49 protein-coding genes, 1 tRNA gene, 1 pseudogene, 1 riboswitch and 3 other annotated features (1 of these 55 cut by a window edge) are annotated in these 52,005 nt (G+C 36.5%); of the genes and pseudogenes, 42 read left to right on the forward strand and 9 right to left on the reverse strand.

All coding sequences use genetic code 11. From position 1 onward, the window contains the following. Positions 1 to 1,342 carry the 3' portion of an FAD-dependent oxidoreductase gene (locus ESZ47_RS08635; RefSeq protein WP_148606584.1) on the forward strand. The gene continues 32 nt to the left of window position 1, outside the view, so 1,342 of the gene's 1,374 nt are visible here — the last part of the coding sequence; its start codon lies off the left edge, out of view; its stop codon occupies positions 1,340 to 1,342. A gap of 63 nt (positions 1,343 to 1,405) precedes the next feature. Here the strand turns inward: ESZ47_RS08635 and ESZ47_RS08640 are convergent, their stop codons facing one another. Continuing rightward, positions 1,406 to 1,945 (reverse strand): YagU family protein, encoded by a 540-nt coding sequence (locus tag ESZ47_RS08640; RefSeq protein WP_148606585.1) that lies wholly within the window; start codon positions 1,943 to 1,945, stop codon positions 1,406 to 1,408. Positions 1,946 to 2,109: 164 nt separating this feature from the next. After that, positions 2,110 to 2,355: a binding site (T-box leader), on the forward strand. Positions 2,356 to 2,436: 81 nt separating this feature from the next. On the opposite strand from ESZ47_RS08640, the gene ESZ47_RS08645 reads away from it, so the two are divergent. From ESZ47_RS08645 to ESZ47_RS08715, 15 genes are all read left to right on the forward strand, one after another. Continuing rightward, positions 2,437 to 3,180 (forward strand): cyclase family protein, encoded by a 744-nt coding sequence (locus tag ESZ47_RS08645; RefSeq protein ID WP_148606586.1) that lies wholly within the window; start codon positions 2,437 to 2,439, stop codon positions 3,178 to 3,180. A 1-nt stretch (position 3,181) separates the two neighbouring features. Then, positions 3,182 to 4,513: an APC family permease gene (locus tag ESZ47_RS08650; protein ID WP_148606587.1), complete on the forward strand. Its 1,332-nt coding sequence runs from the start codon at positions 3,182 to 3,184 to the stop codon at positions 4,511 to 4,513. Positions 4,514 to 4,546: 33 nt separating this feature from the next. Beyond that, the gene (locus ESZ47_RS08655; protein WP_148606588.1) at positions 4,547 to 5,323 is read left to right on the forward strand and encodes an acetoin reductase; all 777 of its coding nucleotides are present in this window, start codon (positions 4,547 to 4,549) and stop codon (positions 5,321 to 5,323) included. A 44-nt stretch (positions 5,324 to 5,367) separates the two neighbouring features. Further along, positions 5,368 to 6,231: a MetQ/NlpA family ABC transporter substrate-binding protein gene (locus tag ESZ47_RS08660; protein ID WP_148606589.1), complete on the forward strand. Its 864-nt coding sequence runs from the start codon at positions 5,368 to 5,370 to the stop codon at positions 6,229 to 6,231. A gap of 30 nt (positions 6,232 to 6,261) precedes the next feature. Continuing rightward, entirely contained in the window at positions 6,262 to 6,918 is a 657-nt protein-coding gene (locus ESZ47_RS08665; protein WP_148606590.1) for an amino acid ABC transporter permease, read from the forward strand. Beyond that, positions 6,899 to 7,579: an amino acid ABC transporter permease gene (locus tag ESZ47_RS08670; RefSeq protein ID WP_148606591.1), complete on the forward strand. Its 681-nt coding sequence runs from the start codon at positions 6,899 to 6,901 to the stop codon at positions 7,577 to 7,579. The genes ESZ47_RS08665 and ESZ47_RS08670 overlap by 20 nt, the downstream gene beginning before the upstream one ends. Further along, positions 7,572 to 8,312: an amino acid ABC transporter ATP-binding protein gene (locus tag ESZ47_RS08675; RefSeq protein WP_148606592.1), complete on the forward strand. Its 741-nt coding sequence runs from the start codon at positions 7,572 to 7,574 to the stop codon at positions 8,310 to 8,312. The genes ESZ47_RS08670 and ESZ47_RS08675 overlap by 8 nt, the downstream gene beginning before the upstream one ends. Before the next feature lie 53 nt (positions 8,313 to 8,365). Then, positions 8,366 to 9,205 carry a cysteine ABC transporter substrate-binding protein gene (locus ESZ47_RS08680; protein ID WP_148606593.1) on the forward strand — a complete coding sequence of 280 codons (840 nt, stop codon included), beginning with the start codon at positions 8,366 to 8,368 and terminating at the stop codon, positions 9,203 to 9,205. A 165-nt stretch (positions 9,206 to 9,370) separates the two neighbouring features. Further along, positions 9,371 to 9,769, forward strand: a complete 399-nt coding sequence (locus tag ESZ47_RS08685) for a fluoride efflux transporter FluC (RefSeq protein WP_148606594.1) — start codon at positions 9,371 to 9,373, stop codon at positions 9,767 to 9,769. Next, on the forward strand, positions 9,766 to 10,104 hold the full coding sequence (locus tag ESZ47_RS08690; RefSeq protein ID WP_148606595.1) for a fluoride efflux transporter FluC: 339 nt from the start codon (positions 9,766 to 9,768) through the stop codon (positions 10,102 to 10,104). Before ESZ47_RS08685 ends, ESZ47_RS08690 begins: the two co-directional genes overlap by 4 nt. Before the next feature lie 35 nt (positions 10,105 to 10,139). Then, positions 10,140 to 11,021: a DegV family protein gene (locus tag ESZ47_RS08695; RefSeq protein ID WP_148606596.1), complete on the forward strand. Its 882-nt coding sequence runs from the start codon at positions 10,140 to 10,142 to the stop codon at positions 11,019 to 11,021. Positions 11,022 to 11,102: 81 nt separating this feature from the next. After that, a complete protein-coding gene (gene trhA / locus ESZ47_RS08700; protein ID WP_148606597.1) occupies positions 11,103 to 11,741 on the forward strand; it encodes a PAQR family membrane homeostasis protein TrhA in 639 nt (212 codons plus the stop codon). A gap of 136 nt (positions 11,742 to 11,877) precedes the next feature. Beyond that, positions 11,878 to 12,127 (forward strand) — a binding site (T-box leader). A 316-nt stretch (positions 12,128 to 12,443) separates the two neighbouring features. After that, a complete protein-coding gene (locus tag ESZ47_RS08705; protein WP_148606598.1) occupies positions 12,444 to 13,280 on the forward strand; it encodes a MetQ/NlpA family ABC transporter substrate-binding protein in 837 nt (278 codons plus the stop codon). Between the two features lie 99 nt (positions 13,281 to 13,379). Continuing rightward, complete coding sequence (locus ESZ47_RS08710; RefSeq protein ID WP_148606599.1) at positions 13,380 to 14,150, forward strand: VOC family protein; 771 nt, start codon at positions 13,380 to 13,382, stop codon at positions 14,148 to 14,150. Positions 14,151 to 14,245: 95 nt separating this feature from the next. After that, positions 14,246 to 15,403 carry an amidohydrolase gene (locus tag ESZ47_RS08715; RefSeq protein ID WP_148606600.1) on the forward strand — a complete coding sequence of 386 codons (1,158 nt, stop codon included), beginning with the start codon at positions 14,246 to 14,248 and terminating at the stop codon, positions 15,401 to 15,403. A 243-nt stretch (positions 15,404 to 15,646) separates the two neighbouring features. Here the strand turns inward: ESZ47_RS08715 and ESZ47_RS08720 are convergent. Continuing rightward, positions 15,647 to 15,719, reverse strand: a tRNA-Lys gene (locus tag ESZ47_RS08720). 138 nt (positions 15,720 to 15,857) lie between these two features. Between ESZ47_RS08720 and ESZ47_RS08725 the strand changes: the two genes are divergently transcribed. The 11 genes from ESZ47_RS08725 to thiD all read left to right on the forward strand — a co-directional run bounded on the left by ESZ47_RS08725 (position 15,858) and on the right by thiD (position 26,332). Further along, complete coding sequence (locus ESZ47_RS08725) at positions 15,858 to 16,706, forward strand: undecaprenyl-diphosphate phosphatase (RefSeq protein ID WP_148606601.1); 849 nt, start codon at positions 15,858 to 15,860, stop codon at positions 16,704 to 16,706. A gap of 121 nt (positions 16,707 to 16,827) precedes the next feature. Then, positions 16,828 to 17,085 (forward strand) — a binding site (T-box leader). A 170-nt stretch (positions 17,086 to 17,255) separates the two neighbouring features. After that, positions 17,256 to 18,287, forward strand: coding sequence for a uroporphyrinogen decarboxylase family protein (locus ESZ47_RS08730; RefSeq protein ID WP_148606602.1), 1,032 nt, complete (start codon positions 17,256 to 17,258; stop codon positions 18,285 to 18,287). Then, the gene (locus ESZ47_RS08735; protein ID WP_148606603.1) at positions 18,280 to 19,281 is read left to right on the forward strand and encodes a uroporphyrinogen decarboxylase family protein; all 1,002 of its coding nucleotides are present in this window, start codon (positions 18,280 to 18,282) and stop codon (positions 19,279 to 19,281) included. The genes ESZ47_RS08730 and ESZ47_RS08735 overlap by 8 nt, the downstream gene beginning before the upstream one ends. Positions 19,282 to 19,296: 15 nt before the next feature. Then, on the forward strand, positions 19,297 to 20,157 hold the full coding sequence (locus tag ESZ47_RS08740) for a transporter substrate-binding domain-containing protein (protein WP_148606604.1): 861 nt from the start codon (positions 19,297 to 19,299) through the stop codon (positions 20,155 to 20,157). A 23-nt stretch (positions 20,158 to 20,180) separates the two neighbouring features. Further along, positions 20,181 to 20,903, forward strand: a complete 723-nt coding sequence (locus ESZ47_RS08745) for an amino acid ABC transporter permease (RefSeq protein WP_148606605.1) — start codon at positions 20,181 to 20,183, stop codon at positions 20,901 to 20,903. Continuing rightward, positions 20,900 to 21,610 (forward strand): amino acid ABC transporter permease, encoded by a 711-nt coding sequence (locus tag ESZ47_RS08750; RefSeq protein ID WP_148606606.1) that lies wholly within the window; start codon positions 20,900 to 20,902, stop codon positions 21,608 to 21,610. Before ESZ47_RS08745 ends, ESZ47_RS08750 begins: the two co-directional genes overlap by 4 nt. 15 nt (positions 21,611 to 21,625) lie before the next feature. Then, positions 21,626 to 22,408, forward strand: a complete 783-nt coding sequence (locus tag ESZ47_RS08755; protein WP_148606607.1) for an amino acid ABC transporter ATP-binding protein — start codon at positions 21,626 to 21,628, stop codon at positions 22,406 to 22,408. A gap of 88 nt (positions 22,409 to 22,496) precedes the next feature. After that, a complete protein-coding gene (locus ESZ47_RS08760; RefSeq protein WP_148606608.1) occupies positions 22,497 to 24,008 on the forward strand; it encodes a peptide chain release factor 3 in 1,512 nt (503 codons plus the stop codon). Positions 24,009 to 24,100: 92 nt separating this feature from the next. After that, the gene (locus ESZ47_RS08765; RefSeq protein WP_148606609.1) at positions 24,101 to 24,640 is read left to right on the forward strand and encodes a hypothetical protein; all 540 of its coding nucleotides are present in this window, start codon (positions 24,101 to 24,103) and stop codon (positions 24,638 to 24,640) included. 117 nt (positions 24,641 to 24,757) lie between these two features. Then, a riboswitch (THF riboswitch) is annotated at positions 24,758 to 24,872 on the forward strand. 35 nt (positions 24,873 to 24,907) lie between these two features. Next, positions 24,908 to 25,465, forward strand: coding sequence for a folate family ECF transporter S component (locus ESZ47_RS08770; RefSeq protein ID WP_148606610.1), 558 nt, complete (start codon positions 24,908 to 24,910; stop codon positions 25,463 to 25,465). A gap of 39 nt (positions 25,466 to 25,504) precedes the next feature. Next, the gene (gene thiD / locus ESZ47_RS08775; RefSeq protein ID WP_148606611.1) at positions 25,505 to 26,332 is read left to right on the forward strand and encodes a bifunctional hydroxymethylpyrimidine kinase/phosphomethylpyrimidine kinase; all 828 of its coding nucleotides are present in this window, start codon (positions 25,505 to 25,507) and stop codon (positions 26,330 to 26,332) included. 13 nt (positions 26,333 to 26,345) lie between these two features. Here the strand turns inward: thiD and ESZ47_RS08780 are convergent, their stop codons facing one another. Next, on the reverse strand, positions 26,346 to 27,029 hold the full coding sequence (locus ESZ47_RS08780) for a DUF6198 family protein (protein ID WP_148606612.1): 684 nt from the start codon (positions 27,027 to 27,029) through the stop codon (positions 26,346 to 26,348). 126 nt (positions 27,030 to 27,155) lie between these two features. Here ESZ47_RS08780 and ESZ47_RS08785 point away from each other — a divergent pair, with 126 nt between their 5' ends. The 5 genes and pseudogenes from ESZ47_RS08785 to ESZ47_RS08800 all read left to right on the forward strand — a co-directional run bounded on the left by ESZ47_RS08785 (position 27,156) and on the right by ESZ47_RS08800 (position 33,977). Continuing rightward, the gene (locus ESZ47_RS08785) at positions 27,156 to 27,932 is read left to right on the forward strand and encodes a (S)-acetoin forming diacetyl reductase (protein WP_148606613.1); all 777 of its coding nucleotides are present in this window, start codon (positions 27,156 to 27,158) and stop codon (positions 27,930 to 27,932) included. 221 nt (positions 27,933 to 28,153) lie between these two features. Further along, positions 28,154 to 30,856: a bifunctional acetaldehyde-CoA/alcohol dehydrogenase gene (gene adhE / locus ESZ47_RS08790; protein ID WP_148606614.1), complete on the forward strand. Its 2,703-nt coding sequence runs from the start codon at positions 28,154 to 28,156 to the stop codon at positions 30,854 to 30,856. Between the two features lie 417 nt (positions 30,857 to 31,273). Beyond that, positions 31,274 to 32,068, forward strand: coding sequence for an ABC transporter ATP-binding protein (locus ESZ47_RS08795; RefSeq protein ID WP_244307582.1), 795 nt, complete (start codon positions 31,274 to 31,276; stop codon positions 32,066 to 32,068). A 139-nt stretch (positions 32,069 to 32,207) separates the two neighbouring features. After that, positions 32,208 to 32,531: pseudogene (locus tag ESZ47_RS09620) on the forward strand (FtsX-like permease family protein); the annotation flags it as partial. 48 nt (positions 32,532 to 32,579) lie between these two features. Then, a complete protein-coding gene (locus ESZ47_RS08800; RefSeq protein ID WP_161595286.1) occupies positions 32,580 to 33,977 on the forward strand; it encodes a hypothetical protein in 1,398 nt (465 codons plus the stop codon). A 246-nt stretch (positions 33,978 to 34,223) separates the two neighbouring features. Here ESZ47_RS08800 and rlmD read toward each other — a convergent pair whose 3' ends face one another. After that, on the reverse strand, positions 34,224 to 35,714 hold the full coding sequence (rlmD, locus tag ESZ47_RS08805; RefSeq protein ID WP_148606616.1) for a 23S rRNA (uracil(1939)-C(5))-methyltransferase RlmD: 1,491 nt from the start codon (positions 35,712 to 35,714) through the stop codon (positions 34,224 to 34,226). A 71-nt stretch (positions 35,715 to 35,785) separates the two neighbouring features. Then, a complete protein-coding gene (locus tag ESZ47_RS08810; protein WP_148606617.1) occupies positions 35,786 to 36,949 on the reverse strand; it encodes an AbrB/MazE/SpoVT family DNA-binding domain-containing protein in 1,164 nt (387 codons plus the stop codon). Between the two features lie 280 nt (positions 36,950 to 37,229). On the opposite strand from ESZ47_RS08810, the gene ESZ47_RS08815 reads away from it, so the two are divergent. From ESZ47_RS08815 to ESZ47_RS08830, 4 genes are all read left to right on the forward strand, one after another. Continuing rightward, complete coding sequence (locus ESZ47_RS08815; protein WP_011679110.1) at positions 37,230 to 37,454, forward strand: hypothetical protein; 225 nt, start codon at positions 37,230 to 37,232, stop codon at positions 37,452 to 37,454. A gap of 56 nt (positions 37,455 to 37,510) precedes the next feature. Then, positions 37,511 to 39,673 (forward strand): AAA family ATPase, encoded by a 2,163-nt coding sequence (locus ESZ47_RS08820; protein WP_148606618.1) that lies wholly within the window; start codon positions 37,511 to 37,513, stop codon positions 39,671 to 39,673. A 107-nt stretch (positions 39,674 to 39,780) separates the two neighbouring features. Continuing rightward, positions 39,781 to 40,773 carry a nucleoid-associated protein gene (locus ESZ47_RS08825; RefSeq protein WP_148606619.1) on the forward strand — a complete coding sequence of 331 codons (993 nt, stop codon included), beginning with the start codon at positions 39,781 to 39,783 and terminating at the stop codon, positions 40,771 to 40,773. Positions 40,774 to 40,785: 12 nt separating this feature from the next. Beyond that, a complete protein-coding gene (locus tag ESZ47_RS08830) occupies positions 40,786 to 41,724 on the forward strand; it encodes a DUF1810 family protein (protein ID WP_148606620.1) in 939 nt (312 codons plus the stop codon). Positions 41,725 to 41,754: 30 nt separating this feature from the next. On the opposite strand, the gene ESZ47_RS08835 is transcribed toward ESZ47_RS08830, so the two are convergent. The 3 genes from ESZ47_RS08835 to ESZ47_RS08845 all read right to left on the reverse strand — a co-directional run bounded on the left by ESZ47_RS08835 (position 41,755) and on the right by ESZ47_RS08845 (position 44,267). Then, positions 41,755 to 43,185, reverse strand: coding sequence for an aspartate ammonia-lyase (locus tag ESZ47_RS08835; protein WP_148606621.1), 1,431 nt, complete (start codon positions 43,183 to 43,185; stop codon positions 41,755 to 41,757). 111 nt (positions 43,186 to 43,296) lie between these two features. After that, complete coding sequence (rpiA, locus tag ESZ47_RS08840; protein ID WP_148606622.1) at positions 43,297 to 43,983, reverse strand: ribose-5-phosphate isomerase RpiA; 687 nt, start codon at positions 43,981 to 43,983, stop codon at positions 43,297 to 43,299. Further along, positions 43,980 to 44,267: a GNAT family N-acetyltransferase gene (locus tag ESZ47_RS08845; RefSeq protein ID WP_148606631.1), complete on the reverse strand. Its 288-nt coding sequence runs from the start codon at positions 44,265 to 44,267 to the stop codon at positions 43,980 to 43,982. Before ESZ47_RS08845 ends, rpiA begins: the two co-directional genes overlap by 4 nt. 224 nt (positions 44,268 to 44,491) lie before the next feature. Here ESZ47_RS08845 and ESZ47_RS08850 point away from each other — a divergent pair, with 224 nt between their 5' ends. From ESZ47_RS08850 to ESZ47_RS08860, 3 genes are read left to right on the forward strand one after another with little or no spacing between them, the layout of a single operon-like run. Further along, the gene (locus ESZ47_RS08850; protein ID WP_148606623.1) at positions 44,492 to 45,031 is read left to right on the forward strand and encodes a dCTP deaminase/dUTPase family protein; all 540 of its coding nucleotides are present in this window, start codon (positions 44,492 to 44,494) and stop codon (positions 45,029 to 45,031) included. A gap of 47 nt (positions 45,032 to 45,078) precedes the next feature. Beyond that, positions 45,079 to 46,449, forward strand: coding sequence for a DNA repair protein RadA (radA, locus tag ESZ47_RS08855; RefSeq protein ID WP_148606624.1), 1,371 nt, complete (start codon positions 45,079 to 45,081; stop codon positions 46,447 to 46,449). Between the two features lie 2 nt (positions 46,450 to 46,451). Continuing rightward, a complete protein-coding gene (locus ESZ47_RS08860) occupies positions 46,452 to 46,826 on the forward strand; it encodes a hypothetical protein (protein ID WP_148606625.1) in 375 nt (124 codons plus the stop codon). A 43-nt stretch (positions 46,827 to 46,869) separates the two neighbouring features. Here ESZ47_RS08860 and ESZ47_RS08865 read toward each other — a convergent pair whose 3' ends face one another. Continuing rightward, on the reverse strand, positions 46,870 to 48,108 hold the full coding sequence (locus tag ESZ47_RS08865) for a YhgE/Pip domain-containing protein (protein WP_148606626.1): 1,239 nt from the start codon (positions 48,106 to 48,108) through the stop codon (positions 46,870 to 46,872). A 134-nt stretch (positions 48,109 to 48,242) separates the two neighbouring features. On the opposite strand from ESZ47_RS08865, the gene ESZ47_RS08870 reads away from it, so the two are divergent. The 3 genes from ESZ47_RS08870 (at position 48,243) to cysS (ending at position 51,970) form a co-directional block, all read left to right on the forward strand. Then, a complete protein-coding gene (locus ESZ47_RS08870) occupies positions 48,243 to 48,830 on the forward strand; it encodes a TetR/AcrR family transcriptional regulator (protein ID WP_148606627.1) in 588 nt (195 codons plus the stop codon). 98 nt (positions 48,831 to 48,928) lie between these two features. Next, entirely contained in the window at positions 48,929 to 50,425 is a 1,497-nt protein-coding gene (gene gltX / locus ESZ47_RS08875) for a glutamate--tRNA ligase (protein ID WP_148606628.1), read from the forward strand. A gap of 135 nt (positions 50,426 to 50,560) precedes the next feature. Further along, complete coding sequence (cysS, locus tag ESZ47_RS08880; protein WP_148606629.1) at positions 50,561 to 51,970, forward strand: cysteine--tRNA ligase; 1,410 nt, start codon at positions 50,561 to 50,563, stop codon at positions 51,968 to 51,970. The last annotated feature ends 35 nt before the right edge of the window (positions 51,971 to 52,005 follow it).

A 52,005-nucleotide genomic window follows, 5' to 3' on the forward strand; every position in this document is an offset into this window, starting at 1 on the left:
TTCACATGGCGGACATCAGAGTATTTTAGAGCTAACTCACAAATATGAAAATCTTGACATTAAGTTATTTGAGTCCGGAGACTTTGTATCATTTATGTCATGTGGAATGGAATTGTATTTAGAAAATAGTGTAACAAATGTTGATGATGTTCGTAATTTTCGACCAGAAGAAATGGAAAAACTAGGTGCAGAAATTTATAATAATCATCAAGTTACTGCCATTAATACAAATGATAAAACAGTTAGTGTAGACAATTTAGTAACTGGTGATACTGAAAAATATGCTTATGATAAGTTGATATTAAGTTCTGGTGTGACACCCAAAAGTTTACCGGTACCAGGTCGTGAACTGAAAAATGTTTACTTGATGCGCGGTAAAGATTGGGCATCAAAAATCAAGTCAAAATTAGAAGATACTGCTGTTAGGAATATTACGATTGTAGGGGCTGGTTATATTGGTGTTGAGGCTGCGGAAGCCAGTGTGTTGGCAGGGAAAAACGTTACATTGGTGGACGTGATTGATCGACCTTTAGGCAATTATTTAGATGCTCATTTAACAACAATTCTCGAAAAAGAATTGTCTAATAAAGGTGTTCATGTAATTACTGATGCTAAAATTGAAAGTTATGAAGGATATGGTGGTACGGTAACTGCTGTTAAAACTAACCAAGGAGAATATCCAAGTGATTTAATAATTCAAGCAGTGGGTGTGCAGCCAAATACTAAATGGTTAGAGGATGTCGTTCGTCTCGATAAACATGGTTGGATTGAAACAGACGAATATTTAAGAACCAATATAAAAGATGTTTATGCCGTTGGAGATGCTGTTCTATCGTACTCAATCCCAGCACAAAAAAAATTACCTATTGCTTTGGCATCAGTTGTACGTCGCGAAGTACGTTATGTTGTAGCGCATCTCTTTGAAAAAGAGCCATCTGCACCATTTTCAGGTGTAGTGGGATCATCTGCTTTGAGCGTGTTTGACTATCATTTTGCAACTTCTGGATTAAACACTGCAACGGCTTCAAAAGCCAATATAGAAATTAAAAGTTCTTTTTACAAGGATACTTTGCGACCAAGTTATGTGCCGAATGAACAAGGGAACACAGATGTATACGTAGGTTTGGATTATGATCCACAGACACATCGTATTTTAGGAGGTGCTGTTTTATCGACATATGATATTACTGCACAAGGGAATGTGCTATCTTTGGCAATAGAGCAAAGACTTCGTTTAGAAGACCTTGCCGAAGCTGATTTCTTCTTTCAACCAGGATTTGATCGACAGTGGAGTTTACTAAATTTGGCAGCGCAACATGCACTTGGAGAGCCACGTTTTTAAAAAGTGAATGTAAAAAAGCACAACTTAGCTAGTTGTGCCTTTTTATTTAAACTAATGTTTATTTTATATATTTGTTAGTTTGCCATTTTTATCTTTAGCAATCAAATAGTAAACTGTCACAGCAATTGACCATGCCCAAACAATATGTCCGAAGAATTCAGAGATATGTTCGTCTAAGGGTTGGTTCCATGCTGCAGGAATTGTCCCGAAGGCAGGCATGATAATGATATGCCACAAAATCCAAAGAACGATACCATAGGCAGCTCCTTGCCACAACCCCACTTTAGACCAATATTGAGATATAAAAACGTACAATATTGCAAAGGCAATAGCAAACGAGAAATGCAAGATTAACGTAAACCAAAAGACCTTTTGGTCTTGAGAATAATAAAAGAATGAATGAACAAGATTTGACGGTACGCCTAATTGCTCCGCCATATGTTGTGGTGGATTGGTGGCATTACGTGCTAGTGTACGTGGTGGTAAAATATTTTCCCAACCAATTTTAACCATACCAGAAATCATACCTGCAATGAATCCATAAATCACACTTTTAGTGATAATTTCTTTCAGTGATGCAACTGGTTTATTTAGTGTAAACATACTTTTTTCTCCCGTATGTGAATTATTTAACAACAACTAATATTACATGCTTACTAACTATTTGTCAATGGAATTGTTTTACAAAAAAATATATGAGTGTATCCTAATGATTTGAAAATAACAGTTGCAAAAAAATAATAAATGATGTAAAGTTATTACAAATAAATGAGATGTTGAAAAGATAAGTAAATTTTATGCGTAATTAAAGAGAGCTGACAAAAGGTGAAAGTCGGTATTACAATGAGATTGAAAATGGTCTTGGAGTCGTTAGTGGTATGAGCTATTGATAGTAAATGCTACTCGGGTGCGCCCGTTACTGCGTTAAGGTATCTCTTTGGACGTACCTGTCAAGTATAGGGTAGTGATACCTTATAGAAATTGGGTGGTAACACGATTCTTTCGTCCCATAATTTTTGTATGATATACAAAAATTATGGGACTTTTTTTGTTTATTGATGTTGAATACAAAAAGCAGTCATAGGAGAAAATAAATGACAAATGAACTAAATAACATTCTAACAACGTTAAAGAGTTATAAATGGATAGACTTGACGCATAGCTTTGGCCCAAATAGTCCACATTTTCCAGCATTTTCTGCAGCAAAGTTTGAAACATTATTTACCCATGAAGATGGATTTTTTGTTAAGCAATATACATTTCCAGGACAATATGGCACACACATTGATCCGCCTGTACATTTTGAAAAAAGCCAAGATAAATATGATGAAGACATTGATTTAAAAGACTTTTTACTACCACTTGTGGTTATTGACAAGTCGGATCAAGTCAAAAATAATGCAGATTATGTGTTAACAGTGGACGATGTTAAGCAATGGGAAGATGAACACGGTCTTATCTCACCCAAATCCTTTGTGGCATTACGAACAGATTGGTCGAAGCGTTGGCCATCACAAGAAAGGTTTGAAAATAAGGATGATAATTTACAAAATCATTATCCAGGTTGGTCGGTTGATGCACTGAAATACATTTATGAAGAACGTCAAGCAGTGGCCAATGGACATGAAACTTTTGATACAGACCCAGCAATTTTGCAACCCGAAAAAGGTTTTGCGGGTGAATACTATGTATTGAGCAACGGTCACTATCAAATTGAATTGTTGACCAATTTGGATAAACTACCAGCTACAGGCGCTTTAATTTCAGTTTCTGTTCCAAAGGCTGAAAAATCTCCAGGATTTCCAGCGCGAGTATTTGCCATAGTGCCGGAGGATTAACATGTCAGAAAATCATGTGAAATTGTCACGTTCTTTGTCGACGAAGGACTTAGTAGTATATGGCATCATATTCATGATTCCAGTAGCACCAATTGCTTTTTATGGCTCTTTTCTATCATCAGCTCACGGAATGGTGGCGTTGGCTTATCTTATCGGTATGGTGGCTATGTTGTTTACAGGCTTTAGCTATGCTAGCATGGCCAGTGAATTTCCTTATTCAGGTTCTGTTTACACGTATGTTCAAAAAGGGACAAATCCGACATTGGGATTTTTATCGGGCTGGGGCATTACATTAGATTATATTTTGATTCCCGTGATCACGTATCTTATTAGTGCATCCTTTGGTCAATCATTATTTCCAGTTGTGCCATTTTGGGCTTGGATTGTAGGTATTGCAGTAATCAACACTGTGATTAATTTATTAGGTATTAAAGTTGTTTCGACATTGAGCTGGTTTCTCTTTGGCTTACAAGCCATCGTTTTAATTGCTTTTATTATTGGTACGATTATCGCTTTAACAAATAACACCGTACATTTTAACGTTAGTTCATTCTACAATGCTGATCATTTTGATTTATCTGGTGTGGTTCAAGCAACTGGCATTGTTATTGTAAGTTATTTGGGATTTGATGCCATTAGTACCTTATCAGAAGAAGCGAATAATCCAACTAAGTCAGTTGGAAAAGCTATCGTCCTGGCTATTATTTTAATTGGATCGTTATTTGTTATTGTAACCTTCTTTGCAGGAATTGTTGTGCCGAATTACGGTAGCCTTAATCCAGATACAGCTTTTCTGACTATTTTGGGAAAAGTAGGTGGTAGTTGGTTAGTACATTTGGCTGAATTTACTTTGGTATTATCGTTTGGCTTAGCTGGAGGGCAAGAAGGGCAAACCGCTATCTCTAGAATTTTGTATGCAATGGGGCGTGATGGCATTTTACCAAATCGCTTAGCTTATTTACATCCTCGTTATAACACGCCTTGGGTAGCTGTTACATTAGTTGGCTTAGTTTCTGTTATTTTATCACTGTCTTTGTCTTTAACAACAGTTTCTAACTTAATCAGTTTTGGTGCCTTATTTGGATTCTTGTCATTAAATGTAGCAGTTATATGGCACTTCTTTGTTAAGAAAACGAGTAAAACGATTACGTCGTTTGTTAAATATTTAATATCACCATTGATTGGTTTTTCAGTTAGTTTATGGATTTTCCTTAGCTTGTCATTTGAAGCCAAATTAACTGGGTTAATTTGGCTAATCGTTGGGTTTGGTATTTTGATATACAAAACAAATATCTTTAAAGATCCTGTCCCACAGTTCAATTTCTCAGAGTGAGCGATTGATCATATTTAGAATTGGAGTAAAGAAATGTCCAAAAAAGTAGCAGTGATTACAGGAAGTGGTAGAGGTATTGGTAAAGCCATTGCAGAAAGGCTTGCAGATGAAGGGTATTATGTAGCAATTGTTGATATTGATGAAGTTACTGCCCAATCTGTTGCTAGACACATCAATGAACGTAAAGCGCAACACGCTAAATATTATGTTTTAGATGTTTCAAGTCGAGTGTCTGTTTTCAATCTAGTAGATCATGTGGTTGATGATTTTGGTCGTCTGGATGTATTTGTTAATAATGCTGGTATTGCTTATATTGACAGCATTGTTGATAGTGAACCTGAAAAAGTTGAGCGGTTGTTTGATGTTAATCTCAAAGGAACTTTTTGGGGTATTCAGGCTGCTGCTCAGCAACTTAAAAAGCAAGGAAATGGTGGGAGAATCATTAATGCGGCCTCTTTGGCAGCGGTAGAAGGCTCTGCATTACAAGGTGCCTATTCCGCTTCTAAATTTGCTATTAGAGGGTTAGGCCAATCAGCTGCTAAAGAATTGGCAAAGTATGGAATTACTGTGAATGCTTATGATCCCGGCATTGTTATTACACCGCTGCGTGATTATATTGATCAACGAACGGCAAAAATTAAGGGTACTACAGCTGCAAAGCAAAGGCAAAGTGTTATTGACGAAATTGCTTTAGGGAGAGCGGCAACATCAGAAGATGTTGCCGATGTTGTATCGTTTTTAGTATCCTCACAAGCTAAATATATTACTGGTCAATCAATATTGATTGACGGTGGGATGAGATTTCATTAAAACATTAATACTTTAACAGTAAGATATGAGGAAGAAGATTTAAAATGGTTAAAAAGAAAATATTAGGCATAGCATTATCTATTGCCGGAATTGCTGTTGTATCAGCCGTTGTTGTGCAAAAAAGTACAGCGCAAAAAAATGATAATACACAGGTAACAATTGGCTCTATTGGTTCAGACGCACAAATTTGGGAACATATTGCGAAGTTACCAGAGACAAAAAAAGAACATATCACAATTAAGGTCAAAAATTTTACCGATGGTGTATCACTAAATACAGCCACTGCACAAAGTAAAGTTGACGTTAATGCATTTCAATCATATGCATATTTTGTTGCATTTAATAAAAGTAACTCGACTAGTAAGTTAAGTGCCCTAGGGACGACATATTTAGAACCTATGGGTATTTATTCTGAAAAATATAAACATATTGATGATATTCCTGACGGTTCAACAATTGCTATTGCTAATAATGCTGCGAATACAGCTCGAGGTTTGAAGCTATTAGCCAAATCTGGGTTGATAACATTGAAAGAAGATTTTGGTAGTTTATCAGGTGTTAATGACATTAAAAGTAATCCGCACCATTTTAAGTTTATAGAAATTGATGATACAACTGGACCACGTGTCATTAAAGATGATTCAATTGCGGCAGCGCTTATCGGGAACACGATTGCGTTACAAGGTAAACTAAATGTTTTGAAAGATGCCATTTATTATGAAAAAGTAAATCAATCTACTAAAGATAATATCAATATTTTAGCCACAGCAGAAAAAAATAAAAATAATAAGCAATTAAAAAAACTAGTTAAACTTTATCACAGTAAAGCAGCACAAAAGTACATTAATCAAAAATTTGATGGTACTAAAATTGAAGTTCAAAAACCAATTACTTATCTATCAAAATAATTATTAATCGTAAATGAAATGGGGGACATCATGTCTTGGGCATATATACAACAAGCGATGCCAGATTATATTAAAGCTTTCTGGTTAAGGTTGAAATTATCCACAATTGGTATTGCTGGTGCGGTGCTTGTTGGTATTGTTGCGGCTTTTATTATTTATTATAAAATTCCTGGTCACCGTATAATTCTTTCTTATATAGAAATAGCTAGAAATACACCATTGCTTATCCAGTTATTTTTTATATACTATGGATTACCAATAACCGGTATTAAAATTCCTGCGCAACAAACAGCTATTATTGGGCTAGTTTTTTTGGGAGGCGCCTACATGAGCGATGCGTTCCTAGGTGGGTTACGAGCGGTGCCAAAGATTCAAATAGAATCCGGCCGTGCTATAGGATTGTCTACTTTTCAGCTGAGCAGATTTGTGGTTTTTCCACAAGGGTTTATCTTTTCCTTACCCGCTTTGGCAGCAAATGTTATTTTTTTAATTAAGGAAACATCAATTTTTACGGTGATTGCGATACCTGAAATTACGAATACTACATTGGATTTGATTGGACAAAATTATCGTACAAATGAATATCTACTCATGATGGTTAGTAGTTATGCAGTTATTCTGATACCGCTTTCGGTATTTTTGAGTTGGATTGAAAGGCGGATTCGTTATGCAAATTTTGGCAATTAGCACCATTTTTGAGGGAAATAACTTACTTAGATTATTAAGTGGATTGTTTGTCACGATTGAAATATCAGTCATATCAATTTTTATTGGCACTGTTTTGGGATTAATACTGGGCTCATTGTGGACAACGGGTAATCATTTGATTCAACCATTCTTCAAACTATACTTAGAAATATTTAGAGTAGTACCAACTATTCCGTTACTCTTTTTGTTTTATTATATTTTTCCACGTAATTTAAATATAAATTTATCATCCATGCAGGTCAGTATATTGGTTTTTAGTTTGTGGTTTGCAGCGGAATTTTCAGATATCGTTAGAGGGGCTATCCAATCAATTTCCAAAAATCAACGTGAAAATGCCTACACTATAGGTTTGTCAATGTTTCAAACCTACAGATATGTTTTAGTACCTCAAAGTATTCCTAATATTTTACCGGCTTTTATTAATTTAAGTACTCGAATTATTAAAACAACATCAATCTTATTGCTAATATCTGTTACGGATGTTATTACAGTAGGGCAACAAATTATTGAAGCAAATGCTCAAGATACTTTAGTGCCGCTTTTAATCTATGCGCTCATCGCATTGTTTTATTTTTTGATTAATTTTTTATTGAGTCAGCTGAGTCAAAGATTGGAAAGGAAGTTCAGAAAGTATGAGTGAACATTTAATTGAGGTCCGTAATCTAAACAAATTTTATGGTAAGAAAAAAGTATTAGATGAGATTAATGTAACGATACCCAAAAATAAAGTTACAGTGTTGTTGGGCCCTTCGGGGTCTGGAAAATCTACGATGATTCGGACGTTTAATGGACTGGAACCTTTTAATTCCGGTACAATTACTCTCTTTGGAGAGACAATTGCAGCGAACAATAAAAAACAGTGGGCAATTATTCAAACACGGATAGGAATGGTTTTTCAAAGTTATGACTTATTTCCAAATATGACTGTTATAAAAAATATTTTGTTAGGCCCCTTAAAAGTTCAAAAACGTTCACGTGAAGAAGTAATAAAAAAAGCTCGAGATTTATTAAAAGAAGTTGGCTTGGAAGATTATGAAAATGCCTATCCGAGGGAATTATCGGGTGGACAAAAGCAACGTGTTGCGATTGTCCGAGCATTAATTTTGAATCCTGAACTAATGCTGTTTGATGAAGTCACTGCGTCTCTGGATCCCGAAATGGTGCGCGGTATTTTGGATATTCTGAAAAATTTAGCTAATCAAAACTTGACTATGGTAATTGTAACGCACGAAATGAATTTTGCTCGTCAGGTGGCAGACAAAGTTATCTTTTTAGAGAATGGAAAAATTATTGAGCAAGGGGACGGACAATCTTTTTTTGAAAATCCTACAACTAAAAGGGCTGAAGCATTCTTAGAAAGTATGTCATTTTAGAATGATAAAAATGTTATAACGGACTAAAATATGAAGTGATTTAGGAGAGAGAAATGAATAAAATCAGGAAGATTATTTTGCTGCTGTCGGCTACTATAGTTATTAGCGTTATTGGCTCTCAGTTATTGACTGTAAAAGCTGAGGCATCGCAAAATGGCCGTAGTGTCAAACAAATTAAAAAAGCTGGAGAGATAAAGATAGCAGTTTTTGGTGATTTAAAGCCATATGGATGGGTAGATAAGAATGGTAAAAGACAAGGGTACGATATTGAACTAGCCAAGCAAATTGCTAAAGATTTGGGTGTGAAAGTCAAGTACGTACAGGTCAATGCTAATGCACGTGTCGATGCATTGAATTCCGGGAAAGTTGACTTAGCATTAGCTAATTTTACGGTTACCCCAGAGCGAGAAAAAGTGATTGATTTTGCAAAGCCTTATATGAAGGTGTCCATCGGAGTGGCCTCGAAAAAAACTAACTTAATTACTAAAGTGAGCCAATTAGATGGTAAAAATTTGATTGTCAACAAGGGAACCACTGCCGAAACCTACTTTACAAAAAATTATACAAAGGCTAACTTACTCAAATTTGATTCTAAAACACAACAGTTTGCGGCACTAAAAGATGGTCGAGCAGATGCAATCACAGATGACAATTCGTATCTTTTTGCTTGGGTGAAGAGTCATTCCGATTATCAAGTGGGTATTAAAAAATTAGGCACACAATCTTATGTTTCTCCAGGAATTCAAAAAGGAAATAAAAGTCTTTTGACGTGGACAAATAGCGAGATTAATCGGTTGAATCAATCTAATTTCTTTGAAAAAGATTATAATAAAACCTTAGCACCTTTCTTTGGTGATGATGTGAAGTCGAGCGACATTACTATAACTAAATGAGCATACTTAGAATGCTTTACTTTCAGGGGCAACTACTTATGAGTAGTTGCCTTTTTTGGAATTATTAGGTCGTTAAGCTTTGACGTGGAGAATTCGAATATTTTTAAAAGTGTATTTGGCCGTATATTTTTGCTGAAAGTTGATAAAATTGCTAAAATAGGTGGTATGCAAAATCAAAAAAACTTTTTAAGTGAATTATTAGTTACTGGTCTTGGCGGTTCAATTGGCGGAACTATCCGTTATGAGTTAAGTCTCATTCCAGTAATTGGTCCAATGCCGGTGATGACAATACTGATTAACTGGTCTGGTACATTTTTATTAGCTATGTTAGGGAGCTATTTGGCTTATCATCGTAGTCGATTGCAGCGTTGGCAATCCTTTATTGGAACTGGTATTTTAGGTGGGTTTACCACATTTAGTACGATGATTTTGCAGCTACATCAGCAATTGTACATTAATGTAGTCAACGCTTTGATTTATTTAGTGTTAACACTTGGTGGTGGCCTGGTAATGCTAAAGCTAGGTAAGTTTATTGGTCGTAGAGTGGGCGAGGTACATGTATGATGATTTTGAGTGTAGCTGTTGGATCAGCACTTGGCACCATGCTACGATATCTTATATTAAATACATGGCCAGTGAAATCAAGGTATTTTACGGCTGTATTTGTTGTCAATATGTTAGGGGCTTTTGCATTAGGGTCTTTGACGGCAACAGGAACAACTCATGTTATGCATAATTTTTGGGCTACAGGTGTGATTGCTGGGTTGACAACATTTAGTACGATGATGACGCAAAGTTCGCAATATAAGCGTATCCAACAGTTCTATTATTTAGCTCTGCAGATTATTATGGGCACAGTAGTGTTTGGTATTGCGCTGTTTTTAACCACTATACTATAAAAGCTAGACGGAATATTTTCAATGAGGAAAGAGTAATGAGTAAAATAGCAGTTATTATTGATTCATCATCGGCTATGCCGACAGCGGTTCGTAACCGTTACCATATTTTTCAAGTAAATGATCCTATCATTTTTGGAGACGAGGTTTATAAAGAGACAGTTGATATTCATGATTTAGGTGAATTAGTTAAGATGATGCAGGATAAAAAACAGTTGGCTTCAACTTCACAGCCGGCTCCTGGTGATTGGGAGGAAGCTTTGAACCTAGCCAAGGCTTCGGGTTATGATCAAGCAATTCTGGTTACACTTTCATCTGGTATTTCTGGCACTTATCAAACGGCTAATGCGATTGCACAAGCCTATGATGGCATGACAGATGTTAGAGCATGGGACTCAAAAATAGCAGTTATGGGTGCAGGCATGCAAGCCATTTTAGCAGCCGCTATGGCAGAGAAAGGCCGTTCTCTAGATGAAATTGTTTTGGCGCTAGAAAAGTTGCGAGAAACAATGGATGTTCGTTTTGTGGTTAATGATATTTCGCATTTACAACGCACTGGTCGACTATCTCGAGGACAAGCCTTAATTGGCGGACTGCTAAATATCAAACCTGTACTATCAATGGATGTTCAGGACGAAGGTAAAATAGGTGCTGTTGGTAAAGCGCGGAAGATGAGTGGTGCCTTGAAGGATATTAAAGAAACACTACACCAATCGTTAGCTGCTGCTGATTATCAAGTTCGTGCATATGTTATCGATGGTAACAATGCGAAACTTGGGGACAAGTGGCTTAAGGATCTCCGGTCTGAATATCCTACAGTTAAGTTTGAGCGCGGTGTAATAGGTGCCTTTATTGGTGTTCACACAGGTGATGGTGCTATGGGTGTCATTTGGGCGCAAGATTGGGAAACACTCGTTTAGTAACGTATAAACCAGTATCAAACAAAATTGATGCTGGTTTTATTGTATAATGAAGAATAAAATAATTTACGGGGTTTACTAATGCAACGATCAAAACGTTTTCAAATTGTTTATGAAGTATTAAATGCTGTGACACACGGGCTTGGCTTTATTCTAGCAGTAATTGCCGGTATTGCGTTAATGTTTCATATACTACGCAGACCGGTCACGGCACTGGAATTAACTGCTGTGATTATCTATATTAGTACGGTAGGCTTTTTCTTACTGGCATCGACACTTTTTCATTCACTTGTCTTTACGAGAGCGGCAAAAGTTTTTCAATTCTTTGACCATGCAGGCATTTATCTTGTCATTCTAGGTAGTTATACACCGTATACATGGTTACTGATTAAAGGATGGGTTGGCTGGAGTATATGGGGTGCTATTTTAGCCATGACCATTGCTGGTTTTGTATATGATTTATTCTTTGTTGGTCGTTGGCCATGGGTTTCAGTGACAATATATCTCATTATGGGATGGCTTATTATTTTAGCAATGCCAGTACTTTGGGGAGTTTTGTCGCATGTCGCCTTTTGGTTACTAGTGGCTGGTGGTATCACGTATTCTGCAGGAACAATTTTTTACCTAGTACCAAAAATTCCTATGGGTCATGTTTACTGGCATGTTTTTGTTTTGGGTGGTGCAGGGCTGATGTTTACTAGTATTTATATTTCTTTATAAATTTGAAATACAACTATCTTATTTTCAAACATTATTTTATAAAAATTAATAACGAGGTCACAATTTGTCTTTGAACAATAGTGGCTTTTTTTGATTAAAATGGTTGAAAAATGAAAAAGATTATAGTAACATTAAAAAACGGGCTGTGAAAAGATAAGTAAAATTCTAAAAGTGAGTACAGAGAGCTAAGAATTGGTGAAAATTAGCATTACAGAGAATTTGAAGATGGTCTTGGAGCCAATATTTGGTATGAGCAATTGTGTAAATGCCATTCGGGTGCGCCCGTTATCGCGTTAGGGTATCTTTGTGATCGGACGTACCTGTTAAGTATAGAGCAGTGATGCTTTATGAAATTTGGGTGGTAGCGCGAGTATTTCGTCCCATAGTTTTTGTGATTAATGCAAAAACTATGGGACTTTTTTTATTTATAATATGATATTTAGATAATAAAATGACTGGTTTAAATTAACAGTTACTCATACTACTGATTCAATGAATAGGATTAAGCATATTATTGTATATGTTTATATTTTTAAACTTATAAATTAAGTAATTTAATATATAAGTTAAAAAAAGGGATTCCAGAGATACATCAAAAAAGAATTTTTTTCAGAAAGGAGGAAGCAAAATGAAATGTTAAATTAGTGCAAGAAAAAAATTTTATGTTGAGAAAAATTTAGAATAAGAACAAGGTAAATTTCAATGAAAAGAACTAAAAAAATTACTATCTCCATAATTATTATTTTAATTATCAGCGTGGCTGGCGTTTTATCATTTAAATCTTCAAACACACCTAAAAATAATACAAAACCAATTATTAGACTCGGTAGTTCTCCAGGACCATACAGTGAATTATTTATCAATGGCATTAAACCAATTTTAGAAAAACAAGGATACCGTGTTGTTAATAAATCATTTACTAATTTATTAAATGCAGATATTGCCCTGAGTGATAATCAAATTAATCTCAATGTTGATCAACATACAGCATATCTAAATAATTTTAATCAAGAGAAAAAAGCAAAATTAGTTGCATTAACTAAAATACCTACTGTGCCTACCGGAATTTATCCGGCAAATAAAAAATCATTAAAAAATGTTAATACAGGTGATCGTGTTGCTATTCCAAATGATCCTTCTAATGCAGCTCGAGCGTATAATTTGCTTGTTAAAGCAGGTTGGATCACGCTTAAAGCTGGTACAGAACCAATCAAGGCAACAACTAAGGATATAGCTACTAACAAGTATAATTTAAAAATCACAGAACTAGACTCATCAACTATTCCGCGTAGCGTGAAAGATTTTGAATACGTTATCTTACCTGGATCTATTGCCTATAATGCCAAAATCTCCACTCGGAGCATATTATTAGCGGAAACTGTTCGTAGTGAATATCAATTAGTTGCAACAACGAATAAGGAAAATGAAAATAAACAATGGGCTCATGATGTTAAAAAAGCTTATAGATCTAAAGCATTTCAGAAGTATCTGAAAAAACATAATAAAGATAATTACTGGGTCACTTCTTATTACAAATAATTCCCGAAAGTGTGGGGAATAAAATTTGTAAAGATTGAATTTTTATTGATTATAGTTTTTCAGCTAGGGACTATTAGACTAAGTTTAAGGAGAAAAAACATGGTGTTGACAAATTGGGATCACACAATGGTTAGTGTGCAAAAACTTGATAGCGGTATTAAGACTTTTGCAGATAACGGTATTATTTTTGAATTAGGTGGTAGACATGACGCCTGGGGCACCACTAATGCATTAGGATACTTTGGTATTAATTATATTGAACTGGTTAATGTGTTTGATGCACAGAAAGCAAATTCGTTTACTCGTAGTTCATCGTCTTCAGCCTATGATGCGGTGCAAGATTTTAATCATCAGCGAGAACAATTGAATACAGTAGCAATTCGTACTAATGATTTGGAAGGCATTCGGCAACGTTTAAAACAAGCAGGGATTGCTGTGGGACAAATTTTAGAAGGTGATCGCGTCGATAAGCAAAATCAATTGATCAAATGGAAGACATTTTTTATTGACGATGATATTGAGGGATTACCATACCCATTCTTTATTGATTGGCAACAAGCAGACACTGATAGAGTGGTTCAATTAGAAAAGCAGGGATTAATTCAACAGCACCCTGCGGGTAAGTTGAATGTTATTAAAGCTGTCTTCGAGGTAAATGAGCCTCAGAAAGTATCGCAACAATGGGCTAATCTGATTGAAAGTTTTGTTATCAAAAAAGATGGAAAATTTATTGTGCCAATCCAAGACAAAATTTTTGAGTTTGTACAAGGAGACGCCAATCATCTCATAGCCCTTCATATTAGTGGAGCGCAGAGTGAACTGCATCAAAAAACTATTAGTTTAGGAGACGCAAAATTTGTTTTCGAGTAGCTGGTTGAACTAGCAATGTAACTGGAATAAAAATTATTTAGTTATATGTATTAATGCATATCGTAAAAAATTAAGAATAAAAAAGGATTTAGAACATGACATCATTTTCCAAGGAAGAGTTAGAAAAACAATTGGTTGCGTATCGACATTATTTTCATCAATACCCAGAATTAGCTGATAATGAAGTACGCACAACAGCTAAAATTAAAGAAATTCTCCAGAGTTGGGGCATAAAAATTCTACCGACTAACTTAAAAACGGGTGTTTTTGCAGAAATCGGGACAAACGACGGCCCTGTCGTAGGATTACGAGCGGATATTGATGCACTGCCGATCCATGAAAACTCAGGAGAGGTGTTTAGTTCCAAGATATCTGGTGTTATGCATGCATGTGGGCATGATACCCATATAGCGGCATTATTAGGTGGTGCATACTTATTGAAACAAAAAGAAAGTCAACTAGCAGGTAAAGTCAAACTTATTTTTCAATTATCAGAAGAGGACAAGGAGGGTGCGCTACAAGTTATTCACGATGGGCAGTTGCAAGGTGTTGATGCTGTTTTAGGTTTCCATAATAATTCAAATTATGCGACAAATGAGGTGGGTGTTCGAGCAGGTATTGTTAGTGGAGCCATTGATAAATTCAAAGTGACATTGCATGGTTTAGGGACACATGCATCTGCACCTGAAAAAGGTTATGATCCCATTGTTGCGTTGGGTGCTGAAATTAGTGCACTTCAGTCCATAATAAGTCGAAATACAGATCCTTTTTCAGCAGGGGTTCTCAGCATCACACATGTCAGCGCAGGAAATGCCTGGAATATTTTACCTGAAGAGGCTTTTTTTGAAGGGACAGTTCGCACAGCAAACAAAGCGCTTAGAGAAAAGATTAAGTCACGTTTTTTTGATGTAACAAAGTACACTGCCAAAGCTCATCAAGTTGCTGCGGACATAGAGTGGTATGATGGTGATCCATCTGTAAATAATGATGCTCAGTTAGCAGAAATTGTTAAAGACGAGACAAGTAAATTTGCGTTGGTATATGAGCAAGAGAAGCACTTAGCCAGTGACGATTTTGCATGCTATCAAGTTGCTACCCCCGGTGTATATGTTAATATTGGAAATGGCGAAACAGTTAGTGCACACAATTCTCAATTTAAAGCAGATGATGGTGTCGTTATCACAGGAGCCAAGTTTTTTGAGAAAAATGCAATTCGTATATTACAAGAATTAGGGCAGCATATTATCAATTAAAAAATAGTTGGATCGGTGTTAATATAGAATGTCGTAGTTTATTAATCATGTCAGGGTCTTAAACCTTAAACCGCACAATTACTTATAGGGAGTTAAAAAAACGTATTACAGGGCAAGTCTACTGCATGTAATGCGTTTTTTAAATATTCTGTTCTGATATATAAGGTAGTTAACAAGGTTCTAGGATCTGGCTAAAACAAAAAAATATAAAAACCACTAAACAATTGTTTAGTGGTTTATTAGTGGTCAGCCAGGGGCTCGAACCCTGGACCCACGGATTAAGAGTCCGTTGCTCTACCAACTGAGCTAGCTGACCAAAATATCGTGTTTCACAACATCAAATATAATACCATGTGAAAATCTAAAAAGCAATAGTCAAGTATGATAAAATAAATATATTCTATATCGGAAGGAGATGCGTGAAACATGAGTCAATTATTCACGCTCTATTATCATGTTTGATATTATCAAAGCAATAATTATTGGTATTGTTGAAGGCCTAACGGAGTTTCTGCCGGTGTCTTCAACTGGTCATATTATTTTAGCAGAATCATTAATGAAAATTCCAGGCGGTAGCGTCTGGACCAATTCATTTAAATCAGTATTTGATTATTCGATTCAATTGGGTGCTATTTTTGCCGTCATCCAACTGTATTTTGACAAATTAAATCCATTCTCGACCAAGAAGACGGATCGTGAAAAGTTCCAAACTTGGCGTCTGTGGGTTCGAGTGATTGTTGGTGTATTACCTGCAATGGTAGCTGGATTTGCTTTGAATGATTTCATGGACGCACATTTGTCGAACCATTGGGTTGTATCGGCAACACTTATCATTTATGGTATCGCGTTTATTTTAATTGAAAACCGTCAAAAAGGTATTGCGCCAGTCATTACCGATGTGAATCAAATCACCTTCAAACTGGCATTATATATTGGGCTGTTCCAAGTATTATCAATAGTTCCAGGAACTTCTCGTTCCGGTGCAACCATTCTAGGTGCAATTATTTTAGGTGCTTCACGCTTTGCTGCAGCAGAATTTTCATTTTTCTTATCCATTCCGGTTATGATTGGTGTGACGATTCTAAAAATGGGTTCTTTCTTCCTAAAAGGAAATTCATTTTCCGGGATGCAAAGTTTAGTTATGGTTACAGGTTTTGTTGTTTCATGGCTTGTTGCTTGGTTTGCGATTAAGTTTATGATGAACTATATTAAGAATAATGACTTTAAGGCATTTGGGTACTATAGAATTATAGTAGGTGCATTGTTCCTTATACTTGGTATTTTCGGCATAATTAAAGTGTGATGAATTTGGTAAAAAACGTACAAGCTTTGGCTTGTACGTTTTTATTTTTTAAATTAGTTATTTAAAAATTAAAAATAAAAGTGTTTGACATTAGAGAATGGATAGTATAAAATGAGTTAAACATATGACGTTGAAAAGATAAGTACTTGTTAAACTGATTGTATAGAGAGCTAACGTACGGTGAAAGTTGGTATCAGCACGACTAGGAAAATGGTCTTGGAGTTAATAATGATGTGAGCCAGTATTATGGTAAATGTTATTCGGGTACACCCGTTACAGTGTCAGAGTATCGAGAGCATTGTCTTTTCCGTACTTGGTGAGTGTATATTAGTAATAGTATGCAGAAAACGGGTGGTAACACGGTAATTTCGTCCCGCAGCTTTGTTCATTCAAGGCTGCGTTTTTTTGTTGTATGGAATAAAGGAGATCATCAATATGCACTGTTTGATAACTAAAAATAGATTAGTTATATTAAAGGGTTTAGGAATAGCACAGAGCCGAATGTGAAGCTTAATATTATTTTTAGATGAGTAAGATTAAGGAGATCACATGGTCAATACAAAAAAAGAAATTTTTACTAATCATTATAATCACGTGCCGGTAAGTTTTTGGTATCATTTTTCAGCATCTTCGGGTGTTGACTTGGATGCGTTCCAAGATCCTGAAATTATTGACCGTACTATTGCAGGAACGAAAAAATTGGTGGATACAATTTCGCCAGACTTTGTGAAGCTGATGAGCGACGGATTGTTTCATTACAAGTTTAGAAAGAAAAATACTAGTAACACGAGAACAGTTTATGATAATTTATTACCGATTACAGATGACAATCCTTGGCTGATTAAAACGGCAGAACTAATTCGCAAGCAAAAAAAAGTTATTGGAGAACGTGCGTCTTTTTACAATATTTTTTCACCCACAACCTTGCTTAAATGGGCGTTAGTGAAAAATGACAACGGTTATTATGATAAGCAAAAAGCGGATCAGAAGATTGCTGATGCCATTCTAAATGATAGTGAAAATGTCAGTCAAGCGTTACAAGTAATTACCTTAGATGTCATTAAGCAAATTGAAACCGCAATTTCGGCTGGCGCTGATGGTATTTATTACAGTACGCAAGTTATTCAAGATGCCCGTTTAGGACAGAAAGATTTTGATGAGTTTGTGGCTAAGACTGACCAGCAAGTTTTAAAAGCTGCCCATGAACTAGCAGCAACCAACATTTTGCATATTTGTGGCAATGGTGGTGCTAGAAACAATATTCATTGGTTTAAAGATTATCCGGTAGAAATTATTAATTGGTCAGTTGATGAAGAAGGTATCTCTTTGCGTGAAGGGAAAAAGCTTTTTCCTAACAAAATTGTACTAGGTGGCTTTGGCAATACAGATAAAGACATTTTGTATCAAGGGACACAAACAGAAATACAGCAATTTGTTAAGCATTTAGTTCAGGATACAGGTCAAGATAATTTAATTATAGGCGCTAATTGTACAGTACCCAGAGATATTGATAATAGCCATTTAAAATGGGCAATACAAGCAGTACAGGAAGAAAGTGAAAAGGTGAGTTTCCATGAGTAAGCAACAAAATGTATTATTAAATCCAACAGAAAAAATACCAGTTAGTTTTTGGCGACACTTTGCTGATGATGAAACTGTTGATGCACTCGTTAATCCAAGGATTGCTTCTATTAATATTCAAGGACATCAAAAATATGTTGAAGAAGTTGCACCTGATTTTGTTAAGTTAATGAGTGACGGTTATTTTAACGTGCCTTTTAAGCATGTTGAAGACCCAAAAAATTTTGAGCAATTACGTACAATCCAAACCATATCAGATGACGATAAATGGCTTACTGAACAAGTGAAGTTAGTACAGGAACAAAAAAATGTTATTGGTTCAAGAAAAGGATTTTATAATATTTTTTCACCAATCACACTCTTGAAATGGGCGTTATATGATGCAGAAAAAGAAGAACCTGTTAAGGGAGATGAGCAACTAGCAGATTGGTTTATTAAATATCCTGAAGAAATTAAACATATTTTGGGTATATTGGCAAATAGCGTGATTAAACAAATTAAGGCAGTTGTGTCAGAAGGCGGTGCTGACGGTGTGTATTACAGTACACAGGAACTTCAAAGTCCAAAATATACAAAGGCACTGTTTGATGATATTCAAAAAGAAGTAGATTTGACAGTAATCAAGGCTATCCAATCTGTGAGTGATATTAGCATTCTACATATCTGTGGTTTTAGTGGTACGAGTAATCATTTGGAATGGTTTAAAGATTATGATTTACCCATTGTTAACTGGGCTGTCAATGTAGAGGGTGTTTCTCTACAGCAAGGGCAACAAATATTTAAAGACAAGGTTGTGTTGGGCGGTTTTGGAAATACTATTGAAGATGTCTTATATCAAGGAACAAAAGAAGATATAGAAACAGCGGTTCATGAGTTGTTAGCTGATGTGGATAAGAGTCGTGTCATAGTAGGTGCAGACTGTACTGTACCACGCGATATTTCGATTGATCACTTGAAGTGGGCAGTGGCGGCAGTACATGCAACTGCCATTTAACGAGGAGAAGAGAAAATGGTAAATAAAAAAGGGATTATTGGTGTCGTGGTAGCAGTTGTAGTTATTGGTGGGGGTTTAACGATTCGCCATCTTAATGCTGATAGCAGTCAATCCGCAACGAAAAAAGTCAGGACAATTAATGTGGCCCATACACAAAACTATGTGCCCTATGATTATGTTAAGGATGGCGTATCACAAGGATACGAAGTTGATGTTTTGAAGGCAGTTGATAAGCTTTTGCCTGATTATAAATTTAAATACCATCCAACATCAGATGAAGATTTATTAGTTGGTTTGGATTCTGGAAAATATGATGTTGGGGTTAAGGGTGCTTGGTGGACTAAAGAACGTGCAAAAAAATACATCTTACCTAAACAAGCAGTTGGTGCATCTATTATAGGTATTACTTACAGAAAGGATGATAATTATAAATCATTTGCTGAATTTGCAAAAAAGTCAGGTAAGTTAGTGCCAATTTCACCACAAAATGGACAGTATGCTGTCGTACAAGCATGGAATAAAGAGCATCCTAATGAAAAAATTGCGTTAAAATCAGCTGACCAATTCACGGTTGGGGATGCATATAATTGGGTATTAGAAGGACGTTACGATGCCTATTTTGATGTTAAAGTCAACTATCAAAACTCTGTTGTTAAAAGTAACGGCGCTTACCATAGTTCGGCAGATAAATTGGCTTACGTGCCCTATAAAGGTATTAAAACCTATCCCATTATTAGTCGCTCAAATAGTGATAATACTAATTTTTCCAAAGAGTATGATCAAGCAATTAAAAAATTACAGAAAAATGGCACACTAGAAAAGCTGTCACAAAAATATTTTAAAGAAAACGTTTGGGACTTTGTCGGAGATAAATAGTGTTTCAAAATTAAGGAGTCAAAATGCCACCATTTAGTTTTAAATTTTTTCTATCTGTCTTTGGTCAGGTGTTACCTTACTTACCAGTGACTCTGCTAATTATCATTTTATCGATTATTTTTAGTTCGTTATTAGGGGTGATAATCGCTAGAGGTCAACTGGGTTCATCTAAAGTATGGCGTACAGTATCTCAAGGATATGTTTTTGTATTACGTTCAACACCTCCAATTGTTCTATTGTTTTTGGTATTCTATGGATTGCCTAAATTACTATTGCTATCCCTGAACATCAATATTAACGATTGGCAAAAATCTATATTTGTCATTATTGCTTTGTCTCTACTATTTGCTTCTAATTTAGCCGAAGTTTTTAAATCTGCTTATTTATCTGTCAACACTGGACAAAGAGAAGCTGCATTGATGGTAGGATTATCAGAATGGCAAGCGTTTTATCGTATTACGTTACCGCAAGCAATTGTTGTAGCTTTACCCAATTTCGCTAATACTGTTGCTGCGTTAATTAAGGATGCTGCCTTAGCGTATGTGATTGGCTTATTGGATATGATGGGTGCTGGGGATAATTTAATTTCCAGAAACTTTGGACATCACTCGTTAGAAACCTATCTAGCGCTTGCTATTATTTATTGGATTTTGTTTGTCATTATTGAGCAAAGCGCAAAGTATTTAGAAAAATATTTAGGTAAAGGTCATACGATTGCATCCAAATCAGCGGAGGTAGTTGCATGAATATACTATTTTTAATTCAGACGTTTTGGGCTGCTGTTAGAGCAATTCCGGTGACAGTGCTGATTACGAGTGCATCGGTATTGATTGGATTACCGCTAGGATTTTTACTAGCATGGATTAAAATTCGAAAAATTCGTATACTTTATCCTTTAGCTGTAGTTTATACGTCTCTAATGAGAGCCACACCAATGGTTTTACTCATTTTGCTGTTTTATAGCACATTACCAAGTTTTCTCAATGTTATTATGAATCAGAAATTACATTGGCATATCAAAGTATTTGATACTAACCCAGTCATTTACGCAATTATTGTTTTTTCTTTAATAGCTATCGCTAATTTGTCAGAAGTGTTTCGATCAGCCATTTTGACAATTGACCCTGGTCAAAAAGAAGCTGCTTTAATGGTTGGCTTGTCACCGATACAAGCGTATTATCGTATTATTATTCCACAGGCGTTGGTCTCAGCAATTCCCAATATTGGTAATTTGACATTGAATATTTTAAAAGGTACCTCGCTGGCTTTCATGATGACGGTACAAGAGGTGACGGCCGTTGCGAAAACGGCAGCCTCGTATACTTACAACTATACTGAAGCGTATATTGATATTTTTATCATTTATTTTATTTTAGGGACGTTGTTGCAAATTATATTTAGATATTTAGAACGTTATTTAAGTCGCCATAAACTGCGCGTTAAAGCTGTATAAGGAGGATAAGATAATATGTTAAAAGTCAGAAATTTCAAAAAAAAATATCACCAGCATGAGGTTTTAAAGGGGATTGATATTGAAGTTAATCAAGGCGATGTGGTCGCTCTACTAGGTCCTTCAGGTTCTGGTAAAACTACTTTTTTGAGAGGATTAGCCTTTTTAACCCCTGGTGATTCCGGTGTAATTACTTTTGACGATCAAAAAATAAATATTGAGTCGGCAACTCCGTCTGACATCAAAAAATTACGTCGGAAAATGGGTTTTGTGTTTCAAAATTTTAATCTTTTTGCTAACAAAACTGCGATTCAAAATGTTGAGGAAGGTCTCATCATAGGTCATAAGGTGTCTAAGCCAGAGGCAAAACGTCGAGCAACGGAGGCATTGAAAAAAGTGGGTTTACAGCAGTATGCTAATCATTATCCTAGTCAATTATCCGGAGGACAGGCGCAGCGTGTTGGTATTGCTAGAGCAGCTGCGCTGAATCCAGAAATTATTTTGTTAGATGAACCAACTAGTGCATTGGATCCGGAGTTGGTGGCAGATGTTTTGCAAGTTATTAAGCACCTAGCAGATGAAGGGAAAACTATGATTGTTGTAACACATGAAATGGCATTTGCTCGTGATGTGGCTGATAAAGTTGTTTTCATGGATAAAGGATTAGTAGTTGAACAAAATGAACCGACTTCATTTTTTGATGATCCAAAATCACCGCGTTTGAAAGAGTTTTTGAGTCGCATTAGTGCTGTAAATGTGGCAGACAATAGTTTTGAATACGAAAAAGCCGTCCAAAAATAATGTGTAGTATAAAATGTTTCACGTGAAACATGGAAAACATATTATTAGTTACTAGCGATTAGTCGGTTTTTCAGGTAAACTAGGTATTATGGAAAACTTTCAAGAACAATTAAAAAATCGTCGTACTTTTGCTATTATTTCTCATCCGGATGCTGGTAAAACAACGTTGACGGAGCAATTATTATTGCATGGCGGTGTTATTCGCGAAGCTGGAACTGTTAAAGGACGTGGCTCAAATAAATTGGCTTCGTCTGACTGGATGGCAATTGAGCAGCAACGTGGTATTTCTGTCACATCTTCTGTTTTACAGTTTGATTATGAAGGTAAACGGATTAATATTTTGGATACACCTGGACATGAAGATTTTTCAGAGGATACCTATCGTACGTTGATGGCTGTAGATTCAGTTGTTATGGTCGTCGATGCTGCCAAAGGTATTGAGCCACAAACTAAGAAATTATTTGAGATTGTTTCGCAACGTGGGATTCCGGTTTTTACCTTCTTTAACAAAATCGATCGTGATGCACGCCCAGCACTTGATTTGGTTGATGAATTGGAAACGGTGTTGGGAATTCAAGCTTATCCAATGAACTGGCCAGTTGGTTCAGGGCAAGTTTTGCAAGGTATTTATGACTTACAAGATGATAAACTTGTGCCCTTTAAGAATGCTACAACACATACTGAAATTGTTGATGAAGCGATGGATGAAATCGAGCTGCTTCGTGATGCAGGAAACGAATTTGATGAAGATAAAATTGCTCATGGTCAATTGACACAAGTATTTTTCGGATCAGCTTTAGTCAATTTTGGTGTGACTGAATTTTTGCGTGAATACTTGAATTATGCGCCAGCACCAGCAGCTATGGCCACAGTCGATGAAAAAATGATTGTGCCAGAAGACGAACAATTTAGTGGATTTGTTTTTAAAATTCAAGCCAACATGGATCCGCGTCACCGCGATCGTATTGCTTTCGTACGTATTGTAAGTGGTGAATTTACGCGTGGTATGGATGTTATGTTACAACGAAGTGGTAAAAAGTTGAAACTATCAAATGTGACTCAGTTTATGGCTGAGGAGCGTGAAAATGTTCAAACTGCGGTGTCAGGAGATATTATTGGTGTTTATGATACTGGTAATTTCCAAATAGGGGATACAATTTATTCTGGCAAAAAAACGGTTCATTTTCCTGATTTGCCAACGTTCACTCCGGAATTATTTAATCGTGTGATTGCTAAAGATGTCATGAAGCAAAAGTCATACCACAAGGGAATTGAGCAGTTAGTCCAAGAAGGAACTATTCAACTTTATAAATCTTGGAACGGTGGTGACTATATTATTGGTGCCGTTGGACAATTGCAATTTGAAGTTTTCCAATTTCGCATGGAAAATGAATACAACGTGGAAATTCAATTTGAGCCAATTGGTTCGAAGGTCGCACGTTGGATAAAATCAGAGCAATTAGATGAAAAAATGAGTTCTTCGCGAAATCTATTAGTTAAGGATCGTTATGATCAACCAGTATTCTTGTTTGAGAACAAGTTCGCGCTTAACTGGTTCCATGACAAGTATCCTAATGTGGAACTTGAAGAGAAGATGTAAATAGACTAATCCGATTGAGAGTACCGGTAGGTGCTCTTTTTTGTTAGATTAATATGTTAAAATATAAAATAATAGGAATACTGGAGAAAATAATGGCTTACTACACACAACAACTTTTTAATGGACAACGAGATCGTATTTTACGTGTTGCAGATTCAGATGATGCTACGCAAGCAACTGCTGGCTTTATTCACATTTTTGATGAACGTCGCGTTTTTGACTTTGAGTATGCTAAAGAACTAACCAACAATGAAATCACACAAGAACAATTTGATGAAGAGGGGGAATCAGCGAACACTTTCAGCGTTAATTTTATGCCGCTAGCTCATGAAGATGAAGAAGTTTCTAGTGAAATCTTTGAAGAATGGGCCAATATGATTGGCCGTGAATATGCATTGATACCTAATTTGCATATGAATATGTATCAACAGTCTTTAAAGCCAGAAATTGAAGAAATAGATAAAGATAGTTTTCCTGAACGATTACTTGAGTTGATTACACGCATTCTAGGTTCGTCGGTGGTAGGATTTGAGGAAAAGTCTCTAACACTATATCCTAGCTTTATGATTCAAGAACAATCCGAACATTCTGAAGAAAATAAACCTTCAACACAAATAATTTTACCAGAATAACTGAAATTATACCTGGTTCAGGTAGGTTTTTTAGTATTTAACGAACAATCGTTGTATGTTCATATAATCGTTCGCTTTACTTTATGGTACAATGATGAAGTCGATGAGACAAATAAAATCGGGGTAGATTGATGCGCGTTAAGTGCGGTGGAGACGGAATGTGAGCCACTGACGAAACAACTGGAGTAACTTGGAGTTGCCCTTGTGCGATGCATCAGTCACATTCACCATTATAAAAGGTGAACACTCCTATCGGAGGTTCTGTAAATGGAAAACACAACACGAATGTGGGTTTTTCCCAAGTTAGATACACGCCAATTTGTTGTCCTAGCATTGTTGATGGCACTTCATATGGTTTTAAGTAGACTAACGGTTGGTACTAATGTACTACAAGTTAGTTTTGCTTTTGTTACAATGTCCCTTATTGCTAAGTGGTATGGCCCGTTATGGGCGATGCTCATCGCAGCCGTTTTAGATATTGTCGGAGTAACAATTATTAATCCAGGTGCTTTTTTTATTGGATTTACTTTGACAGCCGTGGTTAGTGCGCTTATATATTCAGTGGCTTATTTCAAACACGACTTTAATAGTTGGGTTCGAGTGATGGTAGCTGTTGGATTAGTATCGCTGGTTACTAACATTGGACTGAATTCCATTTGGTTGGTCCTTATGTATCACACAGCTCATGACTGGAGTTCGTTTTTGATGTTTATCACGCCACGTGTGATTAAGAACGTCATTATGTTCCCAATTCAAGTTGGCATATCGTATTTTCTTTTAAATAGTCCGATTGTCAAGCATACAACGAAACAGATTTTTAGTTAAACAGCTTCGGCTGTTTTTTTTGAAAGCAGAGGATTAAATATGATTAATGATTTTCCACAAGTTTTAACAATTGCTGGTTCAGATTCTGATGGTTCAGCTGGACTCCAAGCGGATTTACATACATTTTTTATCCGCAATACCTATGGCATGAGTGTGCTAGTTGCAGCTGTAGCTGGTAATTCTTATGGCATACATGCTGCAGAAACATTGCCTTTAGAATTCATTGAAAAACAATTTGAGGTTCTTGCTGATGATTTTCATATTCGTGCTAGTAAGACTGGGATGTTATCTGATGATAAACTGATCGAAACGGTTGTTAAAGCTTATCAAAAATATAATTTTGGACCTTTAGTAGTTGATCCTGTCATTACAACAAAGCATGGTGCGCAATTACTAAAGGAATCCGCTTTTAAGGCATTAAAAGAACAATTATTACCATTAGCAACAGTGGCGACACCTAATTTTTTTGAAGCACAGTTATTGACGGGAAGGGTTATTGATTCAGAACAACAGCAAGTAGCTGCAGCGAAAGATATTCAAGCGTTGGGTGTTCAAAATGTGATTGTCAAAGGATGGCACAATCAAGAGAATCAAAATGAAGTTGCTGACTATGTTTTACTTGCTGACGGGACTGAATTTTGGTTGCGTCATCCGTACTTTATTACGACACATATTAACGGGACGGGCGATACGCTTAGTGCTACTATTGCTGCCGAAATTAGTAAAGGGCAAGATATTGCGACTGCTATTCGCATAGCTCATGATATTACAACAACAGCTATCGCTCATGAGATTGCTGTTGGTCATAAATTTGGCCCCATTAATCATTGGGCGGCACAGACATACAAACAAAAAGAAGACAACTAATTGTCTTCTTTTTTTATGATTGACCAGTAATGTCACCGTGTACAAGTCGTTTGAAAATATGTCTATCAGCCCAAGCAATATTCTTTCCTTGCAGCATAAACGAGATGACAGTTCCAATACCCAAAGCAACAATCTGTTGACTGATTATAAAACAAATAACTGAAATACCAATAGCAACTGCAAAATTACTCATTTGTGCTTTGCTGGCATTGCCACGAAAATAATCAAAACGTAGGATATTTGTGAGATCATCTAATGGATGTAAAATCCAATTCACGCGTTGATAAATTGAAATAGCGACACCGATTGTCCAGATACCGAATAAATCAAGCGGAATACGCCACCACCAATCTAATTGTCGGATGCCAAGGGAAATAAAATAATTTGAGAAGACACCTACTAGGATACTAAAAGACATACCAAAAAATACATTGCCAAGTAGACGTACCCAATTAATATGCATGGCTAACCACATATTAAGAAAGGCTACAGATATTGCTGTGATAGCGAGAAATACACTGATTTGCCAACCAGTCGTATTAGCTAAGTTAGCAGCGCTAGCGGTCCAAGGTGCAGATCCCATAGCGCTGGCCACACTGAGGCCGTTTCCAAACGAATTAATAATTAAAGAAATAAAAAAGAAGCTTATTTTCTGTTTATATCCCAATTGATAAAATTGGCCGTCTATATAGTACATAGTGTGTTTTTGTCCTTAATTCATTGTCTTTTTATTATAACATTAAGCAAAGTATTGTAAGAAAGTTTACAAAATCACAAAGAAGGTATAAAATGAATCTATTATCTAATTGTGAGGAAAAGAACAATGTCTGAAAATAAAGTTGCTTTGATAACTGGAGCTGGTCAAGGAATAGGTCAAGCGATTGCTGAACGTCTTTCAAAAGATGGATTTAAGGTAGCGTTAGTGGGCCGCCATTTGGGAAAAGTCCAAAATGTTGCAGATGAGATTAATCGAAATGGTGGTGAAGCAATTGCTATCAAAGCGGACGTGGCTAAACGTGACGAAGTATTCGCAGCTGTAAAAGAAACTAAAGAAAAATTTAAAGGGTTCGACGTTATTGTTAATAATGCTGGTGTTGCACCCACAACGCCAATTATGTCAGTGACCGAAGACGATATGAATTGGACATGGGGTATTAATGTTAATGGTATTGTCTGGGGTACGCAGGCAGCCGTAGAAGCGTTTAAAGAGTTTGGACATGGTGGTAAGATTATCAATGCGACATCTCAAGCAGGTGTACAAGGAAATCCTAATTTAACTGCTTATGGATCAACAAAGTTTGCAATTCGTGGTATTACACAAACAACTGCTAGAGAATTAGCAGAATTTGGCATTACCGTTAATGCTTTTGCACCAGGAATTGTTAAGACGCCTATGATGGAAGACATTGCACATGAAGTTGCTGTAAATGCTGGTAAGAGCGACGAATGGGGTATGGAGCAATTCTCTGAAGGAATTACGATGAAGCGATTGAGCGAGCCAGAAGACGTTGCCAATGTCGTATCTTTCTTATCAAGTAAAGATTCCAACTATGTTACAGGGCAAACGTTAATTGTTGATGGTGGTATGGTATTTAGCTAATCAAAATATAAAATATTTCAAAATCATGCCTCATACTCTGTGAGACATGATTTTTTAAGTCTTTATGTGATTTAACAAACAATTAAATAAAAAGGGTGATAGCGCTAACAAAAGGCTTTATATCAACTGTTTGCAAAGAAAAATAAAACTTGTTGCTTTTTTAACAAAGATGATATATACTTATATTGTTAATAAATGAGCAATTAAAGGAGCGTGAAATTATGGCAGAAGCAGTTGCAAAAAAGCCCGCAAAAAAGGTATTAACACCTGAAGAAAAAGCGGAATTACAAACACAAGCAGAAAAAATGACTGAAGGTTTGGTCGAAAAATCACAAAAAGCATTGGCCGAATTTTCAACATTTTCTCAAGAGCAAGTTGATAAAATTGTTGCGGCTATGGCGTTAGCTGGCTCGCAAAATTCATTGCTATTAGCTCACGCAGCGCATGACGAAACAGGTCGCGGTGTTGTGGAAGATAAAGATACGAAAAATCGCTTTGCATCAGAATCTGTGTACAATGCTATTAAATTTGATAAGACAGTGGGTGTTATCAGTGAAGATAAGATTCAAGGGAAGGCCGAATTAGCAGCTCCACTTGGCGTTTTGGCTGGTATCGTACCGACGACCAACCCTACATCGACAACAATATTCAAGTCAATGTTGACAGCAAAGACACGTAACACAATTATTTTTGCTTTCCACCCTCAAGCTCAAAAATCATCTGCACTTGCTGCTCAAATCGTTTACGATGCTGCGGTTAAAGCAGGTGCGCCAAAGAATTTTATTCAATGGATTGAAAAGCCATCACTGTATGGCACAAGTGCCCTGATACAAAATCCAAACATTGCTTCAATCTTGGCCACCGGTGGACCATCAATGGTTAACGCAGCTTTGAAGTCAGGAAATCCATCAATGGGTGTCGGTGCTGGAAATGGTGCAGTTTATATAGATGCAACGGTTGACACAGATCGTGCAGTATCCGATTTGTTGCTATCAAAGCGTTTCGATAATGGCATGATTTGTGCCACAGAAAACTCAGCCGTTATTCAAGCACCAATCTATGACGAAATTTTAACTAAGTTACAAGAACAAGGTGCATACCTTGTTCCTAAGAAAGACTACAAGAAAATTGCTGATTATGTTTTTAAGCCCAATGCAGAGGGCTATGGCATTGCTGGCCCTGTTGCTGGTATGTCGGGACGCTGGATTGCTGAGCAAGCCGGCGTAAAGATTCCTGATGATAAAGATGTACTTTTGTTCGAATTGGACCAGAAGAATATCGGTGAAGCATTATCTTCAGAAAAGTTGTCACCATTATTGTCGATTTATAAAGTTGAAAAGCGTGAAGAAGCTATTGAAACAGTTCAATCATTGTTGAACTATCAAGGTGCAGGACATAACGCAGCAATTCAAATTGGTTCACAAGATGATCCATTCATTAAAGAGTATGCTGACGCCATTGGTGCATCACGTATTTTAGTTAACCAACCGGACTCAATCGGTGGTGTTGGAGATATTTATACAGATGCTATGCGTCCATCGTTGACACTTGGTACCGGATCATGGGGGAAGAATTCATTGTCTCATAACTTATCAACATACGACTTACTTAACATTAAGACCGTGGCTCGTCGCCGTAACCGTCCGCAATGGGTTCGTTTACCTAAGGAAGTTTACTATGAAGCTAACGCCATTACTTATTTACAAGATTTGCCTACTGTAAACCGTGCATTTATTGTTGCTGATCCTGGTATGGTCCAATTTGGTTTTGTTAGCAGGGTATTAGGTCAACTTGAGTTACGTCAAGAACAGGTTGAAACAAATATCTATGGTTCAGTTAAGCCTGACCCAACTTTGTCACAAGCTGTGGAAATTGCCCGCCAAATGGCAGATTTCAAGCCAGATACAGTTATCCTACTAGGGGGGGGTTCAGCACTTGATGCCGGTAAGATCGGTCGTTTCTTGTATGAATACTCAACACGTCATGAAGGTATTTTAGAAGATAATGATGCTATTAAGGATTTGTTCTTAGAACTACAACAAAAGTTTATGGATATTCGTAAGCGAATTGTTAAGTTCTACCATGCACGTTTGACGCAAATGGTTGCCATTCCAACCACCTCAGGTACTGGATCAGAAGTTACACCATTTGCTGTTATTACTGATGACGAAACACATGTCAAGTATCCATTGGCTGATTATGAATTAACACCAGAAGTTGCAATTGTGGATCCAGAATTTGTTATGACCGTACCACAACATACGGTAGCATGGTCTGGATTAGATGCCTTGTCACATGCTTTGGAATCATATGTGTCAGTCATGGCTTCGGAATTTACACGCCCTTGGGCATTGCAAGCTATTAAGTTAATTTTTGATAACTTAACAAACTCATACAATTATGATCCTAAGAACTCAACTAAAGAAGGGCAAAATGCTCGCACAAAGATGCACTACGCTTCAACATTAGCTGGTATGTCATTTGCCAATGCCTTCTTAGGCCTTAACCATTCATTAGCACACAAGACTGGTGGAGAATTCGGACTACCTCACGGTATGGCAATCGCTATTGCAATGCCACATGTGATTAAGTTCAATGCGGTGACAGGAAACGTAAAGCGCACACCATATCCACGTTACGAAACCTATACAGCACAAAAAGATTATGCTGATATTGCGCGTTACTTAGGTTTGAAAGGTGAAACAGATGCGGAATTGGTCGATGTATTGATTGCAGAAATCAAGAAGTTAGCTGCATCAGTGGGTGTCAATCAAACACTATCTGGTAACGGTGTTTCAAAGCATGACTTTGATGCAAAGTTAGAAAAGATGATTGATTTAGTTTACAATGATCAATGCACGCCTGGAAATCCTCGTCAACCAAGTTTGGCAGAAATTCGTCAATTATTGAAAGATCAGTTTTAATAAAAACGAATCTTTCAATTAACTGAAGATAGCAAAAAAATATGGACAAAATAGAATAAATTAATTAACATACTCAATGGTTAGTTACCGATAAATAGTTGGTGACAAAACCATTGAGTTTTTTGTTCAGGTATAAGTTATCGAGTGCATTTGTGTCCTATAGTTATTGTTTGTCTAGAGTTTGATCCAACCAAATAAGATGAAATTATGAAAATACAAAGCAATTACTGAAAAAACGGAAAAATAATTATTGTTCGATATAGTAAATGTGAGTCAAGATCACTTTGACTATTGTTTAATTAAAATAAAATCAATAAAATGTGTTAATTTTTATAGGATTGATGTTAAGGCTCAAAAAGTGTAAGCTTTATTTGTGTAGTTAATCACTAAACAAATGAAGCTTACAAGGGGAAAATAATGACAATTGATAGGGGGAACATTATGATTTTGGAAGCACACAATGTTATGAAATACTATTTGGGGAGTAACAAACCAGTTTTGAATAATATTAATTTTTCGGTGCAAGAAACAGAGTTCGTTGCGATTATGGGTGCATCTGGTTCTGGCAAAACAACCTTATTAAATAGTTTGTCAACACTGGATAACATAAGCAGTGGTACAATTCTCTTAGATAATGAGGATGTGTCTAAAATAAATGAACGCCGAGGCGCGGAGATTCGAAAAAATAAATTGGGATTTATCTTTCAGGATTACAAATTATTAGCAAGTTTAACAGCACGTCAAAATATTGCATTATCACTTTCATTAATAGAAACTAAACCACAAGATATTGATGTTATGATTGATGATCTTTCAGAAAAGTTTCAACTTAAAGAATACCTTGATCATTATCCACATGAGTTATCTGGTGGACAAAAACAAAGAATCGCAATCATTCGAGCCATTATAAAAAAGCCTAAAATTATTATTGCAGATGAACCCACAGGGGCACTAGATTCAAACGCAACACGGATTATCATGCAACAATTAGCAAAAATCAATCAAAATTTAAATACTACTATTTTAATGGTGACACATGATCCATATACGGCTAGTTACGCGCAGAGAGTAGTATTTTTAAAAGATGGCGTTATTGAAAAAGAAATAAATAGGTTAGAAAACGTCTCACAAAAAGAATTTCAAAAAGAGTTAGCTAATGTTATGACTAGTATGGAGGTGATACAAAGTGATCTTTCAGATGAGCTATCGTAATATTAAGCACAATTTCAGCTTGTATATAATGTACATTTTGTCACAAGTGCTAATTTTTAGTTTGTTTTGTATGCTTCAATTTTTTGGAAATGATCAGCTAATTATTAAGAGATTAGCTGAAGATGCTAACATACAGTCTATGGCTAATGTGGTTTCAGCTTTCTATATTATATTTATCATTTTTTACTTTGTGTATTTCAATAATTTCTTTGTAAAACAACGCATAGAAGAATTGGGTATTTACACAATTTTAGGATTTAGAAAATCAAAAATCATAAGTATTGTATCGTTAGAAAATATATTATTAAGTTTTGTTTCTTTTTGTTTGTCTGTTCCGATTGGATTGATTTCGTATATCGCTATACGAACGATGTTAATTAAGTTTATAAAGTTAAATATTAATATTTATCATATGACTTTCAGCAGTCATGTAGTATCGAAAATATTGATTCTATTCGTTGTAGTGAGTGCAATTATATTTTTCGAAGTATGTATTCTTTTTCGGGGAAGTTTGGTCAAACTATTACAAGTTAAGGTGCAACAAGATAAGAAAATCAGAAAACACCCTTTGGGTGCAACGATCGGTTTTACATTTATTATATTGTCTTATGCATTAATATTAAATTTATTTACTCGCCCCAACTCGATTTGGGACGATGTGGGATTCTATCCAGTAATGCTAGTGACGATAGCATTAATAGTGTTTGGAACAGTCATGGTCATTAATTTTACATTACCTATGGTATTAGATTTGCAAATAAAGCATAAAAATTTATTGTATCGTAAGATAAATAATGTGGTTTTACCTAGGATGATTCATCAAGTGAGACAAAGAGGGAAGTTATTAACCACTATTAGTTTGCTTATTGCAGCAACTATCCTAGTGTTAGGTATTACCATTATGACACTTTCTTATCCATTTGAAGCGACTAAAAGAATTGTACCGTCTAGTGTGGAAACTGTAATTACTAAAAAAAATGTCTTGAATAAAAAGCAGGTAGATAACATTAAATCTCGTTATCACGCACAGGTTACACATAGCATTGTATTACGAGAAAAAATAGGGAAACCATTGCAGGTTGATGCTAAACGTTCTTTTAATTACATTGATATCATATCAAGTAGTAATTATAATCGAATATTGAAAGAGCAAAATAGACCTTTGTTAAAAAAGGTTCAAAAAGACAAGGCAGTAATGGTCAATTACTATACAAAATCAGGAGAAGAGAAAGAAAAAACAACCATTGAATTATCGAATTTACATCAAAAGTTAATGATTAATCAAACAACTAATAATAATCCTTTTGCTTTTGTTAATAGCGTTACTACTGTTGTTGTGAGTGATGAATATTTTTCTCAAATAGTTGATGTGAGTCGTAATAAGTATTCAGTTTACAGTATTAATAGCAAGAAATTACGTAATAATAAATCTCTGGTATCCTACATAGATAATCTCCATGTTGATATGATTAGTTCGTACAAGAAAAACCAAGAAATTACGCATGCCAATAGTCCAACATTTCTAATGATTACGTTAATCGCCATATTATTATTTATTAGTGTCACAACTGTTTTATACTTTACTTCACGTATTGAGCAGTTGAAGGTAGCCGCTGAATATAAAACAGCTCATAGTATTGGATACAGCTTGGATCAAATTTTAATGGTCATGAAAAAAGAAATTGGCATTTTGTTTTTTCCGCCACTATTAATAGGCTTTTTAGATGGTGTAATAGGCATTATTGGATTCAGATACATTATTGCGGATGCAAAATCAAGCAATAACTGGATAATGTTAGGGAAACCACTATTGCTTGTCACGGTCATTTTTATCCCTATTTATGTCTTAGTGTATTATTATTCATATCGTGGGACCTTTAATGAGTTACATAAAAAAATAGTACAGTAGTGAAAAGCTCCAAGAAATTTAGGTTATGTCTAAATTTCTTGGAGCTTTTTATTTAGGATAAAAAATATTTTTCAACAGAAAGTGGCGGTCGTAGAAGATTATTTTTCTAGAATGCTAGCCCCAAAAAGCAATTACATAACATTATCAGGTGAACCAACTTGACGTTGCATGGCATGTTGATATCATAATATTCTGGACATTTTATTCGGTTTAAGTTATTAGGTTTATTCCATAAGTAAGGTCTCTTTATTTTTGACGTTTTGTTAATTTAACAACGCCTTCCCAACGGGCAGTTTGAGGGAACATATCAATACTTTGAATGTAGTCAACTTGATAAGCTTTTGATAAATCAACCAAATCACGAGCTAAAGTAGATGCATTACATGAAATATAAACAAATTTTTCGGGCTGTGTCCGCAAAATTTCACGACGTAATGCAGTATCCAATCCAGTACGTGGTGGATCTACAACAAGAGCGTCGGCTACCCAGCCCTGCGCTTGCCATTTAGGGAAAAGTTTTTCAGCTGTGCCAACTTCATATTTAGCATTATTGATATGATTTAGTGCGGCATTGTGGTTCGCATCATCAACTGCTTCGGGGATAATTTCCATACCACGAACTTCACCGGCTTTGTCAGCTAAGGACAGACCAATTGTTCCAACACCAGCATAAGCGTCAACGAGCTTATCGGCATGTGTTAAATCAAGTGCTGACAACGCTTGATTGTAGACTACAGACATTTGCGTATGGTTTAATTGCATGAAAGCACGAGGTGACAGTTGAAAAATTTTTCCAAGAATTGTTTCTTCAATGTAGTCCTTACCCCAAAGTTTGAGCGTCTCTTCACCCCAAATTAAGCTAGTACGACCGGGGTTATAGTTCTGGAAAATTCCAGTGACTTCTGGCAGAGCCTTGTTGATTGCTTCGATTAAGGCGGTATCACCTGGAAAACCATCTGTATTTGTGACAAATGTGAGTTGAACTTCGCCAGTTGTATGAGATACACGAGCAACAATAGTTTTCACCGTGCCACGATTTTTATCTTCATTATATATTGAGACAGACAGCTTATCGAGCAACTCACGAACAGTACGCATAACTTTCATTGTAGCGGGAGTTTGTGTGCGTACAACTGGTAAATCAACTAATTCATGACTACCGCGCTTATACATACCTACGCTTAATTCATTACCAATTTTTCGAATCGGGAACTGTGCCTTGTTGCGGTATCCGTAAGGATTTTCCATGCCTATGGTTTCTCGTATGTCATAGTCCGACCAACCTTTAGGCTGGAATTTTTCAAGTGATTGCACTAAGACGTCCTTTTTAAAGCGTAATTGTGCTGAATAATTCATATGCTCAAGTTCAAATCCACCTACGTTATCTGCAAATTCGTCAAGTGGCTTGACTCTATCCGCAGATTTTTCACGTATCTTTAATACCTTTGCGGCAATATACTTTGGCTCTACTTCAGTCACTTTAACCACGGCTACTTCGTTAGGTAAAACACCAGGCACAAAAACTATCTTTCTTTTGAAATAGCCAATACCCTCACCGTTAATACCCAGACGTTTAATGGTTAATGGGAAGTTTTGCCCGATACGGACATTAACACCATCGCCTGTGTTGCGACGTGTATCTCCAGATTTGCGTGGATCGAAATTTTTTCCATAGTATGTTTTTTTACCACTACCATTGTTGCTTTTTTGATAAGGTCGTTTTTTTTGTTCTGTCATATTCATCTTTCTGCATTGCAATGCCCAAGGTTCGTTGTTGTATAACCATCATAACATGATAGTATGAAAATTTAAGAAACTGGTATAACGAATGTTTGGTAAGTGTGGTAATAGAGTCGATAGATATTTTGAAATAGCAAAAGAATCCAACTTAAAGCTAAAACAAAAGCAATAATTTCAAAGGTTGTTAATGACAAATAGCCAATCCATTGGAATAAAGCCATGTTAACAACTAAAATTGCAAAAATAATGTAAGAAGTGAATTTGAATTCTTGCGGTGCTTTGGGTAATAACCATTTATTGCCTAACATCATAATTAAAATAAAATAGATTAAAAAATTAGCCATCTGGTCATGTAAGATATGAAGTTTCCCAGCATTGTTTGGAAAAGTACCAACACCAGCTAATGCCAAAGCTGATAAGTTTAGTAATATACGCAGTGTGATTAAACGTTTGTTATGGCGCATAATTTTTTGCAATGGAACAAATAAATAATCAACCAATGCAATCCAAATTAAACCAGCTAGAATTAGGGTTGCGTTGAATTGCCATGAATCTAAGGCATTTTCTGTCCCCAGAAAGCTTAAATTATATTGCCACCACATGCGGGAACTATTAGTGACCATTGCAGTCAATACACCGCCTATGATAGTTATGACAAAGATAGAAGTGATAAATAAAGTTGAAATTGATAGTGCCGAGTAAATCATCAAAAAGTTAACAATACTATTGAACATCGTAAAAAGCGCAATAGAAGTGAATAAATCAAATGATGCGGTCTGAAAGAGGTAATTAATCGCCCAAAAAAATCCTGATGTAATGAAAGCTAAAATAATAACGAAGGCTACGGTTAGAGCTGGCAATACACGCCAACTAGTCTTGCGCCGTAGTTGATCAATTTGTTTTCGCTGTTGCTGAATATAGGTTACAAGGAACATCAAAATGCCACTGACTTCACTTAATATAATGACGGCACTTGCGATAGATTTATCCCCACCAAGAGGTATTCGAAACATTTGTTGATTAAGTGCATAAACTGTAAAGATAACTGCCATGAAAATAGATGGCATTAAAAAGTGGCGCAACGACAGAGTTTGATTCTCATTAGGATTATTGATAGGTTGCAGAATTAGTTGGCCGTTTCTAAGTGTCAGATTAAGCAACTGATTATGTTCTAGATGTAGTTCATTAACTATTTCTGTAGGTAAGGTAAGTTGATAAGATGTTTTTGCCATATTTCTCTCCAGTACACTCTAGTTTAGCATGTTGTCTGGAATCGTACATTGCTGAAAGTAGCTTTTCATATATATTTTTCAACCAGTTTATAACACATTTGTGTTATAACAAATATGTGTTATAATATACATATAGAGAGGAACAAGAAAAATGATAGATGTGCCTCAAAGACCTCTTAAGTTAAAGGAGATGTGGATAAATGATTAAACGCAGAAACTTTATTAACGACTTTGTGCACAATCGTGTGCGGGGTCAGACTGAATAGGATGGCGATTAGTAATGAGATTTGATATAAAGGCTTACTTAGATGATAATTCACTAACAATTTACCGTGTAGCGAAGGAATCTGGTTATGGGTATACGACAATTCATAAGTCGTTCAATAAAACGCAATCAGATGCTACGAGTTTAAATATGCGTGATTTAGATGCTTTGGCAAAAGTACAACACAAACAAATGTGGGAAGTGTTAAGGGAATTAGAAAAACTTTATTTTGATGAATGATAGACGTGCTTGGGGTAAGCACAAGCACATAGAAAACTAAAAGGAGATTTTAGACTATGGCTAACAATAATTTTTTTAATAACGATCCGTTTGGATCAGACATGAATGATATTTTTAATAACATGATGGGCAATATGAATGGTGTTAATTCTGAGAATCGTCGTTATTTGATTAATGGCCGAGAAGTAACACCCGAAGAATTCGCACAGTATCGACAAACGGGTCGATTGCCACAAGGCGCGCAAAGTGTTCAGAATGGTCAAATTGCTAATGGACAACAACCAATGCAACAGATGCAGCAACCCGGACAAGTTAAACAAGAAGGAATGCTAGCCAAGCTTGGTCGCAATCTAACACAAGAAGCCCGTGATGGACTACTCGATCCAGTTATCGGGCGTAACAAAGAAATTCAAGAGACAGCTGAAATTTTGGGACGCCGTACAAAGAATAATCCTGTGTTAGTTGGAGATGCTGGTGTTGGTAAGACAGCAGTTGTTGAAGGTTTGGCACAAGCAATTGTCAATGGGGATGTACCTGCTGCAATTAAAGACAAAGAAATCTACAGCATCGATATTTCTAGCCTTGAAGCTGGTACTCAGTTCCGAGGTGCCTTTGAGGAAAACATTCAGAACTTGATGAAAGAAGTTAAACAAGCTGGTAATGTTATCCTGTTCTTTGACGAAATTCATCAGATTCTTGGTGCTGGATCGACTGGTGGTGAAGATGGTGGCAAAGGGTTAGCTGATATTATTAAACCTGCTTTGAGTCGTGGAGAGATTTCAGTCATTGGTGCGACAACACAAGATGAGTATCGCAACACGATTATGAAGAATGCAGCTTTGGCTCGTCGTTTTAATGAAGTGACTGTAAACGCACCATCACCAAAAGACACTCTTGAAATCCTAAAGGGTATTGCAAAGTTATATGAAAAGCACCATCATGTGTCACTGCCTGAGAATGTATTGAAGGCGGCGGTGGATTATGCGGTGCAGTATATCCCACAGCGTTCGCTGCCGGATAAAGCAATTGATTTGCTTGATATGACGGCCGCTCATCTGTCAGCTAAAAACCCAGTGACAGATAAAGTTAGCTTAGAAAAGCAAATGACTGATATTAAAGCAAAGCAAGAAAAGTCAGTTGCTGATGAAGACTTTGAGGCAGCTTTGAAATATAAGAATCAAATTGCAGACTTGGAAAAGAAGCTTGAAAATGCTGATGAAACTAAAAAAGTTGAAGCAACACCAAATGATGTAGCTGAATCAGTAGAGCGTTTGACTGGTATTCCTGTGGCACAGATGGGTGCATCAGACATTGAACGTTTGAAGACAATTGGTGATCGTCTAGCGGGTAAAGTCATTGGTCAAGATGAGGCTGTAAGTATGGTCGCTAAAGCCATTCGCCGTAACCGTGCGGGATTTGATGAGGGGAACCGACCAATTGGTTCGTTCTTGTTTGTCGGACCAACTGGTGTTGGGAAGACTGAGTTAGCAAAGCAGCTAGCTTTGGACATGTTTGGTAGCAAAGATAACATTGTTCGTTTGGATATGAGTGAATATTCAGATTTGACAGCGGTATCTAAGTTAATTGGTACAACTGCTGGATATGTTGGCTATGATGACAACAGCAATACATTAACCGAAAAAGTTCGTCGTAACCCTTACTCAATTGTTTTACTTGATGAAATTGAGAAGGCCAATCCACAAGTATTAACGTTATTACTGCAAGTAATGGATGATGGTCGCTTGACAGATGGTCAGGGGAATGTTGTTAACTTTAAAAATACAGTAATCATAGCAACATCTAATGCTGGGTTTGGACATGGTTCAAGCAACGAAAAACAAGAGTTGCTTGACAAGTTAGCGCCTTATTTCCGTCCTGAGTTCTTAAATCGTTTTAACGGTGTAATTGAGTTTAGTACGTTAACTAAGGAAGATTTGAAGCAAATTGTTGATTTAATGCTAGATGATGTAAACAAGACATTAGCTAAAAAAGAGTTGACATTACACGTCTCTGATGAAGTTAAAAATCATTTGATTGAAGATGGTTATGATGAAGCCTTAGGTGCACGACCATTACGTCGTGTAATTGAGCAACAAATCCGTGACCAAGTGACAGATTTTTATTTGGATAATCCAGGTGAAAAGGCCTTGAGTGCAGACTTAGTCGATGGTAAAGTTGTTATCTCAGCCATTGTTGAAAAGACCACTGTTACTAACTAAGTTTAAACAAACCACGCTCACATAGATGAGTGTGGTTTTTATGTTGCTTTAGATAAACAATTTACTTAGCATGGTATAATGGTCTCATTAAATTAAAGGATGTTCACATGATTATTCAACATGCAATTCTCCATATACTGGATACGAATACAGGTAGCCTTATTGCCTCGCAAGGAGAAATGAACGTAGATAATGTTGGCGTTCATGAGTACATTGAGAAGTTAGTAGCTAAAATTTATAGGGGTGACTTGAAAACAGGTACCTTAGTATCAGGTAGTTATCTTGACAATATGCTTAAACAAGACAACTTTCCAGAGATGACCACACAGTTAGCGGCTAAATTATTTGATACAATCTCGGTTAGTGAAACGATTCCTGCGGGAGATTTATTAAGCTTTCAAGCAACAGTGGATGAGGGTGCGATTTTCGGATTAATCAAACTGAATTTTGGTGCTCGATATGCTCATGCAGTTGAATATGAAAACGATGAAATGGTTAATAATTTAGTATTGAATCAGTCAATTTTACCTGCTGCAACACAAACTGTAGATGAAGCTGTTATAGTCAATCTTGCTGAAAGTAGTTATCAGTTATTAGAAAAAAAGCAAATTATTGATGGACATCGTGTGTCCTATTTTTCAGAAAATTTTTTGGAAATTAAGCCGGAAATTTCAGCAAAAGAAAATATTCAGACGATTAAGCGGACGGTTAAAACTATAGCAGAAAAATATGATGAACCAGAACATGAAGTCTTGGCGATAACGCAGGACGTGATTTATAATAGTTTAGCAGAAACTGGCAGTATTAGTACGGATGTTATTGCGGAAAAAGTATTTGGCGATAACGTTAGTGCTAAGCAGGAATATCAGGAAAAAGTAACTGAAAAAAAATTACCCAAAGAAGTTTCGGTAGTTAATGCAGATAAATACGAGAAAAAGTATCGCGTGCAAAAGTTCAAATTAGATTCTGGAATCGAAATTTCAATACCGATAAATGTTTACCAAGACTTAAGTAAAGTGGAGTTTGTGAATAATCCTGATGGTACAGTTACTTTAATGATTAAAGACATTGAAACGATATTAAATAAATTCAGCGTATAAAAGGAGACGATGATGCCTTATCAAGATTCATATGTTGCTAAAATACGAGAAAAAATTGGTCATGAATTTGAGCTCGTAATGCCCACAGTGGACGTAGTAATTGCTAACGAAAACGGCGAACTATTGATGATTTATAACCGTGATTTTGATGGTTGGGCTTTTCCTGGTGGGTATATTGAACCGGAAATGTCATGGCAAGAAAATGCCGCTCGTGAAGCTTTGGAAGAATCAGGTATTCAAGCCGATACACAAGATTTACAATTAATTGGTACAGTTTCAGGAGCTAATTACCGTACAAAGTATCCAAATGGTGATCGTGTAAAGTTATATACTAACGTATTTCTACTAACAAATTGGTCAAAAGAATTAGACATGATGGATGATACAGAAATTGACAGAAAAGAGTGGATGACACCACAGACAGTTGATCATGTTCACTTAACTTTTTCAGGTCGTGCAGTTTATCAAACATATAGACAATTTCAAGAAAAAGGGCGAGTCCAACTCTTAACAATTAATAGTGAATTACAGCGTTTTATCGATGCACAAGATGGCCGTATTGTTGGTGTCAATACATATAATGATGCGGTTAACGAATTATCTGCTGGACGCAAACAAACACATTGGATGTGGTATGTATTTCCGCAACTTCGAGGATTGGGAACCAGCGAGCGTGCGATGTATTACGGTATTAACGGCTTACGAGAAGCACGTGAATATTTAGACGATGATGTATTACGGGCACGTCTAGAAAAGGCTGTTAAAATAATACTAAATATTGAATCTGTGGATGCAGTTGCTGTTTTCGGTCACGTCGATGCTGAAAAGTTACAAGCGTGTTTAACGTTATTTGCGCAACTAGCTAATCAACCGACTTTGTATCAGCAAGCTTTAAAAAAATATTTTGATAATGAATTACATCAACCAACATTAACATTGTTAAATCAATAAATAAAAAGGACGACCCAGTCGTCCTTTTTATTAGGCTGTTGTTTTTGGCGCATGGAGTACGAGACCATGTTCAGGTGTACGTGCGTTGATGACAATATCTTCAACTCTGAATATGTGTTCTAACTCGCTTTCGGTAAATCTATTTTTCTTTTCAGCAATTTCGCGTAACGACTTTCCAGTACGAAGAGATTCTTTGGCGATTTTAGCTGCCTCTTTGTATCCAATCATAGGGGCCATTGCAGTTGCAAAGCTAGCAGACAAGTCGATATCTTGTGATAGGCGACTTTGGTTAACAGTAATATCATCGATTGCGTTGCGTCTAAGTGTGCGCATTGCTTGTTGCAAATGTTCAATACCAGCAATCAAACTTTTGAAAATAATTGGTTCAAATGCATTCAATTCTAATTGCCCAGCTTCGCTAGCTGCTGTAACAGTAGCATCAAATCCCATCATTTCAAAGGCAACTTGATTAACGACTTCGGGGATAACAGGGTTAACTTTACCAGGCATGATTGAAGAACCAGCCTGTTTAGCGGGGAGATTAATTTCGTGTAATCCGGATCGTGGTCCAGAACTGAGTAAACGTAGATCGTTGGACATTTTTGACAAATTGATTGCCAGATTTTTCAATGAACCAGATAAAGCAACATAACCATCTAAGTTTGATGTTGCATCAAATAAGTCGTGTGCTTGTTCCAGTGATAACCCAGTAATACTAGCAAGATTTGGTACGATGTGTACTTGGTAATGATAGCTGACATTGATACCTGAGCCAATTGCTGATCCGCCTAAATTTAACGTATATAGTTCATTTTGCGCAGATTCAATCCGTTTAAAATCACGACGTAATGGTTTTAACCAGGCATGGAATGTGTTGCCTAAAGTCATTGGCACAGCGTCTTGTAATTGAGTGCGTCCCATTTTATAGGTTTTAGAAAATTCATCGGCTTTATTACCTAAAGAATCTACTAGCTGTGTTAGCTCTGATAAAAGTGGTTTTAGTATTCTAATTAATGCAATTTTTCCAGCACTTGGGTAAGTGTCGTTAGTGCTTTGCCCCATGTTGACGTGGTCGTTAGGATTAATATACTGATATTCGCCACGTGGACGTCCAATTTGTTCGAGTGCTGTATTGGCAATAACTTCATTGACATTCATATTGGTACTTGTACCAGCACCACCTTGAACATCACTGATTGGGAACATTTTAGTATCTATAGGTTGATTTAAAAGAATTTTTGTTGCATCAACAATATGTTTGGCAATAGATCGGTCTAGATTACCAGAGGTAGCATTGGTTTGGGCGGCTGCTTGTTTAATTTCTAAGAACGCACGGATAATTTCAGGATGCGTGGTATCTTTAGAAATTGGAAAATTATTTAGCGCACGTTGCGTGTGAGCTCCGTAGTAGACATCTTTGGGAACATTGATTTGACCGAGTGAATCTGATTCTGTGCGCATATTGCTTCTCCTTACTAGTTATGAGAATATTTTACCGTAAAAAACAGCTAGACCAATTTTATGTGTTATGTTTTATGACACAAATTAATTATTAATCATAAAAAAAGCCCTTTAGGGCGCTGTAATAATTTGAACATCATCATTATTACCAATAACAACACGGTTAACTATGTCTGTGAATAAACCATGTTCAACAACACCAACCATATTAATTAATTCCTGGCCCAAATCGCGGGGATTTTCAATTATAGGAACATGTAAATCAATTAAGTAGTTGGCTGAATCAGTTCGAACTGGATTGCCGTTTTGATCTAAACGCCAAGTCGGATGGAAACCATCAGCTGTAAAGCGTTTAAATAATTGATCTGATCCATAAGGAATAACTTCTACTGGCAAATACTGATTTAACTTAGGCACGCGTTTGCTGCTATCCGCAACCCAAATATTTTCTCGAGAATTAAAAGCAACAATCTTTTCCCATAAGAGAGCAGCACCACCGCCTTTGATAGCAGAAAAGTCATCAGAAATTTGATCAGCACCATCAATCGTGAGGTCGATTTTATCAACATCGTCAACATTGTACATAGGGATGCCAAGTTTAGCAGCATTTCGACGTGTTTTTTCTGAAGTTGGAACACCAACAATTTTTAGGTTCTCATTAGCAACACGCTCACCTAAAGCGGTTATGACATGAGCAATTGTGGAGCCTGAACCAATGCCAACTACCATACCATCTTGAACAAATTCTGCTGCACGACGACCAGCAATAATTTTTTGTAAATCTTGTGATGAACTCATGATTTGTATTCAATCTCCTGATAAATGTGGGGATAACGTAAAAATGCTTCTTTTACATAGGGGCACACAGGTTTAATTGTCATATTTTTAGCGCGTGCATTAGCCACCACTGTATCTAATAATTTTTTAGCAATACCTTGTCCCCGTAAAGATGCGTCTACGACAGTCGAGTTAATTGAGTACGTTTTCCCATCATTGATTATTGTGTAGGTAATTTGAGCAACAACTTTGTCATTTTTTTCTAAGAAATAACGGCCGTCTTCATGTTGAAATTCCATAATCATTTCCTTTCGTTTCATCATAATAGTATAATTGCATACCAGTTCATAGATTGCTAAGGCAATAATTTGCTATTTATCTATGATACTAACATAATTTTCAGTTAGCTGTGTCGTTTGTTTCTAGATTTACATAGAAAATTTTGTCATATTTTTAGCGTATGATCGTTAAAATATGTTTTATATATCGTATAATAGAGGATAAACTATTTATAAAGAGGTTACCTGTCATGACACGTGGATTTGAAATTGTTAGTAAATATGCCAACGAAAATATTAATATACCGCAACGTAGCACACAACAAGCGGCCGGGTATGATTTTGAAGCATCAGCAGATATTACGCTCCCAAGCATTTTGAGTAATCCTTTTTTCAAGGGACTCAATGTCTTCTCATTAGGAAAACTTTCTGGTATTAAGGACAATGAGGATTTGCAAAATATACTAAAGCCAGTTCTTGTACCAACAGGAATTAAAGCATATATGGGTGAAGGAGAGTACTTGCAACTCGTCTCACGATCAAGTGGTCCAATTAAAAAACGGATTATGATGCCTAATGCTGTTGGCATTGTCGATGCTGATTATTATAATAATGAAGGTAATGAGGGTGAAATTTTCTTCCAATTTATCAACTTTGGTTTGAAGGATGTGCACATTAAAAAAGGGGAACGCATTGGGCAAGGACTTTTCTTACCTTATTTGCTAGCTGATGGTGATGAAAGTGTAGAAAAATCAGATCGTAAGGGTGGTTTTGGGTCCACAGGACAATAATAACTTTTACGATGATGTTAGAACGAATTAAATGGAAGGACTGAGATATCGCTAAAGTAAAAACACAATTTATATGTTCCAACTGCGGTTTTGTGTCTGCACGGTATTTGGGGCGCTGCTCAAATTGTGGTGAGTGGGGCACGCTTGTTGAAGAAAAAATCCAACCAGAATCAAATGACCGTAAAAGTCGCGTAAGTCTCGATGGACGCAATGCTAAAGTCGAAAAAATAAACGAGATTACGTCTGAAGAGACACCGCGTGTAGCAACTAAGTTGAAAGAATTAAACCGAGTTTTAGGTGGTGGTGTTGTTCCCGGTTCCATGGTATTGATTGGTGGTGATCCTGGTATTGGCAAGTCAACATTACTACTTCAAGTATCTGGACAACTTGCTCAAGAAGGACGGGTTCTATACGTGACTGGTGAAGAGTCTGCCACTCAAGTAAAACTCCGTGCTGATCGCTTGGGTGTTGGGCACGATGAGTTTTATTTATATCCGGAAACGGATATGACGGCCGTTAAAAAGCAGATTGAGGAATTACAACCGAATTTTGTTGTTATTGACTCGGTACAAACCATGCAAGAGCCTGATGTTTCATCGGCTGTTGGCTCAGTATCACAAATTCGAGAAGTGACAGCCGACCTGTTGCAAATCGCTAAGACTAATAATATTTCGATATTCATAGTAGGGCATGTGACTAAAGATGGCGCCATAGCAGGGCCGAAAATTCTGGAGCATATGGTCGATACAGTGTTGTACTTTGAGGGAGATAGTAATTATAAGTATCGCATTCTGCGTGCGGTTAAAAATCGTTTTGGCGCAACGAATGAATTAGGTATTTTTGAAATGCGTAATGGCGGTTTGATAGAAGTGGCTAACCCCTCTGAGATTTTCTTAGAAGAACGCTTATCTGGTGCCACTGGATCGGCGATTGTGGTCGCGTTAGAAGGATCACGACCTATTTTGGTTGAATTACAAGCCTTAGTAACGCCGACCGTATTTGGTAACGCACAGCGTACGGCAGCGGGCCTCGATAGGAATCGCGTATCATTGATTATGGCAGTATTAGAAAAACGCGCTAACTTATTATTACAAAATCAAGATGCGTATTTAAAAGCAGCAGGTGGCGTGAAACTTGATGAACCAGCAATTGATTTAGCAATCGCTATTGCTCTGGCTAGTTCATATCATGATAAAGAATCAAGGCCAAGTGATGTCTTTGTTGGCGAAATTGGTCTAACTGGTGAAGTCCGTAGCGTAGCAGATATTGAAGGGCGATTAAAAGAAGCTAAAAAATTAGGCTTTAAGCGTGCTATTGTTCCTAAAAATAATTTAAACGGCGTTGAATTACCTCATGGTATTCAAGTTATTGGAGTAACAACATTAAGTGAGGCGCTTAAAATTGCCTTAGGAGAATGATCATGTCAGAGCATTTATTCACAGGGTTGGCTGACATCAATAGTGCTCTCTATGAACATGTTGAGAAAGGGAAAGCTTACAGCGTACGTTTTTTCGTCGGGGTAATGATCTTTTGTATATTATTGCTGTTTTTTCTTATCGGATTAGCAGTCACGTTCTTTTTGATGGGAATTTTCTTCGAACAACTAGAATGGATAGTAATGATTTTGGTATTGTTTTCGGCATTAGTTACGGGGATGGTTGGCTGGTTATCATGGAAATGGGGACAACTACTTTGGCAGCTTTTAAAACAAGTCGATGAAACTGGGCATTACTACGCCCATGATAAAATACGTGTCAGTGACCAAACGAAAAGCCATTTAGGTAAACATTTTTAAATTGCTAAACAAAAAAAGGGCCTTCCTAGAAAGGTCCTTTTTATTATGAAGGTTGTACCAGCGGTGCGCGCTTTTTCTGGAAAGCAACAATAACTAGGTGAATGATAATAGCTACGATGCCAATGGTCAGAAGTTGCAACCAAAGGGTGTGTGTGCTATTGCCGCCGTATAAGATGTTGTAATCTGCGCGAATTGAATAAAAACAAGGAGAAATGTTACTCATAACCTTGAAAAAATCAGGCAGGATTGGACGTGGAATGAGACCAGCCCCTGAAACGACTTGAGTCAGCATGAAAGGCATATTGATCATAATACCAAGTTGCCCAATAATCAATGAAAAGATTAGGTTAACGTTCAATGCTGCAAATAACTCAATAGAATGGTTAACCCACAGTTGCCAATAGGTATTACTATCAAAATGAAGCATACTTTTGCTTAGTGCAACAATTAACAGTGGTGCTATCATTGAAATTAAGATAATAGCGATTTCAGTATAAGTGTATGCTTTCCAGCGACCTATTAATGGTGAAAATGACTTGTATGCAACAACAATTAACATAGCGCCAATCATGGAACCAATATAAAAAGCTAGTGACATGAAGAACGGAGCCATGCTATGTTGCATACCAGAAGGTGCTTTATTCATTTTTACAATGCTGTAATCGTACGAATTAGCAACGTTTGCATAAGTTTGATTGATTTTTGATGTAGTAGTGCTTTTTGTTTGTTCAGCTTTTTGTAAAATAGCATCTTTTTGTGTTGGATTAGCTGTAATTAATGATTTTGTCTCTGATTCTAATTGTGACAATTCAATGGCTGTTAGAATCCCTTTGCTCTGCTGCAGTAAAACACTTTTTTGAACACGATTACCGACTGATTTGGCAACAGCTTCCATGGATGAAACTGATGTCATAGGATTGGCATAGTTGATGTAAAACTTAAGTTCACCTTTAGATTGACCATCTATTTTTTTAAGATTGGCATTGAAATCTTTTGGAATATCAATGATCAAATAAATTCCACGATTGTTCAATTGATTTTTAGCTTGCTTTATATTCAAATCAGTCTTGACGTGTTTAAATGGCAAGCTTTTTTTTAGTTGTTTTTTTAATGTCGTGCTGTCCTTATCTTGGTTGACAATGGCAACTGGTAATTGGTTTATTTTGCTGGGCACAACTTTATACCCTGAAAAATAAATGCCAACCATCAATAAGCCATAGAATAGTACAATAATGAGCGCTCCGATAACACCTTTGCTGACGATAAATTTTTTGAACCCCATGTGGAACTCCTTTTCTTTTGCTGACAATAGCGTAGCACTTATTTGTTATGCATGCAAGTGATTGCGTGCATAACGGAATTAATCTGTCTTTCAAAAGAGAATATGATAATATAACTAAAGAAGAGGTACGAAACATGTCCAAACAACCATCAAAATACGATTTAATTTTAAATGCATTCATCACATTGTTGATAGAAGTTGGTTATCAATCTGCGACCATCAACAAAATTGCTGAAAAAGCGAATGTCAATCCTAGTACGATTTTTAGAAAATTTAAAGATAAAGAGGGGTTATTGTCAGCTGTGATTGATCGTCATCTCAATGATTTAGCCGCTATTTTTGATGATGCACTGATTGTGACTGGTGATATGGAAACTGATTTAATCAATATGTCAAGAACATATCAAGAGTTTCAAGAGAAACATCAAGAAGTTGTTTTGATAGGCCTTCAAGAATCTTTTCGAATGCCAAAAGTGAGCCATGCGGTCGAAGAAATACCAATTCGATTCAGAAAAATCTTACTGCAGTATTTCACAGAGATGCAGACCCAAAATAAGATAAAACAGTCGGTAGATGTGGAAGCGGCTACTATGAATGTAATATGGTTGAATTTCGGTTATTTTTTGACTACTATCCGCTATGACAATCCTGAGTTAATCACTAATCCAGAGGACTTTTATGAAAAGCAAATTCGTTTTTTTGCAAAAAGCTTACGTCCTTAAAAATGCGATTGCGTGATTGGAAATTAGTATCATGAGTGTTGTATACTAGTAGCTAGACAAAACGGTACTAAATACCATACATAGGAGATTATTGATTCATGACAGAAGATATACGTGTTCGCTATGCGCCGTCACCAACGGGACATTTGCATATAGGGAATGCACGCACAGCTATTTTTAACTGGTTATTTGCACGCCACTATAATGGTACATTTGTTATTCGTATTGAGGATACTGACTCAGCACGTAATATTGCTGATGGCGAAAAATCACAACTTGAAAATTTGGCTTGGTTAGGTTTAGACTGGGATGAGAGTCCAGACAAACCAGGCGTTTATGGACCCTATCGTCAGTCAGAACGTAATGAACAGGGTATTTATCAAGAATTTATTGATGCACTATTAGCTAGTGGGCAAGCGTACAAGTCTTATAAAACTTCAGAGCAGCTTGCCTCTGAACGTGAAGCACAACAAGCAGCTAAGCAGGCACCACATTATGTTTATGAATATGAAGGTTTGACTAACGAAGAGCGTGAATCCAAGTATGCTGAATTTGAAGCGCAAGGGTTGAAACCGGTAGTCCGTTTCCGTGTACCAGAAGAGCAAGTGTATGCTTGGGATGATATCGTTAAAGGACATATTGAAATTGGTGCCAAAGAAGTTGGTGGCGATTGGGTCATTCAAAAAGCTGATGGCATGCCAACTTACAACTTTGCCGTTGTTGTTGACGATCATTTAATGAAAATTTCTCACGTTCTTCGTGGGGATGACCATGTTTCAAATACACCAAAGCAAATCATGATTTATGAAGCTTTGGGTTGGGATGTACCAGCATTCGGTCATATGGCACTAATTATCAATGGTGAAACTGGCAAAAAATTGTCTAAACGTGATGAAAATCTCTTGCAATTCGTTGAACAGTACAAAGAATTAGGCTATCAACCACAAGCAATGGTCAATTTTATTGGATTATTAGGCTGGTCACCAAAGGGTGAAGATGAAATCTTTAGTTTGTCAGAGTTTAAGGAAATGTTCGATGAAAAGCGTTTGAGTAAAGCAAATGCTAAGTTTGACCAAAAAAAGTTAGAATGGGTTAACAACCAATGGATGCGTCGTGATACTGATGCTGTGATGCCGCAATTGACTCAAGAACTAGTAAATGCTGACTTGTTATCTGCAGATGATGCTAAAACAAAGAAAAAATGGCTAGAAGAGGTCATCAGAGTTGCTGGTGTCGATGGAATATCATATACGCGTCAAATTGTTGAATTAGTGCGTAAGCCGTTCTTTGAATTAAGTGATATAACAGATGAAATGGTTGAATACTTAACTTCAGAAGATGGTCGTCAGGTTGCTGATGCATGGGAATCTGCATACAAGGCTTTGCCAACTAATGCAACAGCGGTCGACTATATGAATACTATTCGAGCTATTCAAAATGACTTAGAAATTAAGGGTCGTAATTTATGGAACCCTATCCGCATTATGACCACTCATGAAGTGCAAGGACCAAACTTACCAGAGATGTTGACTTTGTTAGATAAAGACAACGTTCTAAAGACAATGGCTGATGTGAAAATGAAATATTTAGCATGAGAAATAAAAAAGCCGAGAAACTTCTCGGCTTTTTTGTTAAATTAAAGAAATGATTCTGGTATGTTTTCCAAAATACCTGATGTCTCATGTATAATATTAAGTGATACTAATTTTTGGACACAAAGGGAGCAAACTATGATCTACGTCTATAATACGTTGTCACTGAAAAAAGAAGTGTTTAAGCCAATTACCACTGGTAAAATCAATATGTACGTTTGTGGTCCAACTGTTTATAACTATATTCATATTGGTAATGCTCGTTCTGCAATTGCTTTTGATACAGTTCGCCGTTATTTTGAATATCGTGGTTATGAAGTTAACTATGTGTCTAATTTTACGGACGTTGACGATAAAATCATCAACCGCGCCCAAAAAGAAGGTATTTCTGAGTTAGCGGTTGCTAACAAGTATGCTGAGGCATTTCACGAAGATACATTACCACTCAACATTAAACCTGCCACAATACGTTCACGTGCTACGGAGGTGATTCCGGATATTATTGACTTTGTTAAAGACCTTATTGGTAAAGGATACGCTTACGAATCAGAAGGGGATGTTTATTTTCGAGCGAAAAAATTCAAAGGCTACGGTATTCTAGCTCATCAAGACTTAGCTGAAATGGAAGCGAATGCTGCTGGACGCCTGAATGATGATGAGACAGTTCGCAAAGAAGATCCTGTTGATTTTGCTGTTTGGAAAAACGAACCTCGTGAAGGAGTTATTTCATGGGAATCACCATGGGGGAAAGGGCGTCCAGGATGGCATATTGAATGCTCGGTAATGGCCCAAAAATATCTATCCAATACGATTGATATCCATGGTGGCGGTATTGATTTAGCATTTCCACATCACACCAATGAAATTGCGCAGTCTGAGGCGAGAACTGGACAAAAGTTTGTAAACTACTGGATGCATAATGGTTTTGTGAATGTCAATAATGAAAAAATGTCAAAGTCTTTGGGAAACTTTACAACACTTCATGATTTACTTTCCACATATGATGATCCCATGGTTATTCGCTACTTACTGTCAACAACTCAGTATCGTCGACCAATTAATTATGAAAATAATACTGTTGAGCAAGCACGCTTAGAGCTTGAACGTATTCGTACAGCATACCGAAATTTATTATTTAGATTGGACTCATCAGAATTAGGATCTGATGGAAAAGTTGAAGTAATTATTGAGGAACAAACGAAGGCGTTTGAACAAGCAATGAATGATGACTTCAATACGCCTAATGCTTTAGCCGCTATTTTTGAATTAGTGAGTCTAGCAAATACGTATACAAAGAGCAATGTGGTTAAAAGAAATTCTATTCAAGAGTTATTAGAAACAATTAGTAAACTAATGTCAGTATTTGGCATTGATGGATTAGACAGTCATGCCGATTTAACAACAGAACAACGTGAATTATTGGATATGCGCGTAAAAGCTCGTCAGTCGCATGATTTCACAAAATCGGACTTGCTACGCAATCGATTAAAAGAGGTTGGCATTCTTGTTGAGGATACACCACAAGGACAACGTTGGTATAAGGCTTAAAATGCAACCTTTTGCTTGGTTGCATTTTTTAAATT

It is taken from the genome of Leuconostoc litchii (genome assembly GCF_008107645.1).
GTDB lineage: Bacteria > Bacillota > Bacilli > Lactobacillales > Lactobacillaceae > Leuconostoc > Leuconostoc litchii.

Bases quoted from the DNA above. Each gene is read 5' to 3' on its own strand.
- ESZ47_RS08640 (WP_148606585.1), bottom strand. From the start codon at position 1,945: ATGTTTACACTAAATAAACCAGTTGCATCACTGAAAGAAATTATCACT.
- ESZ47_RS08645 (WP_148606586.1), top strand. From the start codon at position 2,437: ATGACAAATGAACTAAATAACATTCTAACAACGTTAAAGAGTTATAAA.
- ESZ47_RS08650 (WP_148606587.1), top strand. From the start codon at position 3,182: ATGTCAGAAAATCATGTGAAATTGTCACGTTCTTTGTCGACGAAGGAC.
- ESZ47_RS08655 (WP_148606588.1), top strand. From the start codon at position 4,547: ATGTCCAAAAAAGTAGCAGTGATTACAGGAAGTGGTAGAGGTATTGGT.
- ESZ47_RS08660 (WP_148606589.1), top strand. From the start codon at position 5,368: ATGGTTAAAAAGAAAATATTAGGCATAGCATTATCTATTGCCGGAATT.
- ESZ47_RS08665 (WP_148606590.1), top strand. From the start codon at position 6,262: ATGTCTTGGGCATATATACAACAAGCGATGCCAGATTATATTAAAGCT.
- ESZ47_RS08670 (WP_148606591.1), top strand. From the start codon at position 6,899: ATGCAAATTTTGGCAATTAGCACCATTTTTGAGGGAAATAACTTACTT.
- ESZ47_RS08675 (WP_148606592.1), top strand. From the start codon at position 7,572: ATGAGTGAACATTTAATTGAGGTCCGTAATCTAAACAAATTTTATGGT.
- ESZ47_RS08680 (WP_148606593.1), top strand. From the start codon at position 8,366: ATGAATAAAATCAGGAAGATTATTTTGCTGCTGTCGGCTACTATAGTT.
- ESZ47_RS08685 (WP_148606594.1), top strand. From the start codon at position 9,371: ATGCAAAATCAAAAAAACTTTTTAAGTGAATTATTAGTTACTGGTCTT.
- ESZ47_RS08690 (WP_148606595.1), top strand. From the start codon at position 9,766: ATGATGATTTTGAGTGTAGCTGTTGGATCAGCACTTGGCACCATGCTA.
- ESZ47_RS08695 (WP_148606596.1), top strand. From the start codon at position 10,140: ATGAGTAAAATAGCAGTTATTATTGATTCATCATCGGCTATGCCGACA.
- trhA (WP_148606597.1), top strand. From the start codon at position 11,103: ATGCAACGATCAAAACGTTTTCAAATTGTTTATGAAGTATTAAATGCT.
- ESZ47_RS08705 (WP_148606598.1), top strand. From the start codon at position 12,444: ATGAAAAGAACTAAAAAAATTACTATCTCCATAATTATTATTTTAATT.
- ESZ47_RS08710 (WP_148606599.1), top strand. From the start codon at position 13,380: ATGGTGTTGACAAATTGGGATCACACAATGGTTAGTGTGCAAAAACTT.
- ESZ47_RS08715 (WP_148606600.1), top strand. From the start codon at position 14,246: ATGACATCATTTTCCAAGGAAGAGTTAGAAAAACAATTGGTTGCGTAT.
- ESZ47_RS08725 (WP_148606601.1), top strand. From the start codon at position 15,858: ATGTTTGATATTATCAAAGCAATAATTATTGGTATTGTTGAAGGCCTA.
- ESZ47_RS08730 (WP_148606602.1), top strand. From the start codon at position 17,256: ATGGTCAATACAAAAAAAGAAATTTTTACTAATCATTATAATCACGTG.
- ESZ47_RS08735 (WP_148606603.1), top strand. From the start codon at position 18,280: ATGAGTAAGCAACAAAATGTATTATTAAATCCAACAGAAAAAATACCA.
- ESZ47_RS08740 (WP_148606604.1), top strand. From the start codon at position 19,297: ATGGTAAATAAAAAAGGGATTATTGGTGTCGTGGTAGCAGTTGTAGTT.
- ESZ47_RS08745 (WP_148606605.1), top strand. From the start codon at position 20,181: ATGCCACCATTTAGTTTTAAATTTTTTCTATCTGTCTTTGGTCAGGTG.
- ESZ47_RS08750 (WP_148606606.1), top strand. From the start codon at position 20,900: ATGAATATACTATTTTTAATTCAGACGTTTTGGGCTGCTGTTAGAGCA.
- ESZ47_RS08755 (WP_148606607.1), top strand. From the start codon at position 21,626: ATGTTAAAAGTCAGAAATTTCAAAAAAAAATATCACCAGCATGAGGTT.
- ESZ47_RS08760 (WP_148606608.1), top strand. From the start codon at position 22,497: ATGGAAAACTTTCAAGAACAATTAAAAAATCGTCGTACTTTTGCTATT.
- ESZ47_RS08765 (WP_148606609.1), top strand. From the start codon at position 24,101: ATGGCTTACTACACACAACAACTTTTTAATGGACAACGAGATCGTATT.
- ESZ47_RS08770 (WP_148606610.1), top strand. From the start codon at position 24,908: ATGGAAAACACAACACGAATGTGGGTTTTTCCCAAGTTAGATACACGC.
- thiD (WP_148606611.1), top strand. From the start codon at position 25,505: ATGATTAATGATTTTCCACAAGTTTTAACAATTGCTGGTTCAGATTCT.
- ESZ47_RS08780 (WP_148606612.1), bottom strand. From the start codon at position 27,029: ATGTACTATATAGACGGCCAATTTTATCAATTGGGATATAAACAGAAA.
- ESZ47_RS08785 (WP_148606613.1), top strand. From the start codon at position 27,156: ATGTCTGAAAATAAAGTTGCTTTGATAACTGGAGCTGGTCAAGGAATA.
- adhE (WP_148606614.1), top strand. From the start codon at position 28,154: ATGGCAGAAGCAGTTGCAAAAAAGCCCGCAAAAAAGGTATTAACACCT.
- ESZ47_RS08795 (WP_244307582.1), top strand. From the start codon at position 31,274: ATGACAATTGATAGGGGGAACATTATGATTTTGGAAGCACACAATGTT.
- rlmD (WP_148606616.1), bottom strand. From the start codon at position 35,714: ATGACAGAACAAAAAAAACGACCTTATCAAAAAAGCAACAATGGTAGT.
- ESZ47_RS08810 (WP_148606617.1), bottom strand. From the start codon at position 36,949: ATGGCAAAAACATCTTATCAACTTACCTTACCTACAGAAATAGTTAAT.
- ESZ47_RS08815 (WP_011679110.1), top strand. From the start codon at position 37,230: ATGAGATTTGATATAAAGGCTTACTTAGATGATAATTCACTAACAATT.
- ESZ47_RS08820 (WP_148606618.1), top strand. From the start codon at position 37,511: ATGGCTAACAATAATTTTTTTAATAACGATCCGTTTGGATCAGACATG.
- ESZ47_RS08825 (WP_148606619.1), top strand. From the start codon at position 39,781: ATGATTATTCAACATGCAATTCTCCATATACTGGATACGAATACAGGT.
- ESZ47_RS08830 (WP_148606620.1), top strand. From the start codon at position 40,786: ATGCCTTATCAAGATTCATATGTTGCTAAAATACGAGAAAAAATTGGT.
- ESZ47_RS08835 (WP_148606621.1), bottom strand. From the start codon at position 43,185: ATGCGCACAGAATCAGATTCACTCGGTCAAATCAATGTTCCCAAAGAT.
- rpiA (WP_148606622.1), bottom strand. From the start codon at position 43,983: ATGAGTTCATCACAAGATTTACAAAAAATTATTGCTGGTCGTCGTGCA.
- ESZ47_RS08845 (WP_148606631.1), bottom strand. From the start codon at position 44,267: ATGATTATGGAATTTCAACATGAAGACGGCCGTTATTTCTTAGAAAAA.
- ESZ47_RS08850 (WP_148606623.1), top strand. From the start codon at position 44,492: ATGACACGTGGATTTGAAATTGTTAGTAAATATGCCAACGAAAATATT.
- ESZ47_RS08860 (WP_148606625.1), top strand. From the start codon at position 46,452: ATGTCAGAGCATTTATTCACAGGGTTGGCTGACATCAATAGTGCTCTC.
- ESZ47_RS08865 (WP_148606626.1), bottom strand. From the start codon at position 48,108: ATGGGGTTCAAAAAATTTATCGTCAGCAAAGGTGTTATCGGAGCGCTC.
- ESZ47_RS08870 (WP_148606627.1), top strand. From the start codon at position 48,243: ATGTCCAAACAACCATCAAAATACGATTTAATTTTAAATGCATTCATC.
- gltX (WP_148606628.1), top strand. From the start codon at position 48,929: ATGACAGAAGATATACGTGTTCGCTATGCGCCGTCACCAACGGGACAT.
- cysS (WP_148606629.1), top strand. From the start codon at position 50,561: ATGATCTACGTCTATAATACGTTGTCACTGAAAAAAGAAGTGTTTAAG.